We start from the raw sequence: 57,671 nt of genomic DNA, 5'->3' as shown, positions 1-57,671 counted from the left end.
AATGGTCATACGTGTTGGAATCTTTAAGACAACCAGCATAATCGGCACTAATAGAAAAGCACCTGCCGCCCCGACAATCCCGGAAGCAATTCCGACAATTAAGGCAAGCACAGCCGCAAGCCCTTTGTTAAATGTAACTTGATCAAGCGGAATATCATCACTTCCTTTTTTCGGTGCTAACATCATCACAGCCGCAATAAGCGCTAAAGTACCATATACGATATTAATGCCTTCCTCCGGCATCATTTTGGAGCCATAGCCGCCAATAAAGCTACCAATTAAAATACTGACCCCCATATAGGCAATTAATGTTTTGTTTAAATAGCCGCCTTTACGATACACCCACACACCGGCAATGGTGGCAAAAAACACCTGTACTGCGCTTATTCCTGCTACTTCATGCGCATTAAATGCCGCTATTCCAAATAAAGGCGGGATGTAAAGAAGCATCGGGTATTTGATAATGGATCCGCCAATCCCAAGCATCCCTGATAAATAGGAACCTAAGAATCCAATTAAGAAGATAATGAGTATAAATCCAAAGTCCATTGTTGTTAACCTCCTATAAATAAGGGAACTAATTCGGCCCCCTTATTTATTAACCTTTTTTAATCCAGAACTTTAATACATCATTTTCTTCTGTCGAATCGACTAGCTCATGACCGCCTGATGCTGACCAGGCGGCAAGATCACTTTTTGCCCCTTTATCGGTTGCATGAATTTCTAAAATCTGTCCTGTTTCAAGCTCTGCCATTGCTTTTTTCGTTTTCACGATTGGCATTGGGCATGCTAATCCTTTTGCATTTAATACTTTTGCTGCTCCCATTGTTAAAAACCTCCTGTTATTGTTTTTGAGTTATCTTACTGCACAGCGGTTTGGACCGATTTCCATCTCACGCTGCTGTTCTTCATCCGGATTAATTTTACCCATATTCATTTCTCGAATTTCCTGGTATGCGTTCGGCTGAGGGGGCAGGTTTCCGGTTACCAGCTTTCTAAATTCAGCTTCATTTTCAATGTTCAAACCATGGTTTTTTGCAAACAATGTTCCTAATTTTTCGGATACGCTGCCGTCGTCATTCAACTCTTCAATAATCATAAAGTGAGCTGGTAAAACGACCAGTTCATCAGACAGTTCCTTGTAGCGTGTGTAAAGCGTTTTTCTCAAATCACCAACCCAATCCTCTGCCAAGCCTGCCAGGTCCGGCCTTCCAATTGAATCAATGAATAAGATGTCTCCTGACAGCAAATAGGCGTCATCAACGATAAAGGATGTCGAGCCGATTGTGTGGCCTGGAGAGTACAATGGCTGAATTATGATCGTCGTATTGCCAATGTTTATGTCTCGCCCTTCCTCTAACGGCTGGTAATTAAATGCTACTTCCTGTGCATCCTTTGGCGGCAGCCAGTACATAGCGTTTGTCGCTTCAGCAATCTTTCTTCCGCCTGATATATGGTCTGCATGGAGATGCGTGTCAAAAACGTGTTTGATCGTTGCACCGATTTCTTCTGCAAAATCAAGATAAACATCCGTCATACGCGTCGCATCAATCAGTGCAGCTTCTCCGTCTGAGACGATCATGTAAGAAAGACATCCTTTTCCAAGACGGACAAATTGATAAAGCTCTCCTCCCTCTTTTAAGTTTCCAACTTTTACAGGCTCTAAGTGCTCGCTCCAAGCCTTCATTCCGCCTTTAAGATACGAAACGGTACGTCCTTCATCTGACAGCATATCCGCTACCATAATGGATGAGCCTTCCTTCGCACACACCACAACGATGTCCTGATCTTGTGGAAGCTGTTCCAAAATTTCTTCCACTCCATCGAGCAGATCGAAATATGGAATGTTGAGATACGTGATGTTCTCACCTTCAACTTTCCAATCGCTAAATGCATCCTCGTTTCTTACATCCAAGATGAAGAATGCTTCTTTATTGATTACTTTTTGTGCTATTTCTTTTGTTGTTATTGGATTAACCGGCATTTCTATACCCCCTATAGTATATTTTGGTGTAAAATTTTTTATTTTAAGCTCTGTTGAAATTGCCTGTTGATTTCTACTTCAGTCGTTCGCTTTCTGCGGGCGGTCCGGGAGCCTCCTCGGCGCTTTGCGCCTGTGGGGTCTCCTTTTGACTCACATTTATAAACGGGATCGTTCAAAGATCTACAAATATCCTTAATAGAGACTACTTTTAAAACGTCAGGCTAACGTCTGCATCCTTTGCAAATTCCAAGAATGTAACCGCTCCGCCCACTTCAATGCCATCTACAAATGCTTCCTTTTCTAATCCCATTACGTCCATCGTCATTTGACAGCCGATAAATGTCACACCAAGCTCCTGAGCCATCGCAACTAACTCTGGAATTGATGGCACATTTGCATTTTTAAAGCCTTCTGCAAAATGCTCCTTGCCTGCTGGCATTGGAAGGTTTTGATTTGCTTCTTTATGAATAAGATTTAGTCCTTCGAATGTAAAGAAAATCGCTACTTCTTTTTCTGTAGCTGCAGCTGCTGTTGCAATATTAAATACTTTATATGCATCGAACACCCCGCCATTGCTCGCAATTATGGCTACTTTATTTGAATTTGACATTGTTCATTCCTCCATGATTTATAGATTTGATTAATTTACTGACTTTTCAGTCGGTCCAGTCCAGTCGCTCATTCCAGGCACTATGTTTACTACCTTGTCAAACCCTGCTTGAGCAAGCTTCTGTGCAGCAAGATCACTGCGGCTTCCTGTTCGGCATACGACATAGATTTCTGTTTCTTTATCAAGCTCATTTAAACGGTTTTCCAATTCCCCTAATGGCAGTGATTGAGCACCCGGGATATGGTTAAAGGCATATTCAGCTGCTTCTCGAACATCCAATACAACGGCATTTCCGTTTGCTTCAACGATTTTTTGCAAATCTTCGTTTGAAGCTACATACGGATGTTTATTCTCTTCTTTTCCTTCACCGCTGGATTTTCTAAGATAATGCTTCAAAACATCACCCTGTTCAATTGTCCCCAAGTATTGATGACCCGTGCTCTCTGCCCAAGCCTTCATATCAGCTGTTGAGCCTTTGTCCGTTGCTTGAACCTCTAATACTTGCCCCGCTTCCAATCCGTTGATTGCTTTTTTTGCCTTTACAATTGGCATTGGACAAGCTAACCCTTTTGCATCTAATACAGCGTTTGTTTGAATCATGTTATTTCCTCCTCGGATTTAATACCACTAGGGGTATATATTCACACAAAAAAATTATTCTGTTGAACCTTCCCATGCCATCATACCGCCTGTCATATTAATGACCTTGTATCCATGGCTTTCAAGCAGCTTTGAAGCCATGCCGCTTCTGCCGCCTGAACGGCAGACCATGGTGTATTCTGTTGATTTATCTAATTCATGCATGCGGAATTCTAATAATCCTAATGGAATATGAACCGCACCTGGAATTTTCCCTTCCTTTACTTCATCCACCTCACGTACATCGATAATATTAATCGGCTGTTTATTTTTTAGCATTGCTTCTACTTCAGCCGGTGTTGTATGTTTCACAACAATCCCCCCTCTTTATTTAACGCCAGGCGCTCATGCCGCCTTTTACATTTGTTATCTTTTTAAAGCCAAGCTTTTTTAATTGGCTGCTTGCTTTGCTGCTTCTCATGCCGCTTTGGCAGATCACAATGACTTCCTTATCCCTTGAAAGCTCATTTGCTCGTTGCTTCAGCTCATGAAGAGGAATGTTTTTAAATCCTTTAATGCTTCTTCCTCTAAATTCACCGGGCGTCCGGACGTCAATAAACTGTTTATCCTTCTTATTCAGCTCGGATTTAAGCTCCGTAGTGCTAATATTGTCAATTCCTTTTACAGGCATAAAGCGTCTGTATAAAAACCAGGCTGCAAGTGCAATGATGAGGATGTTAATTAAAACATTTGTATCCATCTTGTTTTCTCCTTCTTTAAGAGATTAAATAAATAGGTTTACATTTCCTTTTTCAGCGTCTCCCAGATAAGCGGCTACTCCTGCGTAGTCTAAACCATGCACCAATTCTTCCTGCTGCAATCCCAGGAGGTCCATTGTCATCGTACAAGCAACAAGCTTTACGTCCTGTTCCTTTGCCATATCAATTAATTCAGGAAGGGTCATTGCGTTATGCTTTTTAATGACGTGCTTGATCATCTTCGGTCCCATTCCGGCAAAATTCATTTTGGATAATCCCATTTTATCAGCGCCGCGCGGCATCATTTTTCCAAACATCTGCTCCAGAAATCCTTTTTTCACTGGCACCAATTCATCTTTTCTCAGTGCATTTAATCCCCAGAATGTATGAAAGATCGTCACTTCATGGTCGTAGGCTGCAGCGCCGTTTGCAATAATATAGGCTGCCATTGCTTTATCATAATCACCGCTAAATAATACAATTGTGGTTCGCTTTTTTTCTTCTGTCATGTTCATTTCCTCCATTACCTCTACCCCTATGGGTATCTTATTTTATAAAAAAATTTATCCTTTTTGAATACGGAAGATTAATATACCGTTTTCTTCTGCATAGTCAACTAAAGTATGTCCTGTAGATTGCGTCCAAGCAGTTAAATCACTTTTTGCACCTTTATCTGTTGAAAGCACCTCTAATACTTGGCCTGATTCTAAGTTTTCTATTGCTTTCTTTGTTTTTACAATTGGGATTGGACATGCTAATCCTTTTGCATCTAGCACTAGGTCAATTTTCATTTTACATTCCTCCCGTTTTCATACTATTACCCCTATGGGTATATAATATCTTAAAAATTAAAAGTTCGTCAACCCTCTTTTTTAGAGGGGGTGATGAACTTTTTTATCTGCTTTTGATTAAAAGCTCAACAGCATCTTTTACAAGATAGTCTGTTTCTTCGCCTTTTTGGATATTTTCTCTCACACATTGTTCAAGGTTTGTGCTGACAATGACACCCATTGTGCGATCAATGGCATTTCGTGCAGCAGACAATTGATTCACGATTTCTCTGCAGTCTTTTCCTTGCTCCATCATGCTGAGTATTCCTTTTATTTGTCCTTCAATTCGTTTTAAACGATTTTTCGTATTTTTATCATACTCCATAATTGATCTCTCCTTTCTTTTTGTCGCACAGACAATTTGTTAATGAAAAACTGTTTACCTCAAAGCCTTTTGATGCCAAAAAACGAAGGCTGAGGTTTAACTCTACCTTATCAGAAGCAATCGCATGAATTTTCTTATGCGGAATTTCCTGGTGAAATCGTTTTAGATAAGCATATGGAATATTGAGTGAATCACTGCTGGATCCATCCGCCGTTTCGTTATAATCTCTAAGATCCAATATCGTAATATTGTCATCCTTTGAGAGCTGCTCTTTCTTTACGCAAGGAACTCCTTTTACCGGATAATAACGTTTATACAATAGTACCGAAAGTACGGCAATAAATACGATTAATAAGTAAAGAATGATAACCACCACCTTGATATGATCAGCATTACAACACCAATATTATACCGTAGGGGGTATATTGTCAATGAGAATGCTTGAAGTGTTTTTGCATTTATTTTCAGTAACTTCCGTTAACGGCAAGAGATGTCATACATGATCAGGCAGATGATGCATATACATTTCCAGTGCCTCAGTCTACTCTTTTAGAACTGCCATTGTTCTCGGATTTGGTCTTACATAAATGACAGGATAATCCTTTTCATCATATTCTGGCTGAATCGGAAAAGGCAGCTTTTCTTCATGAATTGAAATTGAGCATCAATTCCCGGTTTATTGCCTCTTGCATCTAATCGCACCCATTTATTTACTTCTTTTAGAAAAACGGCATTGAGTGCATGAATACTATAGCCTTTTTCAGGCGTATCAAAAATCATCAATCGCTGGTAGCAATAACCGGCTGGAATTCCTTGTGAACACAATAAAGCAGCCAGCACATTTGATTTCGCATAGCAAATTCCTTCTCTATATTTTATAACATCAGAAGCCTTGCGCGTTACACGCGTTCCTTGAATATCCCGTAAATGCGAAATTTCATCCCGAATATATTCAAACGCCGCCTGTGCTTTTTGTATTTTGGTTTGGTATGGATGAAAAAGCTGAGTGTTTAAAGATTGCAATATTGGATGAGAAAAATTCACCTAGTCTAATTCAAATAAATAATCATCCAAGTGATTAGATTCATTCACGCTCTCCTTGTTGTTATATAAAAACATTAAAAATTATTATACAACTTGTTCTCATCCATTTAAAGAGTGAAAATTTAAAAATTTTACATCCCTTAAATATATACACCCTCTCTGCACTCGTTTTCCAATTCTATCACAATTGAATCTCACTTTCTTCTAAATTGCATTATATATTGTAAAGGAAAGAAAGGGTTTTGATTTTTTATGAAGTATTAATAAATGAAAAACTTTATTTTAATGGAGATGTTTTTATGAACCCCCTACAAATCAATGAACTACCAAAAGAAATCATAAACTTTTTAGGAACGATCAAATCTATTGTTTTTCCGCAACAAGGATGGACTTCTGATGTAGGAGTTATTGAATCTGAGCAAGGAATGTTTATTTTAAAAAGAACGAGGACGGAGCAATTCAACTCCTGGCTGCATAAGGAAGTTTTTGTGTTAAATAGCTTAACGACCCAAACTGCCCTTCCTATTCCAAAGGTTCATAAATACATTGAACGAAAAGAACAAAGCCAAAGCTTTGCGCTGCTTGAGTTTTTTGAAGGGGAAACGCTGCGTACTGCTTTATTGAAGGAAAAAAATGAAGCACGGCGGCAGGAAATGATTTTTCTCTTTGGAAAGACGCTTGCACATATTCATTCAACCCCTTGTCCAGATGATCTAAAATCAAGTCAATTATGGCTGGATGATATGCTGCAGGCGGCACAATATAATTTGGATTATTATGAAACGGAAGGCGATCAGGCATTATTGGAGCGTTTAAAAGCCAACAAACCCAAGCCCTTTAAACAAACACTAATTCACGGGGATTTTACGATTGATAATGTGCTCGTTCAAAATGGCAATGTGACAAGCATTATTGACTGGAGCGGCGGCGCATTTGGCGACCCAAGATATGATGCTTCTTTAGCCATCCGTCCTAAACCAAATGCTTTTGAAAATGAGAGAGATATAGCCATCTTCTTTGAAGGCTACGGCGAGAAAATCGTTTCTCCCGATGAATATATTTATTTTGAGAATGGATTATATAACTTTTTTTAGCTTTATTATTAATAGAGGACAACTCCATTTGTAAACTTACCAACACTTCAGACTGAACTGCAAACTTTTCTCTTTCAAGGCGTGAAGCCTTGCGAGGAGCGGAGTTACTGAGGGTGGTAATGAGCTACCGCAGCAAGGTGAGTAACGAAGAAAGCGAGCGTTTGTCAACAGTCTAAAGCTGCACTTATTTTGACAGTGCAGCTTTAAACTGTTTCTCATTGAGCTTTTTCGTGTAATAGCTATGAAGCAGCATGCCAGCGATAATAATCATGATTCCAACCGTTGCCATCATGCTTGGTAAAGGACTTGAAAGGAGCAAAATTTCTCCGATCATAACGAATAGTACTTGAGTTGATTGCGTCGCTTCAACGGAGGCAAGTTTTCCTTGGTGCCCGCTGACCCGTTCAGTCGCAATAAAAAATAATAGGGTGGCAATTACACCCGAGCTGATTGCGACAATAAATGTCTGCAGCAGCTGACTGGCAGGAGGTGGACCTGCTTGCATAAAACCAACTGTACTGATAACCAGCCAGAAGGGAAGGCTTGCTAATGCCATGCCCAAAACCCTTTGAAACGTATCCAGCCTGCCCCCAGAGAGCTCCATCGTTTTTCGATTTCCTAACGGATAGGCAAAGGCTGCGACCACAACTGGAAGGATACCAAGCAATAGCTCATTAAACGTAAGTTCACGAACTCTAGGCAGTTGAATAAGAGCCACTCCGAGAAAAATCACGAATGAAATAAAAAGTGCACCAAAAGGAATCTTACTTCTTACCTTTATTATTCCTTTTTCCGTCTGGACAGTGATATAAAAGAAAGGCACTAATAGCGTCCCCGCTACAATCGTAATTTGCCAAGTCCCCGCAACCAGCCAGCCCGGTCCATAGGCCGCTGCATACGTGATGGGTGCGTAAAATAAAACAAAGCCGACAAAGCTCCAGATGATCCACGGGAGCGGCTGTCTCTTCATTTCTTTTAAAAGAGGCTTTAAGTTTTTCCGCAAAAGGACAATAAGCAGCAAAAACGGAACCATAAAGATAAATCTTAGCGACGAACTCCACAGCCAGCTGCCTCCAGAAAGCTCCATCGAACGGTTTAAAATAAACGTAACCGCAAAAAACATCGAAGCTGAAATTCCCAGCATGATTTCCTTCATATTCACATCATTCCACTTCTGAAATAAAGTATAATATATTCTATATAAATTATATTATACTTTCTGATTATTAAAATAGCTATGCCATCATCAAGGAGGTTTTCATATATGGACCAACAGCCTATCGTAAGTCATGCTGAGAAATTAGCAAAACAGGTAGGATCAACCCTCAGACGGATAAGAAAGAATAAAGGGCTTAGTTTACAGGAGCTTGCCCAGCTGACGGATGTGAGTAAGCTGACACTGGGAAATATCGAGAGAGGAGAGGCCAATCCATCCCTTTCAGTTATTTGGAAAATCGCAAACGGCTTGTCGATCCCGATTTCTGTACTATTGAATGAAAACCAAGATGTGTTAATCTCACGAAAACATGAAGGAAATAAAATTTTAAGTGCCAATGAAGCATGTACACTTGAGCCGATGTTTAATGTACCTCATTACGGTTCCAGCGAAATTCACCGCGCCTTTTTAAAGCCGAACAGCGAATATTCACCCAGCGCGCATCAGACCGGCGTGGTCGAATATGTTACCGTCATGGAAGGCGAAGTAAAAATAAAAATTGAGGACGAATGCTACCACCTTTTTGAATATGATTCCATCAAATTTAATGCGGACCGCAAGCATGCATATATCAACCCGACCTCTTCGACTACGGTTTTGCATTTTGTGATGACGTACCGGAATTCTACGTAAGAAACACTAGCCGTAATGATTCGGCTAGTATTTCTCCTGGTAGTATTCTCTCTCCATAATTGGCAGGCTCATGAATCCTTTGCTTTTCTATTTCTTTGTTCCTCTGATCCACGGACACGGTTCCCCGTCAAAAAAACTAACCAAAGAGATGAAAGTTTTCTTTTTTCTGAAAAATTTGGTTATATACCACCAATAATCATTTAAAAAAGTATATATTACAATCTCTTTTTAACATACATTTTTTCTTTTTTTGTTTGTTTCTTAAATTATTTGTTATTATAAAAAACCATACAAAACATTGATACTATATAAAGAGCTTATTTCACATTTAGTTATCTGCTATTCTACCTAACAATGAATTTTAAGTTTGTGAAAGGAAGGAAAGGTTTATGCTCAGATCAAAATATCCATTATTCCCCATCTTGTTTGCAGCCATTTTGTGGGGGACAACTGGTACTGCACACGCTTTCGCTCCTCCCTCCGCACACCCTATTTCGTTTGGGGCTATGAGACTTGCGTTTGGGGGAACGACGCTTTTGCTTTTTGTTCTTCTTCAGGGAAAATTAGTGCGAGGCAATTGGTCAATCAAACACGTGGTGCTTGCCGCCCTTAGTATGGCATTATATCAGCCTTTTTTCTTTTCTGCTGTCAGTGTAACAGGAATTGCTGTAGGAACGGTGGTTGCTATTGGCAGTGCACCGATTGTTGCGGGGATAATGGAATGGATGATTAATCGGCGAAAGCCCTCTCTCAACTGGTGGGTTGCAACGCTTATCGCCATTGTGGGGTGCTTCATGCTTTTTGCGAACCAAAACTCGGTCGTTGTTGACCCATTGGGAATTTTATTGGCACTCGGAGCTGGGTTGTCGTTTGCAAGTTATACCATTATCAGTAAAGAGCTTCTCCATACTCAATCACCTGATACTGTCGTTGCCGTTGTTTTTACAGTGAGTGCGCTGTTTTTAGCACCGCTATTATTTATATTTGATTTATCCTGGCTTTTCGAATTTGAGGGGCTTGCAATGAGTCTTTATCTTGGGGTATTTGCAACAGCCGTCGCCTACCTTTTATTTGCAAAAGGGCTGGTCAAGATCCCAGCTTCCACTGCCGTAACACTCTCATTGGCAGAACCGCTCACTGCCGCGCTATTAGGTGTTTTCCTAGTCGGTGAATCACTTAGCCTTCTGGCTTGGGGCGGTGTTGGGTTGCTGTTCTTAGCCATTATTGTACTTTCTGTTACACCGAAAAATAAACTGACTAAGGATGCATCTGGGTATTATAAAACTAGTTAGAAAAGGAGCAGGTTCTCATCCTGCTCCTTTTCTATTAGGGTATTGATCTAATCGGGCGGCGGCCTGTAAATGTGTGAGCACGGCTTGTAAATTTTTCTGACGGCTTGTAAATACCTGACGACGGCCTGTAAACTCATCACCACGGCCTGCAAAAGCTCCTTCCCCTTGATTCCAGTCAAAAATGGCCCCTAATTTAGGAGATTTTTCTTCAACAGCTCGGCGATTTCTTTTGAATTGTATTCATTCCTCGTTTCCAACCGGTTTATTATTATTTTTTGTCTTTCACTCGAGTGATTTTGATTTAACTTCCATTTTCCTTCGATTCTATTAATCTCGATTTCAAAGCCAACGATCTTTTTTTCTAAATTATAAAGAAATCCCAAAAATGATATAACCCTTTCTCAACCATCTATCAAAACACTTTCAACGCCATATACAAAGCCATTGTCCATATGATACAAGCAGAAATTTTATTTAAAAGATGAAGAAGCTTTCCATTTTGACCAAGCCTGCTCACAAACCTGCCCGCGATCGCAAGCACTGAGAACCATAGCCAGGACACCAAAATAGCGCTTATCGTAAAAGCCCATTTCTCGTCTCCTGTGTAATTCAGTGAACTGACCCCGATCACTCCTACTGTATCCAAAATGGCATGCGGGTTAAGCACAGAGACGGACGCAGCAAATAGGATTTGTTTTTTTACGGACAAGTTTTTTCCTTCTTCCATATTTTCCTGTTTTGTCTTCCATAGAATCCACCCCATGTAGATGAGAAACAGGATTCCAGCAATAAGAATAAACGTCTCCAGCCAAACAACTGTAAGAACGATCAGTGACACACCCATGACAGATGCTAAAATAAGGATCGTATCACAAATCGATGCGGTTAATACGACCGGTAATGTCCTAATAAAAGTCGGCTGAAGTGCTCCCTGGTTAAAAACGAAAATATTTTGCACTCCGAGCGGTAAAATCAATCCAAATGCCAATATTAATCCATGAAAAACGGCTTCAATCAATTCATTCTCTCCAATCATTTCTATCGTATGACTTATTATAAATTTTTTATCCAACCTAGTCTCCATCCAAATGGATCGTTCAGGACCCAACCAAATGCTATTATGATGGTCTGATCGGGCAACGGCCTGTAAATCTGTGAGCACGGCCTGTAAATTTCTCTGACGGCTTGCAAATGTGCCGCCACGGCCTGTAAATTAATCTCGACGGCCTGTAAACAGCAACTGCCCCAAAATTTTATTCAAATTCCACCTTCAAAAAAGAACATCCTTTTTAAATAAATATCACCCTAAAACGCCATGCTAAATGCAACGATAGTTAAAAGAGCCGCATGATGAAAATCGAGGAAGTAAATGCCAAATTAATGAAGTGGGTGGAAGAAAACCGCTCCCATACGATGCTTGGGGAGACGGTTGAGCAGAAGTATGAAGGATTTCTTTCATTTATTGAAACCCTCATTGGCCATCGTTTGGAGATGGATCATAAGGTTTTTCAATCCGAGCTGGAAACCTCCCATCGCAATCGTGCACTTGCCTATTACTTAAAAGATTCAATGCTGCTTGAATTAGAGGTAGAGGAAGCATTGGATATTTATATTCGACAATGCTCCATTTGTATTGGGTTAAAAGATCTCGCGAAAATTGGCCTTGTTATCGCACATGATGGTGCTGACCCGATTACAAAAAAACTAATTTTTGCTAAAGACATTGCCCGGATTGCGAAGGTGTTAATGGTGACGTGCGGGATGTATAATTCATCCGGTAAATTTGCGGCGCATGTTGGAATTCCTGCAAAAAGCGGTGTATCCGGAGCTATTTTAGCAGCAGTTCCTCCCAAATGGCATTTAGAAGAAGCGTTTCGCAATGGCTGCGGCATAGCCGTCTTTGCACCTGCGATTGACCCTCATGGAAACAGTACAGCGGGCACAATGCTGCTTCGCCGCATCTCTGCTGAATGGAATTTTAGTATCTTTTAAAATACCGGCTATGTTAAAAAAAAATTATTGATTTTGGCACTATGTTGATTGGAGCGGAAATTAACAGCCAAGTTTAACAAAGTCAGAATAATAAAAGCCCTCTACTACGATTGATAAAGGACCAAGGGATGATTTTTCCCATTGATTTATTCCGTCTTGAGATGCAGAAAAAATCAGTCTAACGTTAAATGTATACTCTTTTCTTAATGTGTATATTTACATTAAGAACAAGGGGGAATAAAAATGAACATGAACTTTTATGAATTAGAGCTGCTTATTAATTATAAAAAAGAACAGTTGCGCAAAGAAATGCAATATACCGAAACGTACAGAATGCATTTTGATCGTAAAAAAGGGAAACCAAAGAAATGAGAGAAGAAGAAACCCTCATGGATAATCCATGAGGGTTTCTGTTTTATACGAAATTTATTCATTCATCATGCTGGACATCATCTCTTGATCCATCGGCCCCAGTAGTTTTCTAATGATAACTCCTTCTTCATCCAGCATATATGTTGTAGGAATGGTAAATACCTGAAATTGGTCTCCAATGGAACCCGACTCATCCATCAAAACTGGAAACGTTAATTCAAAGTCTTCAGTAAACTGCTTCACTTTATCAATCCCGTGATCCATGCTTGTTAAATTCACGGCTAAAATCTCTACATTTTGATCCTTTGCTTCTTCCTCGTAATAGTTTTGCATATGCGGCATTTCCGCTATACATGGGGGGCACCATGTTGCCCAAAAATTTAAGATGATTTTTTTCCCGCGATAATCACTTAAGGAGACTTCTTCACCGTCCAGGGTCGTTGTTTGGAAATCAGGTGCAAGCTGACCTTCTTCCAGGATTCCTCCGTTTGAAGGAGGTGCTTCTTGTGCCCGGCTATTTTCTGCAGGAGCTACCGAGTATTGCTGCTGACGCGCTTGTTCTGCCTGCCGCTCTTTTTGATCATTAATCACATTTACAATCAAAATACTTACTAGAGCCCCCACCAATACAAGGGCTAGTATACGCTTAATCATGATTTTATCTCCTTCCGATTAAAGACCATCAGCACCGCGCTGATCAGCCATCCAGCTAAGAGAGGTTGATGAAACGCCTCACCATTTATCGAGCTTGACAGCCATTGTAGTGCAAGGACAACAAGCAATGTCATGAAGGGTGCTTCTTTCAAGAGAGCTATTTTGGGTGTGAGCACGCCTATAAGAATGAATAAATAGCCAGCAATCCATAATCCATCCGTCCACATACTATAGGTAAGAACCGCTTTATAGCCTTCAAATAATAGAAGAACCAAAACCCACGTCTTTATCCCGATCTTACGCCATTCTTCCTGCTTTTTTACGCGAATTGCATAGAGAATCACAACCGTAATGGTCGCGATCCACATACCGTATAGGCCCCCGTTATAATAAATGACGGACATAGGCGCTCTCCATATGAAATCCCAATAAAAGAGAACACTTGAAAATTTCCATACCAACACATACGCAAAAAATAAGTTGGATGCGTGATTGGCCGCATCCTTGCCCACCGTTTGCCGAATAATCAACCACGTTGTAAAAAATGAGAGAAGGAGTGCCGCTTGCGATGAAGAAAAAATTAGTGCGTTTATGTTATACCATTCGATTGTCGACACCCTCTTTTGCCTTTACTTTTATAAAAGCTGATATTGAATTTTACGTTATATTTATCCTAGCATTTATAGTTGTCTTTGCACAATAAATATACCCACCCAGGTATGATAAATTCGTGACTGAATGCACTCGTGGATGGAGATGAAATTTAATTGATCATTGATGACTCCGAGTGATCCTACATTTTCAAAAAAAAAAACGGTAAGAACCCTAGTTATCTAGAATTCTTACCGTTTTCTTCGTTACTATTTTATCTTACTTAAATGGCATACAGCTCAGTTGGTACTTTTGCATCTGTATCATGTAGCTCAAACTGCTCGCCAACGACATATCCGCGCTCCTGCAATGTTTGTGTCACACTCATGCGTGCTAAATCCTTCATGTTGTTATCCTTAGATAAATGCGCAAGGTAGATCCGTTTCGTATTGTCTCCTACTACATCGCTCATCGCAATCGCAGCATCTTCATTGGACACATGTCCAACATCACTCAAAATACGACGCTTGATATTCCATGGATAGTGGCACATACGAAGCATGCCAACGTCATGATTGCTTTCAAACACATAGGCATCGGCGCTGCCAATAGTGCCCTTCATTCGGTCGCTCACATATCCTGTGTCTGTCATGATGACAATCTTCTTGCCGTTTTGATGAAAGACATAAAACATTGGCTCAGCAGCATCATGCGAAACACCAAATGATTCAATATCAAGGCTGCCAAAACTTTTTACCGACTCCATTGGAAAAATAAATTTCTGCTCAGAGTCAATTTTGCCGATTAAAGGCTCCATAGCATTCCACGTCTTCTCGTTTGCATATACCGGAAGACCATAGCGCCTCGCGACAATGCCAAGGCCTTTAATGTGATCACTATGCTCATGTGTAACCAAAAGACCGGATAAATTTTTCATAGAACGGCCGATTTGCTGAAACAATAACTCCATTTGTTTGCCGCTCAAGCCAGCATCCACTAAAAACGCATGATCCTCTGTCTCCACATAAATCGCATTTCCAGTACTTCCACTTGCGAGCACACTCATGTGCATCGTCATATCGTTTCACTCCACTGCATCATCATTTTCTTCTTCCAGCGTCTTTAACTCAAGACTGTCTTCGTCAATATCTATGACCTGTCCTTCTACTGCATTTAAATATAAACTTTTACGATCCCCATCTTCTTCTTCAATCACAAAACGCCATGTTGGGCTAAGAACCTGTGATTCCGTTAGCTGAATAAAGGTGTAATAGCCAAGGTTTGCTGCGATGACTTCACTGCCTCGTTCCAAAAGTGCATGTCTGTAAAAGGTTTCTAGTGCATTCATAGGTGTAATGATTGATTGTTCTTCTGCAAACTCCTCTACTGAATCCAGCATCGTTTGTTCATAAGAAATCACGCTCATATTTTCGTCCAACTGAAACACGATTCGACCGTTCAAATTGAAGTAAAAAGGTGTGTCTTCATACTCCTGATAATAAATCAGCCGTGCATTGTCCTCATCATACTCCCAGAATGTATACTGCTGTCCGTTAATCACTGACTGCGATAAGAATGAATTTACTTCAGCAGGATTTTGGAAGTCATTCACTTTTATTGGAACATCTAACTCGGATCGAAGTGTAAAGCGATTCTCGACAACGGCTGTTTGTCTAGATAAAGAATCAATATCTGCACTAGAAAAAACATGTGCTTCAGCATTTAAATACGAGAGAGGCTCCACATCGACCGGTAAAATATTATATTGAATATTATCTTCGTTAATTTTCTCCTCTAGATCTGATTCTGCAATCACCTCATACTGACTGCTCTGATATTTATTCAGAAATAGCGTAAACAAAAAGATATCCAATATGAGAAAAACAACGATAAAAATTGTTTTCGTTTTACTCCAATCCAACGGGATTCCCTCCTCCCTCTATCGGTACTTGCTGCCAGCTGCCTTTATATTTGTAATACCACATAGGTTCCAAGGTGTATAAAATTGAATTTTCAATATCCCTCGTCATGTGATAGCCAATGATGACATCTTCCAAAAGCGCCGGATCAAAGTTTGGTTGTTTCTCAAGGTTGCTTATGACAGCATCACCTGTTGGGAGTGCTTTCGTTTCTGTTTGTGAAGGGAGCCTAACATCTAAACCCATAAACGAACGATCATATTTATAGATTCTAGTCTCTCCCCACTCCTGGTCAATTTGAGCAATCCCTTCATTGTTAAAAACGGGATGTCCCTGCTCATGAATGCGATAAGTGATTTGCTGTTCTTCCGGGTTGATGGAAAACAATCGGTAATCATCGGTCCATCCTTCGTGTTCATTCACAAATCTGCGGCTTTTTTGAATGAGATCACTCGGTATTGCTCCTATTTCCGTCTCTGACGATGGATTTACATAGTTAAGCATTCTATTTACCAAATCAACCTTCATCAAGCTTGATCCGTCAATATACTGCTCTTCGTTTCCGTTTGGACCAAGGGGATTACGATTTACCAGACTCGGATCAGAAAACAAAGCATCTTGAAACTGACCAGGATCATAAAAATTCATCCAATATTTATACTGAATCGCATTGGTGGATTGACTGGGTAGAAAAAGTGTTCTTTGCCCTCCCGCATCATATGAAAAATAACGTTGAAATTCCTGTGAAGCTGGTTGTATAACCTCACGATTAAACTGAACCATCACTGAATCGCTAACTTTTGCTTCATGCACGATTCGATCTTCATATAAGACAAAATATATGTTTAATGTATCGCCTTCACGCTCGTCAAGCTGAACCACAATCCGATCGAAGGTTGCCGATGGTAGATTGCTATCTTCAAACCTCAACACTTCACGATACGTTTCAAAGGGTGTTTCTGTTGGAAAGAGGATTTCAACCCGATCAGGCCCATGGACCAAATTTTTAAATTCCTCTTCACTTACTTCTGATGAGATATTGCGTACGTTAAATAACGTCCATCCCTTCATCATATCGATTAGCTGATTAATTTCGATGTCACTAGGCGTCCCATAAACCTCTTCTCCGTTATGAACAAGAATGCGATTAGGTTTCACTAGATCCTGTATATCTTTTTCAGCAGCGATCGAAATATCAACGGTCTCTGTACGTTCAATTATGACGTAGTCAGGCTGGTAAGACCAGACATTCCAAGTAAGTACTCCACTAAGTACGACTAGCAAAGCTAACAATATTGATTTGAATAATTCTATATTCATGACCATTCATCCTCATTTGTTGGATCAAACGGAAGGGAAAAGTAGATTGTCGTTCCTCTTCCTTCCACACTTGATGCCCATATACGTCCGCCATGAGCTGTTATCACTTCTTTCGCAATGGCAAGTCCAAGTCCAGTACCGCCAAGCTGCCTTGTGCGAGCCTTGTCTACTCGATAGAAGCGTTCAAAGATTTTTTTCAAATTCTCACGCGGAATGCCCATTCCCTGGTCAGCAACACTAACAATGATTTCTTTTTCTTTTTTCTCCACCTTAAAGCGGAGCTGTCCTCCCTCAGGAGAATATTTCAACGCATTGGATATAATGTTGTCCAATACCTGGGTTAGTTTATCAGTATCGATCTCTACATAAATCGCATCTTTCGGCAATTTTGTTTGGAATGTCACCTTTTGTGATCGTCCCATTTCAAAACGATCAATAATACGCTGGTAAAAATCAACAAAGTCTACCCAATCTCTGCTTAAACGATAATCCTTGCTATCCATTTTGGATAGTTGAAGAAGGTCATTTACAAGTCGGATCATTCGTTCTGTTTCTGTTTGCGTGACATTTAAGAATTGAGGTGCAATCTCTTTATCCTGCCATGCACCTTCTGCAAGTGCTTCTAAATAACTGCGCATTGTGGTCAGCGGCGTTCTTAATTCGTGCGATACATTTGCTACAAACTCACGACGTTCAGCATCAATTTTCTCTTGCTCCGTAATATCATGGAGCACGGTAATCAGTCCATTCACAAACCCTGTTTCTTTTTGAATAATGGAGAAATTTGCACGCAAAATATATGGACGTCCATCCGTACTAAAATCAAGAATTACCGATTCCTGCTGCTCCAGTAACTCCTCAAATGAGTATTCTTCCTCTACACCAAGCAGTGTAGTAATTGGCTGTGACAAGACTGTTTCACGTGAAACATTCAGCATCCCGGCCGCCGGATCATTAATTAATATGACTCGACCCTTGCGATCGGTTGCAATAACCCCGTCCGTCATATAGGACAATACGGAGGAGAGCTTTCGCCGCTCCCCTTCTGTCGTTGCCTGTGCCTCCTGCAGACGCTTTGTCAAATTATTAAAGGTTATAGCAAGCTGACCAATTTCATCGTATCCGTACACTTTTACCTTTCGAGAAAAATTCCCTTTTGCCATTGCGAGGGCCTGTTTTCTCATATCAGATATTGGACGCGTAATCGTTTGAGCAAGCAATACTCCTAAAACGGCTGTAATGATAAGGGATATTGCGGTTCCTCCCGCAAAAATCCGATTGATTTCGTTCATTTGAGAATAGACATTTTCGATTCTTGATACGATGTAAATAACCCCGATAACATCACCATTCGATGCAATCAAAGGAGAAGTGAGTATCCAGATCCGGTTTCCCGTTTCTTGGTCTACAAACGTTTGGTTATTTTCATCACCCAAGGCACTACCAAGAGTCAACGCACTTCTTACCATTTCATCTGTTGTGCGCTGTCCAACAATCGACTGGTTATTGGGATCTGATGTCCCCAAAATATTGCTATTCCTGTCAATCACTCGAATCTCTTCAATATCTTCTGAGACAAGACCGCTCAGCAGTATATTAATAGATGTCTTTAAAGGATCTTCATCTGATCTAGTCCCCTGAATATCGGCTGCAATTTCCTCTCTAACACTGTACTCAAGAGGATTTAATCGATCTTCAATAGATTGTTTGAAGTTATCAACGAGCGTTTGTTCCAGTTCACGGACAAAATATACACCAATAATCTGCATTGCAAGTGCAATAAGCAGTACATAAATCAGCACAAACTTCAGATGGATCGATCGAAAAAAGCCTACTTTCCTCATTCATTTCTACTCCTGATCTGGATTTCGCAAATAGTACCCTACACCGCGACGCGTAACAATCCATAATGGATGACTTGGGTTATCTTCAATTTTTTCGCGCAGACGCCGGACGGTTACGTCAACAGTTCGAACATCTCCGTAATAATCATATCCCCAAACCGTTTGCAATAGATGCTCACGCGTCATAACTTGTCCAATATGTTTAGATAAATAGTGCAGCAATTCAAATTCACGATGTGTCAGTTCGATTGTTTCACCCCGTTTTGAAACCATGTATGCATCAGGATGAATCGTTAAAGCTCCTACCGTAATTTCATTTGACTCATTTTCTTCCTCAAGCTGACCCTTCAAAGCCTGATGGCGGCGAAGATTCGCTTTAACACGTGCAACGAGCTCCCTTGTGCTAAACGGCTTCGTTACATAATCATCAGCACCAAGCTCGAGACCTAAAACTTTATCAATCTCGGAATCTTTCGCAGTCAGCATGATAATTGGCATTTCATACTTCTTTCGTACCTCGCGACAAACTTCCATCCCGTCGCGGCTTGGAAGCATAATATCAAGTAAAATTAAATCAGGCTTAATCTCTTCCACCATTGCAATGGCTTCATTTCCATCATACGCACAGTGAACTTCATAGCCTTCTTTTTTTAAATTAAACTGAAGGATATCTGCAATTGGCTTTTCATCATCAACAACTAGAATTTTTTTATCCATTTGACTGTTCTCCTTTTATAAATCACATAATCTTTATTTATTGATTGCCTACCACTATATTGAAAAAATATGGTTATAGCTAATGTATCATGTTATCATATTTAATTCACTTATTTCTGGTTAACCCTATAAAAAGTACTGTGATTTCCTCGGAAATATCTCTACAATCTTCCATATGGTAAAAAAAAACGTCTCCAACTCCTTGATGAGTTAGAGACGTTTCTTCTATTTATAAATAATCCATTGGGTCTACAAGAGCTCCGTTACGGTATACTTCAAAATGAAGATGAATCCCAGTAGAGAATCCTGTATCTCCCATTAATCCAAGTGTTGATCCCTGTTGAACGGTTCGGCAGTGATCGTTTGGCTCGTTTGAGTTCCGTTTGCTTCCTGAATCTCATAAGTAACAGTTTTCTCCCCATTATATCCTTCTTGCTGAACACGTGACTCTCCTTCTAGCACTTCATCGTCCTCAATTACTTCTTTATTAAATGAAATGACTTCATTCACACGCTTTTCCTTCTTCACCTTAACTGAAACCAGTGGTTGGAGAGCCGTCACCTTAAGCTCTTGTCCGATCTGCAAAACAGTATCTGCCTTCAGCGCCGGATTAAGTACAAGCAGCTCAGTTTCTGACAAGGCATGATCGGAGGCAATGGTCCCAAGCACATCTCCTTCTTGCACTTGGTAGGTTTTTTCCTCAATAGCTCCCTTCAATAAAAGAGACGCAGCCTCTGAAGCTGTATTTAATGCAGCTGGCTCAATCTGCACATCCTTCATTTCTGTATTACCCGTTATCTCAATGTCAATAATTCGTGTTTCATTCACATTTAGTTCGAGTAAAGACTTAGTGGATTGCATTTCAAACGCCATTAATTCTTCTTTGGATACTGCACTAAGTTTTAATTGACGTTTCATCTCTTCCACAGCTTTGTCATTTACAAGATACGCTACTTGCTTTCCATTAATTTCAACCGCTTTGGCATCTGTCTGAAATGATACGGATTCTTTAATATCGCTGAATATCTCTTTGTCCTTTGTGTTCGGATTAAAAACTTGTTCAGGGATTAACAACATTTCATTGGAGAACGATATTTTCGAATCTGCAAATTGATCCTGCAGACCTTGTTTTTGAGAAGAGATCCAATCCTCAATAGAATCTTTATCCGTTGTAACACCTATATAGCGATCTGCTATATACACGTGATAGACCGTGCTTAGTCCTCCAGATCCTCCACTACTTGCTTGTGCAGCATTTACTGAAACGACCAATGTAAGCAGAAAAGCGATCGCTAGCGCCTTAAGTTTTTTTGATAAGATATTATATGGTTTTATTAATGTATTTTTCTCTTGACGTTCATCTGCCCTCATGACTGAACTCCTTCCACTGCATCGAAAAATCTACGAATATTATTGAAAGATCCTTATATTCGAGCTAATTCGATTAAAAAAATCCTCATATGCTAATTTTCACACTATTCAACCGTACCATAAGTTACAGTTCAGATTGGAAGCGTAGTTAAATTGTAGCATTGCAAGACTATTATTGTTTTAGTTCAAGATTTACGAGACTTAAGAATAATATGAAGGATGTAGCTGTTGTCGAAATTGGATTAAGGTCCATAAATTTCTGAGTTAGATCCATAAACTTGGGATGAAGGTTCATAAATTGGTCTCACTTTAAAGATACAAATTTTTTTAGTATGACTGTAACTGACTTACTATCTGCTAGAACAGCTTTTCTGAATAAGCATAGCTGGATTTAAAAAAAATCACCGAGAAAAGATTCCCCGGTGATTGTATTAATTTATTTCATGTAATAAATCTTCTAAACAAAATAAAAAAGATACACCACGATTGCAGCGTATCTTGATGGCTTTGGACGGAATCGAACCGCCGACACATGGATTTTCAGTCCATTGCTCTACCGACTGAGCTACAAAGCCTCGGTTGCGGCTTACAATAAGCGGCGAATCTCTTCGTCACTTTCTTATAACCCTCATTAAGTATTAACATTTTAGTTCTTATCTAATCTTGCTTCTGATTTGAATTGTTTTGATAAGAATAATGGCGGTCCCGACCGGGATCGAACCGGCGATCTCCTGCGTGACAGGCAGGCATGTTAACCGCTACACCACGGGACCTTATTGCGTTATGTAAATAAAGATAAATGGTGACCCGTACGGGATTCGAACCCGTGTTACCGCCGTGAAAGGGCGGTGTCTTAACCGCTTGACCAACGGGCCGTTTGAAATGTTTTTGTAACAACGAATCTTAATATATCACAATCCTTTTTAATCTGACAATCTTTTTTTAAAAAATGTTTAAAAAGGTCTAAAAATATCGTTAATACAGAGATTTATCAAAATATAATTGTAATATAATGGTTATATTCATTCTAAATATGTATAAATATACTCGCCTACTGTGAATCCTTTTTTAAACTCGATCGTATTTATTATCAGGTGGGATAAACATATTTAGTAATAGAAGCATCCCACCAATAAATACAGCAAGGAGGGTCCCTCTATGAAATTTGTTGTAAAGAAAAATCCTATTATTGTTTTAATTATCCTAATGCTGCCTGTATTAACTGTGTCTCTCCCATTTTTGGAGCCAAATGATCCAGGTCTTTGGATTGGAATCGCTATAACCGCTATTATGTCTTTTCTTATGCTATGGGCATTGTTTCAGTCTTATTATGAAATAACCGAGGAGTCGATCACGCTCGTCTTCGGGCCAATCCGTAAGACCCTTCGACTTAACCAGCTGAAGTCTGTTAATTATTCTTATAATCCAATCTCATCTCCAGCCTGGACGTTTAAGAGAGTTAAATTTGTCTACGGGTCTTTCAATGATTTTCTTTTTGGCTCCGTACCAAAAGAAGAAGAGGCATTTTGGCAAGCATTGCGTGATCGATGCTCAGACGCTGCAAAGCTTCCTCGATAATTAAAATGCAAATTCATACATTGTATTGGTAGGATTAATTGATATTCTCCCAATTTTGACCCAGATAAAGGCACGAGCCGCTTTTTATTCTCGTTTTTTGCTTCGATTCCCTTTTAATGTCCCTTATTATCCCCTTGAACTCGATCTGCTGCGTTTCTGAAACGACGCAGCAGATCGAGTTCATTTCAATTTTTATGCTTTTTGATATCCAAACCCCTTCAGCTCCAATCTTTTCTCCTCAAGATTAGGCATTTTATCCAAAATCGTTAATTTCATTGATCTTTCGTTAATTAAAGTAGATGAAGTCTCTAGACTTGAGAAAATAAACTTTGCTAACCAATCCCTATAGCCTGGAATAAACTAATTTTAACTTACTATGTCATATTCTTCGATTTCCTTGAATACCACCATTTATCAGTAAATGATTATTATTAAAAAGGTGAAAGATTTTTACAATTGAAGACCATAATATAAGGAAATCGTGGGATTTGGATAAAGAATATACCTCGAGAGGAAGAGTTGAAAATGTGTGGCTATTGCCGTCAGCAAAACAATCGTTTAAGTGACAAATTCGTATTTATACTGTCAGAAGATCTTATTGAAAGATGTAATGGATTAGGTCTTGGGGTTGTGTTTACAGCAACCTTTGACGGTGGTATGGCCTATAAAATCACCTGGGACCAAGATGTAAAGGAAATTAATCATGACCATTCTATTTTCACCCATCGACAAGTTGAAAGAGGCATTAAAACAGGTGATTTTATTGTCATCAATGACTTAGTAAAATAACAAAATCTTTCACAAAATAAAGAAACACATAACATCGTTAAGAAAAGCGAACGATGTTATGTGTTTCTAATTTCTTATCTCCAAACGCTGCGAATAACGTTTGTTTGTGTACGGTCTGGACCTACAGAGAAGATTGACAATGGAATTCCTGTTAGCTGAGATACACGCTCTAGGTAGTGACGTGCATTGTCTGGAAGCTCATCTAATGAACGACAGCCTGTGATATCTTCATCCCATCCTGGAAGCTCTTCGTACACAGGCTCGCATTTTGCAAGCTCGCGAAGGTTTGCAGGGTATTCAGTGATGACTTTGTCTCCAATACGATAAGCAGTACAGATTTTCAGTGTTGGGATTCCTGTTAGAACATCGATTGAGTTCAATGAAAGATCTGTTAGTCCGCTAACACGGCGAGCGTGGCGAACAACTACACTGTCAAACCAGCCTACACGACGTGGACGGCCAGTTGTTGTACCGTACTCACGGCCTACTTCACGGATTTGATGACCAATTTCATTATCAAGCTCCGTAGGGAATGGACCATCACCAACACGCGTTGTATAAGCTTTAGACACGCCTACTACATGATTAATTTTGGATGGACCAACACCAGAACCGATTGTTACACCACCTGCTACAGGGTTCGAAGACGTAACATACGGATATGTACCTTGGTCGATATCAAGCATAACTCCTTGTGCACCTTCAAAAAGGACACGGCGTGCTTCGTCCAATGCGTCGTTTAATACGACAGACGTATCACATACGTATTTCGCCACTTGCTGGCCATACTCATAATATTCGTCAAGAATGTCCTCAATTTTAAAGCCTTCTACCTCATAGAAACGTTCAAGCAGACGGTTTTTCTCCGCTAAATTATGTGTAAGCTTCTCTTCGAATGCTTCACGATCAAGAAGATCTGCAATACGAATTCCCATGCGTGCCGCTTTATCCATATAAGCAGGACCGATTCCTTTTTTTGTTGTACCAATTTTATTTGCGCCTTTACGCTCTTCCTCTACCTCATCAAGCTTTAAGTGATAAGGAAGAATAACATGTGCACGATTGCTGATACGCAGATTGTCTGTGGTTATTCCACGGTCGTGTAAGTATTTAAGCTCCGCTACCAGCGCTTTTGGATCAACGACCATTCCGTTGCCAATAACAGAAATTTTATCCTTATAGAAGATACCAGATGGAATTAAGTGAAGCTTGTACGTTTCGCCACCGAATTTAATGGTGTGTCCTGCGTTATTGCCACCTTGATAACGTGCGATTACTTCTGCATGTTCAGAAAGGAAGTCCGTAATCTTACCTTTCCCCTCGTCTCCCCATTGTGTGCCCACAACTACGACTGAAGACATGAAATGCACCTCCGTTAGGTTATAAACCCTTTTTTTCAAACAAGATTAGTGTACCAATGTCTCGAGTGAGCGTCAACAACAAAAGACGAACATTAATGAAGAAAAAGATAAATATATTCGTATTAAACCGTTTTTACGGCGGAGCATTCATGTTTGTCAATATTTGAAATAGAAAAAACGAGCAAACAGGTTTCCCTGCTTGCTCGTTTATGCACCAGGCGGCATCCCCGAGTCGTCGAGCCGCCGTTCTAGATTAACGAACTTATTATATTCTTTTATAAAAGCAAGCTCAACCGTACCAACAGGACCGTTACGCTGCTTTGCGATAATGATTTCGATAATATTTTTATTTTCGCTTTCCTTGTCGTAGTAGTCATCCCGATATAGGAAGGCAACAATATCTGCATCCTGCTCAATACTTCCTGATTCACGTAAATCGGACATCATTGGACGCTTGTCTTGTCTTGTCTCAACACCACGGGACAGCTGTGAAAGGGCAATAACCGGCAATTCTAGCTCACGCGCGAGTCCTTTAAGAGAACGAGAAATTTCAGAAACCTCCTGCTGACGGTTTTCTCCTGGCTTTCCGTTCCCGTGGATCAGCTGCATATAATCTATTAAAATCATGCCCAGTCCATGCTCCTGCTTTAATCGACGGCACTTGGCACGAATATCCTGTACTCGAACCCCTGGAGTATCATCAATATAGATCCCTGCATTTGAAAGACTTCCCATTGCCATTGTAAGCTTGCGCCAATCCTCGTCTGTTAAGGATCCAGTACGAAGATTTTGTGCATTTATATTTCCCTCTGCACAAAGCATACGCATCACTAGCTGTTCAGCCCCCATCTCAAGACTAAAGATGGCTATATTTTCCCCCGTTTTGGTGGCAACGTTCTGAGCAATATTAAGCGCAAAGGCAGTCTTACCAACTGAAGGACGTGCCGCTACAATGATAAGATCATTGCGCTGAAAACCTGCCGTCATACGGTCAAGCTCTCTAAAACCAGTCTCCAACCCTGTTATTTCTCCTTGCTGGCTGGTTAATAGTTCAATATTATCATAGGTTCTGACCAAAACATCCTTCATTTGATGGAATGCGCTCGTATTTTTACGATTCGCTACTTCCATGATGTTTCGTTCAGCCTCGCCAAGAAGGTTTTCAACCTCATCTTCTCTTGAATAACCATCCTGAGCGATCGTTGTTGCTGTACGAATAAGTCGTCTCAGCAAAGATTTCTCTTCCACGATACGCGCATAATATTCAAGATTGGCAGCAGTTGGCACAGAAGCAGCCAGATCACTTAAATAAGATACCCCGCCAACATCCTCAAGCTCTTTAAGCGCAGAAAGCTCCTCCGTTACTGTAATAAGATCGACCGCTTTTCCTTTATCGCTAAGACGCATCATAATTTCAAAGATCTTTTGATGCGAGCTTCTGTAAAAGTCTTCCGGCATGAGAATTTCAGCTGCTGGAATAAGCATTTGAGGTTCTAAAAAAACGGCGCCAAGCACTGCTTGCTCAGCTTCTATATTTTGAGGCGGAATTCGGTCCGCATATTGTTCGTTCATCTTTCCATTCCCCCTCCCATATTCGTTAAAAGGGTTTTGATCAAAAAAAATGTGATCTCAATTGATCACATTTTTCTCTAGTATAGCATGGATTCGACCAAAATCGACCCATCTCCTTATTTTTCCTCTGTAACATGTACCTTTAAGGTTGCTGTAACCTCTTGATGCAGCTTAACAGGTACATTGGAATAACCAAGCGTACGAATTGCATCGTTCATTTCGATTTTGCGTTTGTCAATTTTGATTTGGTGACGTTTTTTTAATTCTTCAGCAATTTGCTTTGACGTGATGGAACCAAACAAACGACCACCTTCTCCAGATTTGGCAGACAGTTCCACCGTTAGTGATTCAATCGTTTTTTGCAAGTCTTTTGCTTCTTGCAGCTCTTCTTGTTCTGCACGTTCCTGTTTTTTCTTTTGGGCTTCAAGCTGTTTTACGTTTCCATTATTCGCTTCAACAGCCAGATTATTTTTCAGCAAATAGTTGTGTGCATAACCATCTGATACGTTTTTCACTTCACCTTTTTTTCCTTTACCTTTAACGTCCTGTAGAAAAATTACTTTCATTGTTCTTCCGTACCTCCTTCAATGTGTTCACTGATCGCCTGTTTAAGGCGTTCAACTGCTTCTTCAATGGTTATATCATATAACTGAGTAGCTGCGTTGGTTAAATGACCGCCGCCGCCAAGTCTTTCCATAATCAATTGTACATTCACCGTACCAAGAGACCTTGCGCTGATTCCGACAACATTCTCATCCCTCAATGCCACAACAAACGAGGCTGCGACGTCCTCCATTGATAAAAGAGTGTCGGCTGCTTGTGCAATAATAACGGAGTCATGTACATGGTCTTCCTCACCTATAGCAATTGCCATCCCATGCTGGTAAAATGATACAGTTTCAATAAGCTTTGCTCGTTCAACATAAGTTGAAACATCTTCCCTAAGGAATTGCTGAACCAGCATGGTATCAGCACCAAGTGTTCTTAAATAGGATGCTGCATCAAAGGTACGCGATCCTGTTCGCAGTGTAAAGCTTTTCGTGTCGACAATGATTCCTGCGAGCAATGCTGTTGCTTCAAGCATCGTGATTTTATCATGCTTGGGCTGGTAGTCCAGCAGCTCTGTGACTAGCTCTGCAGTGGACGATGCATAGGGCTCCATATAGACAAGAAGAGGTTGTTCTATGAATTCCTCACCTCGTCTATGATGATCAATGACAACAACCTTTTCTACCTTATTCAGCAGCCGCTCTTCAATGACTAGACTTGGCTTGTGCGTATCAACAACAACAAGCAGCGTGTCTTCCGTCGCCACTTCAAGTGCCTCTTCTGGGGTAATCATATGAGAATAGAGATCCGGTTTCTGTTTAATCTCTTCCATCAAACGTTTTACACCATTATCAATTTCGTTAAAATTAATGGCTACATAGCCTTCACGCTGATTCATTTGAGCAATTTTACGAATCCCTATCGCGGCTCCAATTGCATCCATATCCGGTCGTTTGTGGCCCATTACAATGACTTTATCGCTCTCCATCATAAGCTCTCGGAGGGCATGAGATATGACACGCGCACGTACCCTTGTCCGTTTTTCCATCGGGTTTGTTTTACCGCCATAGAATTTAACTTTCCCATTTTGCTGTTTGATTGCAACCTGGTCACCACCACGTCCAAGAGCAAGATCTAAGCTAGACTGGGCCTGTACACCAAGCTCCGGTAAGCTCTGGGCACCTGAACCGATACCGATGCTAAGCGTTAACGGAACATTTTGCTTTGATGTGTCCTCACGAATGGCATCTAAAATGGTGAATTTCTCTTGCTCCAGCTCACGAAGGATTTGTTCATTCATAACAGCCATAAAACGCTCTGAGGATATCCTTTTGATAAAGATTTCGTGATCATTTGCCCATTTATTTAATAGTGAAGTAACCGCACTGTTAATATTGCTGCGCGCCTGATCGTCCATACCTTGCGTTAATTCGTCATAATTATCGAGGAAAATAATGGCGAGCACTGTCCGATCCGCTTCGTATTGCAGTTCGACCTCAGACTGTTCTGTTACGTCGAAAAAATAAAGCAGCTTCTCATCCTGCTTAAGTACAATTCGAAAAAAACGGCCCTGCCATGACACAATTTCCTCTGTGTATCCTTCTTTTTTGACAACTGGCACTAATACGTCTGCCACGTCGTACAACGAGCGGCCAATCATAGATCCACCCTCTACAAACGAGGATAAATACGGATTTGCCCACTCTACAAAAAAATCATCGTTAAATAACAGAATGCCCACTGGCATCTCCATTAGTGCTTCTTCACCGACACGTTTAACTCGATACGATAGAGTTGAAATATACTTTTCGGTATCTTCATAAAAACGTCTTTCATAAAGAAAAGCAGCCCATAATAATGGCGCCGAAACAACAAGCCCAATTAACATGAACCACAAATTGAAAAAAGCCAGTGCTGCAACTATTAACCCTAATGATACCGAGAGGCCAATTAACAATTTCCGCATCACCCGATGTTGAAAATAACTTGGCATGCTTTCAGCTCCCACAACCGATTTATCCGATTCAGCAAAGATTTAATTCTATATATCCATTATTAAAACCCCATAAACGCGCTTTGCATATTGTACAATTGCGCTCATTAATGAATCACTATAGATGCAATTTTCTGCAGCCTAAAGATAAGTTTATACTTTTTATGAATTTTTCAGCAGGCGATGCCGCAAATCAAACCCTAAGTCTATTATACCTAATATTCGGGTAAAAGGGCTTAAGAGAAGACCAAAAATCGTCAAAAGAATGATTATCCCTTTATTCCATTTTTTCAAATGGCTGTAAAAATGAATAAATGAGAGCCCTTGGACAATCATTAACAGCTCTAAGGCAATTTGCAAATTTGCAATTGCCAAGCTAAACATGCTCCCTGCCTCCGGCTCACTGACGAGTGTAATAATCAGCACAATTAAATAGTACCAAATGACACTTTTAGGCAGGACAATTTCGCGAAATGGCTGAAATTTCGGCACATCAATTTTAAGTCTTCTAACAATTGGAAAATTTATGATCATAATAAACAGAATCACCGATGCAGCTGAGAATACAATAAGAGTGGGCAGCAATGATTCAAATAATACTACTGCACTCGTCCAATCTGTTCGAATCTGTGTTACGTCCTGGCCAAATGACGCTGCTAACGCGAATGAATTCTCCATGCTTTCATTCATTAATGTAAAAAATTGTTCAACGATATTTTGTTCAAGCAATACAAGTGAAACCACAAACATTAAAAGTATATTGGCAATAAGCACCAATGTAGAAGCGATGAAGATATTGAATTTACTTTTTCCCTTTTGAATCATCCATCCCATTACAATACCAACCGTTCCATACATTAATGCAAGCGGTAGTGAGAGGAGTGTACTAATGATGGCTGAAACCCCCAGTGCTGCTGCAAGCATAAGAAAAGATTCACGCAAGGAATATCGTGCACTATAGACTATAAATGGTAAGGCCAAGAATAAAGTCGATACGATCGACAATAATGGAACGTACGTAGAAATCAGGAGAAGAACCGCAAAAAATGCAATCAAAATAGCACCTTCTGTCAATTTTCTCGTACTTGATTGATTCATTTAGTCACCTCTATCAATTTATCTTATTTTCGTCATTTTTTATTACATAAGAAAATAGTATCATGTCAATTCTATCGATGATGCATTTTCCTATCAACTATTTATCGCTAATTCGTTTTATTTGGAAAAAAAATCCTTCACAAAATAAAATAAATACCGCTTGTTGATTCTTCTCAATTTAATATGGAGTGACTCAAGAGTCAGTTCATTAAATTAATTATTGCCTCTTGTTGTATCTGAAAATGATCGACTTCCTGTCTTAGGGCAAAACTCTCTTTATAATGACTAATGTCTGTTTTAACTCATCTGTCACACACAGACTGTTCAGCCAGTTTTAAGACTTCCAATGCCATAACCACCGCAAAGCCTCTCCTATATTCATCTGCTCTTGAAGCTTCAATCGATGATTTCAACTCCAAGTAAATTTGTTCAAGAAATATCGGTGATCGTGAATGATCGATGCAATGAAAATATGTCATATACTAATTAAGCCTATTGCTATATCAATAAACCCTCACAAAAGGAATATGAGAGTTAAGATAAAGTGATGCATTAAAGCAAAACAACAAATCCCCCTTATTCTTTTCACGTTAGACGAGCAACAGAAAAGAATAAGGGGGATTACTGTTTCGTAAATATATAAAGAACGGCCCCGAGAGGATTCGAACCTCCGACCTGCGGTTTAGGAAACCGTCGCTCTATCCCCTGAGCTACGGAGCCAATATGAAAAGCGGAAGGCGCTTGCTCAGCTGCGACAAGCACAAGGTGCAAGTGGCGTATTGGCGCTCTTTGCCAATGAGCCACTTGCACCTTGTGATCTTGAGCAGCTAGCGCCTGCAGCTGGATCTCATGAAAAGCGGATGAAGGCATTCAACCACTATTCATTTTGAAAACAGCCACCGATCCTCGGGGACCAGCGGCTGTTTATCGCTTATTCGCCTGCTACGAATGGTAGTAATGCCATTGTACGTGAACGTTTAATAGCAATTGTCAACATACGTTGATATTTAGCGCTAGTTCCAGTTACACGACGCGGTAAAATTTTACCACGCTCAGAAATAAACTTTCTAAGAAGATCTACGTCTTTGTAGTCGATGCTTGTGATGCCGTTAGATGTAAAGTAACACACCTTTTTACGACGACGTCCGCCTCTGCGTCCTCCTGCCATGAGATTCCCCTCCTTCTTGATTAAATTTTTATGAGATTACACCTTAGAATGGTAAGTCATCATCTGAAATGTCGATCGGCTGACCGTCATTGGAGAATGGATCCTGATCCACACGCGTGTAATTTTGGTTTTTTTGATTATTCTCTCGTGGTTGATTCTGACCGAAGTTGTTACTTTGGTTACTTTGGTTACTTTGGTTACCCTGGTATCCTTGATTTTCGCCATAACCTCCACCAGATTCGCCCGATGATGCATTTCTCGGTTCTAAGAATTGAACGCTTTCTGCGACTATTTCAGTCACATACACACGTTTTCCTTCTTGGTTATCATAGCTTCGAGATTGAACTCGTCCATCCACACCGGCGAGACTTCCCTTTTTCAAAAAGTTAGCCACGTTTTCCGCTGGGCGGCGCCACACAACACAATTGATAAAATCCGCTTCACGATCCCCTTGCTGATTCGTAAACGAGCGATTCACAGCAAGCGTAAAGGTTGCAACCGGCACACCATTCGGCGTGTAGCGCAAATCTGGATCCTTCGTTAACCGACCTACTAACACGACTCGATTCATCATCAGAATCAACTCCTTTGCCTTTGATCAGGCTGCTTCATAAAGTACCCTGTGCATCGGTGATCATTTATCGTTTATAAAATTACTTTTCTTCTTCACGAATTGCCATGTGGCGGACGATGTCTTCGCTGATTTTAGCTAGACGATCGAATTCATTGATTGCTTCTGAACCAGAATTAATTTTAACAATTTGGTAGAAACCATCACGATAATCGTTGATTTCATAAGCTAATCTACGCTTACCCCACTCTTTTGATTCGATGATTTCCGCTCCGTTAGAAGTTAGGATTTCAGCAAAGCGATCTACTACCGCTTTCTTTTGCTCATCGTCCACATCTGGGCGGATAATATACATAATTTCGTACTTTCTCATCGGTCATTCACCTCCTTATGGTCTATGCGGCTCCTCAATATTGAGAAGCAAGGAATAATATTTACATTACTCACAATGTAGAATTATATCATAGGAGAGTTGGAAATACAATGACAGTTATATATTCAACATGAATTATTTTCATTCCCTACTCTGCTTCCTTTTATATATAAACCTGAATTTTTTAATATCGGATATTGACTTCTAAATAGTATCGAATCGATTCTTCTTTTCAAAAATCCGTGAGCGAAAAAGCTTCAACTTAATTGTCTGTCCGATTGTCAATTATAAAAAACCAGTTTTCCTATGAATGAAAAAACTGGTTTTCGTCTGATTTATACATTAAAACGGAAGTGAATGACATCCCCGTCTTTTACAATATATTCTTTTCCTTCTAGTCTAACCTTACCCGCTTCTTTTGCAGCGGCCATTGAGCCTGTCTCTGTAAGATCATCATACGACACTGTTTCCGCACGAATAAAGCCTCGTTCAAAATCTGAATGAATAATTCCCGCGCATTGAGGTGCTTTCATACCATGGCGAAAAGTCCATGCACGAACCTCTTGAACACCAGCAGTGAAATAAGTTGCTAATCCGAGAAGGTTGTATGTTGCGCTGATTAATTGATCTAATCCAGATTCTTCAATGCCGAGCTCTTGAAGAAACATCGCTTTCTCTTCATCGTCCAATTCAGCAATTTCTTCTTCAATTTTTGCACAAACAACAATTACTTCAGCATTGTCCTTTTCAGCAAATTCACGCACACGCTGAACATATTCATTGTCAGAAGCATCCGCAATTTCATCTTCTCCAACGTTTGCAACATATAGCATTGATTTACTTGTTAAAAGATGAAGGTGGCGAGCGATACGCTGCTGTTCTTCTGTCATCTCAACTGTACGTGCCGGGAGATTATTTTCAAGCGTTTCCTTAACAAGCTCCAATACTGTAAGTTCGGCTACAGCATCTTTATCCTTTTGCTTCGCCATTTTACCAACGCGAGCGATGCGTTTATCTACCGTTTCAAGGTCTGCAAGAATGAGTTCAAGGTTGATGACTTCAATATCATCGATTGGATCAACCTTACCTGAGACATGTGTAATATTATCATCCGCAAAGCAGCGAACAACCTGACAAATCGCGTCAACTTCACGAATATGGGATAAGAACTTGTTACCAAGACCTTCCCCTTTGCTTGCCCCTTTAACAATCCCTGCGATATCCGTAAATTCAAACGCTGTAGGCACTGTTTTCTTCGGCTGGACAAGCTCTGTCAATTTATTCAAGCGAGCGTCAGGAACCTCAACGATCCCGACATTGGGGTCAATCGTACAGAATGGATAATTAGCAGATTCTGCACCTGCTTTTGTAATTGCATTAAATAAGGTCGATTTCCCGACATTTGGTAAACCAACGATACCGGCTGTAAGAGCCATGTGCTTCACTCCTCAAAATTTCTTCTATCTATATTGTCCAAAGACATTCAATACGTTGTTTAAACCTCACACAATTATAGTGATTTACCAGCCAAAATACAAGCCTCCGGGATTCGTGCAAATGTTTCACGTGGAACCCTTTTACGATTGCGTTGACAGTCATTACTAAGCGATGATCTATAAATCTAATGAAACAAGCCACCTGACTCTCCCTATTCAAGGCTTGTCAAATGGCTTGCTTCATTTATTCCTCGTGCTTTACAAGGATTTTTTTCATCTTTCGTGAAAACTCTTTCCGGGGAATCATTACGCTATGCGAACAACCTTCGCACTTGATTCGAATATCCATACCCATACGGATAATTTTCCAGCAATTCGTTCCGCAAGGATGCTGTTTTTTCATTTCAACAACATCATTTAAGCCGTACTCCTTCTCTTCCACCTCTGCTCCCCCCTACTCACTTTCTGTTCTCTTCATTGCTTGACGCTCTGCTGTGTTCTCTGCTTCCTCTTGTCGTGAATACATGACCATACGAGGGAATGGAATTTCGATGCCATACTTATCAAAATGATTTTTAATCTCTTTCCGAAGCATCCTTGCAATATACCAGTGTCTCATTGGAGCCGTTTCAGCTGTTACCCGCATCACAACGTCCGAAGCGGCCAATGTTTGGATGCCCAAAAGCTCTGGCTTCATAATGATATCTTCGTATTTCCCTTCCAACGAATCCAAGAGTTCTAAAATGACCTTCTCCGCACGGTTTAAATCCTCTTCATATGCAATACTTATATCAACAACAGCAACACTATTATGGATAGAAAAGTTTGTTACTTCAGTGATATTTCCATTCGGTATTATATGTAATTCTCCGGTCCAGCTTTTTATCTTTGTTGTCCGCAAACCAATTTCTTCCACATTTCCCTCAGCCTGCCCGATTCTTACAACATCCCCTACAGAAAATTGATCTTCAAAAATAATGAAAAAGCCAGTTATAATGTCTCGCACTAAGTTCTGCGCACCAAAACCAACGGCCAGTCCAAGAATCCCAGCACCCGCTATTAACCCGCGAACATCAATGGTAAGAGCAGAAAGAACGGTCAAAATCGCAATAAAATAAATGACATAGGCAACGACATTCTCAAGCAGCTTAAGAAGCGTTAGTTCCCTTCTCTCAGAAAAGCGAAGCGGAGCTCGAGAACGAACTTTAAACACGTTTCGTATAATTGATTTTAATAATCGTACAACCAAACCAGCGAGAATGATGATAAAAATCACTTGAAAAGAAATCATGCCAATGGTTACCCAGGTTTCTTCATTCGCAACTAGCTGTACAAACCGATTCCATAGTCCATTAACAAATGTATTCATGTATGCTGCAACTCCTCTTTCTTTTCATATATAATAAGTCGTTCATACGTTATCGTCTATTTTATCAATTTAACCAACATAAAAGAATTAATAAAACCTCAGAAACACAAATTAAATGATTGTTCTTTAAAAAGAACGATAGATATTATATAATGAACGTCAGGTGATTAAATATTTGCTTATTGATCAATAATGATTTTCACTACACAGTGAAGGAGCAAACGCCATTATGCTGCCATCGATGTCTCATCAATATACACCTACTACATGCAGAAGTCATATTGAAGATCCATTAACCTCACATCGTCTGTCCAAGGAGTTAGTAACCCGCTATCCAACGGATTCTTGTCCTATTGTATTTGTCTGTGTCGGGAGTGATCGTTCTACAGGTGATTCACTTGGCCCATTAATCGGCAGTAATCTACAAAAACGAAACCTTCCTCATTTTCACTTATACGGCACATTGAAGGAGCCGGTACACGCATTGAATCTAGAGCAAACGATGACGACCATCTACGAATTTTATCCTGACGCATTTATTATTGGAATTGACGCATGTCTTGGTCAATATCGAAATGTTGGTTTTATCGAAGTTGGAGATGGGCCGATCCGACCTGGAGCAGGCGTGAATAAAAAACTGCCCGACGTAGGGAACATTCATATTATGGGAATCGTAAACGTTGGCGGCTTTATGGAAATGGCAATGCTTCAGAACACACGTCTATATTTAGTGACGGAAATGGCTTCCATTATTACAGATATAATTCATTATTCTAATATTCTTTATAGGAATAAAATTTAAGATAAAATGTAGCTGTACTATATGATTGATTAACTTTTTCTTAAATTCAAAAGGGCTTTTTAATAACGCTCTTTTGATCTGTATATTCTAAAATTAACTTGCGTAAGCATTTTTTAAAGGCTCTATAACTATTTTTTACTGGCTATGTTAAGGATCATTTTTTATTTTGGCATTATGTTGATTGGGGCGGATACGTGAGACTCCTGTAGGAAAAACGAGTCAAAGGGAGACCCCACAGGCGCATAGCACCGAGGAACGTCGGACCGCCCACGGAAAGCGAGCGCCTGAAGCGGTAATCAACAGGCAACTTAGACTGAATCTTTGTAATAAAAAGGGAGGGGCATTCACAATATTAAAAAATAATAAAACGTAAATATATAACATATACTTAAGTTAATGATACGTGAATGAAATTTCTATTAAAATACTAATTTTATTAGATATAATAAAGCAGTGTTACAATTGCTGCCACTACGACAATGCCCGGCAGCAAATTTGCCACGCGAATGGTTGTTAATCCTGCCAGATTTAATCCAATGGCAAAGATCATTACGCCTCCTGTAGCCGTCATTTCAATGATAAATTGATCCATTAAAGCAGCTGGTACGATAAGATCAATCTGAGTCGCAAATAATGCTATTAGTCCTTGATAGAACACAACGGGAATTGCTGAAAACATAACACCTATTCCAAGAGTTGAGGCTAATATAATGGAAGTAAATCCATCAATGATCGCTTTTGTATAGAGTACCGAGTGATCTCCGCGTATACCGCTGTCCAGAGCCCCAATCACCGCCATTGCTCCAATCACAAAGATTAATGTAGCAGTGACAAACCCCTGAGAGATGCTTGTCTCTGAATTTTTTCCGATTTTATTCTCAAGCCACTGACCAACTTGATTTAACTTATGATCAAGCCCAATCCATTCACCTAATACTGCACCTAGAACCAAGCTGATAATCACAATAAGAAAATTTTCACTTTGCAGCCCCATTTGCAGTCCTAACACAACAACGGCTAGTCCAATAGCAGACATCACAGTTGTTTTCATCCTTTCAGGGATACGATGCAGCCATTTTCCAATTAAAGTACCAAAAATAATTAAGAGTCCATTGACGATTGTTCCTAAAAGCACCATATAAGCAACCTCTTTCGTCCAAATAACGCTGTGCATCAGCAGTAAAACACGACCTAAAGGCACATTGTGCAACTAGATCGTGTTTTATTTCGTCTTTTGATTGTTTTACTGAAGAAGATCTAGAATACGCTCTAAATCCTCATCAGTCATAAATTCGATTTCAATTTTCCCCTTTTTCTGTCCCTTTTTAATGGCAACACCGGTACCAAAACGTTCTCTTAACAAGTTCTCTTGTTCTTTTAAATAGAGGTTTTGAGTTAATGGTTTCTTTTTTGTTTCACGTGAAACATTTTCATTTAGCTGCTGAACATAGTTCTCGAGCTGACGTACATTCATATTTTCTGTTATAACCATCTCAACAACTTCAGACAACAGTGATTTCTTCTTTAATCCTAATAAAGTACGTCCATGTCCCATAGTTAGGGCACCTTCAGTAATAAGCTCTTGGATTGGCTCAGGCAATGTCAGTAATCGCACATGATTTGCTATGTGTGGACGGCTTTTCCCTAGCGTTTTCGCAAGATGGTCTTGTGTAACATTAAGATTGCTCATTAGTGTTTCGTAAGCTTTTGCTTCTTCAATCGGTGTTAAATCCTCGCGCTGTAAATTTTCAAGTACTGCCAGCTCCATCATTTGCTGGTCCGACAATTCTCTAACAACAGCTGGGACATGCTGTAATTTTGCTTCCTTTGCCGCACGGTATCGACGCTCTCCAACAACGATCTCAAATCCTTTAATACTTTTTCTGACAATGATTGGCTGCAAAATACCATGTTGCTGTATTGATTTTTTCAATTCTTCAATTGCTTCCGGCTGAAATAACTTCCGCGGTTGATAGGGATTAGGGCGAAGATCTTTGAGCGAAAGCTCTTGTACCTGTTCATCCATGGATTGCGACACCTCTGGAAATAATGCATTAATGCCTTTTCCTAATCCTTTAGCCATTTTTAATCACTTCCTTCGCCAGATCAAGATAGACCTCAGCACCTCTTGATTTCGGATCATAGAGGATAACTGGTAATCCATGACTCGGTGCTTCACTGAGACGAACATTACGCGGAATAATCGTGCTGTAAACTTTATCTTGGAAGTATTTTTTCACTTCTTCAATAACTTGAATACCTAAGTTCGTTCTTGCATCCAACATCGTAAGAAGAACCCCATCGATCAATAAACGGTTATTCAAATGCTTTTGAACAAGGCGCACGGTGCTCAAAAGCTGACTTAACCCTTCCAATGCATAGTATTCGCATTGTACAGGAATAATCAATGAATCTGATGCAGTTAAAGCATTGATCGTTAATAAACCGAGTGACGGAGGACAATCAATAATAATAAAATCATATTGGTCTTGAATATCTTGAAGGGCTTTTTTTAACCTAACCTCTCTTGAAATTGTCGAAACTAGCTCAATTTCTGCCCCTGCAAGTGATATTGTAGCTGGAATGATCGAAAGGTTTTCAACAGTTGTTTCTTTAATGGTTAATCGAATATCAACATCATCAACTAAAATGTCATATATGCACTGCTCGACATCACCTTTGTTAATTCCAACACCGCTGGATGCATTTCCTTGCGGATCGATATCAACCAGCAGTACTTTTTTGCCAAGGTATGCAAGACATGCACTTAAATTGACTGAGGTAGTGGTTTTGCCGACCCCCCCTTTTTGATTCGTAATCGCTATGATTTTTCCCATGTCTTTCACCTATCCTTATGTGTCAAGCAACAAACGTATTTGAAGCGTTATGTCCTGTAGCGTAAACACCTGGACAAACCTTTTTACATTGTATTGACACTGCTTGTTCTTATTTTAACAGAATTCGAACTTGAAAGGTTATCAAACCATAGAAAAAGGTGAGAAACGCATGATAACCCGCTTCTCACCTGTTCTTTTACTATTATTTTTTCTTTGGTAGTTTAATTGTAATTTGATAATAGTCATCGAATTCTTGCTCTTCGGAATCAAGCTTCATACCGGAATCAGAGATCATTGATAAAGATTGACGAATAGTATTCACCGCGATTCGCACATCTTTATTAAATGCCCGCTTTCTTGGCTGACTCTTCTTTTCAGGCCCTTCAAGCAATTTTTGAACACGCTCTTCTGTTTGTTTTACGTTAAGCTGTCGTTCAATAATTTCTTCTAATAGCTTTACTTGAAGATCTTCATTTTTAAGCGGCATCAATGCCCTTGCATGTCGCTCTGTTATTTGTTTTTGAATAAGTATTTCCTGTACACGCTCTGGAAGCTTTAATAAGCGCAGCTTGTTTGCTACAGTGGATTGTCCTTTACCAAGACGTTGAGCAAGTGCTTCTTGTGTTAAATGATGAAGATCAAGCAGCTTTTGATATGCCATCGCTTCTTCTATTGGTGAGAGTTCTTCCCGCTGCAAATTTTCAATAAGAGCCACAGAAGCGGTCTCGGTGTCGCTTAAATTCTTCACAATCGCTGGTACCTTCTCCCAGCCAAGTGATTTCATTGCGCGCCATCTTCGTTCTCCTGCAATAATCTCAAACTGCTTTTCTCCACTTTCACGGACAACAATCGGTTGAATAATGCCGTGCGTATGAATCGTTCTAGCTAGCTCTTCTATTTTTTCATCATCAAATATTGTTCTCGGCTGAAAACGGTTTGGTAAGATTAGATGAATATCGATTTGTCTAACTTCTTCTTTTTCTTCCAAGGCTTCTGAATTTATTGGTTCATCCTTTTCGCCAAGGCCAAAGATCCGTGAAAACGGAGTCTTCATCAAGACACACCACCTTTAAGAAACTCGCATCCTCTATTGCCAAACCCCTATCTATGTTTCACGTGAAACATAGATAGAATTTTTCCCCTTACATGGGGGACTTATTAGGAGTCCCTGGCTTGCGTGGGTATTTTTTTGGCGTCGAGGATGATTTCTGAATCACGATGATTGAACGTTCACTATGCTCAACGGGAAGTTCAAAAGTATGAACCTCTCGAACCTCTCCACCTAGTATTTTTATGGCTTTTTTTGCATCGGTCATCTCTTCGGAAGCACTAGCTGCTTTCATCGCTGCAAATTGTCCATTTTTCTTTACAAGCGGCATACATAGCTCTGATAAAACAGAAAGTCTTGCAACTGCCCTTGCAGTAACGAGGTCATAGGACTCCCGATAACTTTTATTTTGTCCAAACGTTTCTGCTCGATCATGGTGAAAATGAACATTTTCTAGTTTAAGCTCTTCCGCTAAATGGTTAAGGAACGTAATTCGTTTATTCAAGGAATCAACGATTGAAACCTCAAGATGCGGAAAACAAATTTTTAATGGAATGCTCGGAAATCCGGCTCCTGCTCCAACATCACAGATGGTCAGCGGTTGTGTTAAGTCCATGAAAAAGCTTGCTGTGATGGAGTCATAAAAGTGCTTTAAATAGACTTCTTCACGATCTGTAATAGCGGTTAAATTCATTTTTTCGTTCCATTCAACAAGCAATTCATAGTATCGTTCAAATTGATCGAGCTGTTTTTGAGAAAGCTCAATGCCATTCTCTTTTAACAGCCGTTGAAATTGCTCAACATTCATAAATGGTCTCCTTTACCTCATTCACCTGATACTTTTGCTATACGTCCTTGCTCTATATAAACGAGTAAAATCGAGATATCAGATGGATTAACCCCGGAGATTCGGGATGCTTGTGCAATGGAAAGCGGGCGTACTTGGTTCAGCTTTTGACGCGCTTCGCTCGCAAGACCTGTAATCGCATGATAATCAATGCCATCCGGAATCTTTTTGTTTTCCATTTTTTTCAATTTACCAACTTGCTGAAGTGATTTTTCGATATAACCTTCATATTTGATATGAATTTCTACTTGTTCTTCTACATCCAAAGATAGCTCAAGTCCTGAAGGAGCTAGCTCTTTAATATGATTGTACGTGATTTCAGGTCGTCTTAAAAGGTCTGTTCCACGAATACCGTCCTTTAAAATACTGCTCCCTATGCTTTCCAGCAATGCTTGTGCTTTCTCATCCGGTTTGATGATGACTGCGTGCAGACGTTTTAACTCAGCATCAATCAATTCTTTTTTCTTTACAAAACGTGCATGACGTTCATCTCGTATTAACCCAATATTGTGTCCAATATCGGTTAAGCGAAGGTCTGCATTATCGTGACGTAACAATAAACGATACTCCGCACGGGATGTGAGTAAACGATATGGCTCATTCGTTCCCTTTGTCACCAAATCATCTATTAAAACACCAATATAAGCATCTGAACGGCTTAAAATGACCTCTTCTTTCTTAAAAGCACGGCGAGCCGCGTTGATTCCGGCCATTAATCCTTGACCGGCTGCTTCTTCATATCCTGAGGTTCCATTAATTTGACCTGCTGTATAGAGATTCGGAATTTTTTTTGTTTCTAACGTAGGCCATAGCTGTGTTGGTACGATTGCATCGTATTCAATAGCATACCCAGCACGCATCATTTGTGCTTTTTCAAGACCTGGAATCGATTCTAGTATTTTTTGCTGTACATCTTCTGGCAAACTTGTTGAAAGACCTTGTACATAGACCTCTTTCGTATTACGTCCTTCTGGCTCCAAAAAGATCTGATGACGCGGCTTATCGTTAAAACGTACAACCTTATCTTCAATTGATGGACAATACCTGGGACCTGTTCCTTTAATCATACCTGAATACATGGCAGAACGGTGTAAATTTTCGTCAATTATTGTATGAGTTTCTTCATTTGTATAGGTTAGCCAGCATGGAAGCTGATCTGTAATATATTGTGTTGTTTCATAGCTAAAGGCATGTGGTACATCGTCACCAGGCTGAATTTCCGTCTTGGTATAGTCAATGGTTTGACTATTTACTCGAGGCGGCGTACCCGTTTTAAAGCGTACAATATCAAAACCAAGCTTACGTAAATGCTCAGCAAGACCAATTGAAGCCTGTTGATTATTTGGTCCGCTGGAGTATTTTAAATCCCCAATAATGATTTCCCCGCGAAGGAATGTACCTGTCGTAATAATTGTCGTTTTCGAGCGGAAGGCAGCTCCTGTTTTGGTAATAACACCTTTACATTCGCCATCTTCAATAATCAATTCTTCTACCATTCCCTGCAGAAGTGTGATATTTGGTTCATTTTCAATTGTTTCTTTCATATCCTGCTGGTATAAAACTTTATCAGCTTGTGCACGAAGCGCACGGACAGCAGGTCCTTTTCCTGTATTAAGCATACGCATTTGAATATGGGTTTTATCAATTGTACGGCCCATTTGGCCGCCCAATGCGTCTATTTCTCTAACAACAATCCCTTTAGCCGGTCCGCCTACAGAAGGGTTACATGGCATAAATGCCACCATATCTAAATTAATCGTTAACATTAATGTTTTGGCTCCCATACGAGCAGCAGCAAGTCCTGCTTCTACTCCTGCATGTCCAGCACCAATCACAATTACATCATAAGAACCTGCCTCAAATTTTATCACGATGCATTCCTTCTTTCTTCAATTTCTTTATTTCCCAAGGCAGAATTGTGAAAACAACTGATCGATCAAACTTTCTTGAACTGTATCCCCTATAATTTCACCGAGGATCTCCCATGTTCTTCTTAAATCAATTTGTACCATATCTACTGGTGTACCTATTTCTGCTCCCTGAATTGCTTCTTCTATCGCTTGGAGCGCTAGGTGCAATAATGCAATGTGGCGGCTGTTTGACACATAGGTCATATCTCCAGCCTCTAGTGATCCTTCGAAAAACAGCGAAGCAATTGCTTCCTCAAGCTCATCTACCCCTTGTTCCTTCAGTAATGAGGTGGTAACAAGACGATGCTGAGCCGACAATTCCTGTACTTCCTTCATATCAATAACCCGTTCAAGGTCTGTCTTATTCACAATTACAATAACATCCATTCCGTTCACCGTTTCAAACAGGCGGCGATCCTCTTCTAACAGAGGTTCTGAATGATTTAATACAAGCAGGATAAGGTCTGCATCCTTTAATACCTTTCGAGAACGTTCAACGCCAATTCTCTCTACAATATCTTCCGTTTCGCGAATCCCAGCCGTATCAACCAGTCTAAGCGGCACTCCTCTAACGTTAACATACTCTTCAATAACGTCCCGCGTTGTCCCAGGTACATCCGTAACAATCGCTTTATTTTCATGTACAAGACTATTTAATAAAGAGGATTTCCCAACATTCGGACGACCAACAATAACAGTTGAAAGACCCTCACGCAGAATTTTCCCCTGTTCAGATGTTTCCAATAGTTTTTCGATCTGGCCTCTAACATACGTTGATTTTTCCATCATGACCTTCAATGTCATTTCTTCAACATCGTCATACTCTGGATAATCAATATTCACTTCAACCTGCGCCAAAATCTCTAAAATCTCCTGACGGAGCAACTTAACAAGTTTAGACAGCTTTCCTTCCATCTGCCCCATTGCTACGTTCATCGCACGATCCGTTTTTGCACGAATTAAATCCATCACTGCCTCTGCCTGTGATAAATCGATACGTCCATTTAGAAAAGCCCGCTTTGTAAACTCGCCCGGTTCAGCTAATCGCGCACCCTGTCGCAATACTAGCTGCAATACCCGGTTAACCGTAACAAGGCCTCCATGACAGTTTATCTCGATAACGTCTTCTCTTGTGAACGTCTTAGGTCCTCGCATTACCGATACCATCACTTCTTCGACAATCGTCTCTGTAGCTGGATCTACAATATGCCCATAATGAATAGTATGGGAAGGTACAGCCTGCAGCTGTTTATCTCCCATACCTCGAAAGACTCGATCTGCGATGGAAAAGGATTCATCTCCGCTCAATCGGACGATGGCAATCGCACCTTCTCCCATTGGGGTCGAGATCGCTGCAATTGTGTCAAACTCCACTCTCACCTCACCTCTTTCCTCCATATTTGATAACGCTCTATAAAACCCTATAATGTAGGGAAATAATTTTGATCCTCTAAATTCTTAGAATAACACATTTCACATCTGAAAAAAAGAAAATGAGTTGGTTTTATCCACAATTTATGGGATTGCCGAAAACATTTTATAATTATCCACATGTGAATAACTTCTCCGAGGCATTATATAGCGCGTGATTAAATTTTAAAAATTGAAGATGATTGAAAAAAATTTTTATGCACAGTTTTTTATAAATAAAGACAAATATTTGAAAAATATTAATTTAAAATAAAGCTCTTTTACACTCGCCTGTTGATTTCCTCTTCAGGCATTCGCTTTGCGCTTGTGGGGTCTCCCTTTGACTCGCTTCTCCCTCAGGAGTCTCACCCCTTCCGCTCCAATCAACATAGTGCAAAAATCACCAATGATCTTTAAACAAAGCCTAAAAGAAAAAATCCTCTTGTTATGATCGCAAGAGGATTTTTTCTTTTATTTTTTTGGTTGAATGATCAGGTAACGATACGGCTCTGTACCTTCAGATTGCGTTTCAATATCACGTCTATATGACAGTACGTTATGAATAATTTTTCGTTCATAAGATGGCATTGGTTCAAGTTTTACTGGGCGATTAGTACGAACTGCTTGTTCAGCCGTCTTTTCCGCTAACTGCTCAAGTGTTTCTTGTCTGCGCTCACGATATTGTTCTGCATTTAACATCACGGTCATATAGTGTTCCGCATGCTGATTTGCAACAAGTTGCGCTAAATATTGAAGAGCATTCAGTGTTTGTCCTCTTTTTCCGATTAAAAGAGCAATTTTGTCGCTTTCTAATTGAAAATGCACAATCTTTCCTTCTTTTTTAACCGATGTTTGAAGAGATAGTCCCATATGAAGACTAATATTCTTCAAGTATTGATCTACTTCTTCAATTGCATCTTTTCGTTTAATTACTTTCACTATAGCCTGACGCGACCCAAACAATCCAAGAAAACCTTTTTTTCCAGGATCAATTACTGTAACCTCTGCTCGTTCCTTTTGAATATTCAATTGAACTAAAGCTTCTGCAACAGCTTCTTCCACCGTAGCACCAGTGGTTGTAATTTCAGTCACTTTTTGGCTCCTCCTGTCGGTTGTACAGAACCTTCGGGCTTTTTGCCTGTTCCATTAATAATCAACGTTTGGACGATCATAAAGATATTTCCGACTACCCAATATAGAGATAGTGCAGAAGGGAAAGAGATCGCAAAAATAACGATCATAACTGGCATTAAATACAGCATAATTTGCAATTGTGGATTCATTCCAGCTGGATTTCCTGCCATCATGAATTTTTGTTGCAGGTATGTAGTGATTCCTGCTACAAGCGGTAGGATAAAGAAAGGATCTCGTTCTCCAAGATCAAACCAAAGGAAGCTATGGTTAGCAATTTCAGTGGTTCTGACAATCGCGTGATAGAACGCAATCAGAATTGGCATTTGCACCAATAAAGGAAAACAACCAGCTAAAGGATTTACACCATGTTTTTGGAACATAGCCATTGTTTCCTTTTGAAGCGTTTGCTGCGTCTGTGCATCCTTTGAAGAATACTTTTCTCGTAACTTCAACATTTCTGGCTGAATTTCCTGCATTCTTTTTGTGTTTTTTGTTTGTTTAATCATCAATGGCAGTAGAACAAAACGGATCAGAAGGGTCACGATAACAATTCCAAGACCAAAGCTGCCTCCTGTCCATCCAGCAAATGACGTAATAAGCCATGACAATGGATAAACAAAATACTTATTCCATATCCCTTCACTATCGGATGTGATCGGCTGATTAATTTCCATACATCCAGTTAAAAGGGTTACTAGCCCCACAATTAACATGAGGGGTAATATTCGTTTTTTCACCCAAAGGTTCCTCCTTATATTCAAATTCAAAGCACACCAAACGTAATTGTAACACGTTTTCATAATGATGTAATGGCTCGCTTTTAGGTCTTTGTGAAAAATTCTTTTCAATTATGGCGTGTTTATTCGATCACTCCACGCTTGTCCAATACCTTTGATTTCCCCATAACGTGAACAAGACTACTTTTGGTTTGGAAAAAGTCAATATCTGCTGCAGGCTTCCTCGCGATAACAATATAATCAAAGTCTTGCTTTAAATGAGGCGTTAATTCTAAAAATGCTTGACGAATGTATCGCTTTACTTGGTTACGAACAACTGCGTTTCCAATTTTTTTGCTTACTGATAATCCTAACCGAAACGCAGATTGCTTCTCTTTTTTTAATCGGTAAAGGACAAATTGGCGGTTAGCCATTGACGTACCGTGACGAAAAACTTGCTGGAATTCAGGATTTTTTTTTATTCGCTGTTCTTTTTTCATGCTAACACCTTCAATTAGTTAGTCCTATTTAGCCATTTATGTGAAAAAAGACCACTGAGTGGAATCAGTGGTCTTAAGCAGACAATACTTTTCTTCCACGTAGACGGCGACGAGCTAGAACCTTGCGGCCATTTTTCGTGCTCATGCGTGCGCGGAATCCGTGTACTTTACTTCTTTTACGCTTATTTGGTTGGTACGTACGTTTCATGAATAACACACCTCCTATTGATCATGTCTGGATGATCAAGTTACAGACATTCTAAATAATTATATAGAGTTCACATATCAAATGTCAATATTCATTTCATACAACCTCTATATCATACCAGAAGGCTACGCTCACTTCAATAGAGAATATTTTTTTCTTTTTTTACTCAACATTATTAATAACAATGTTTTAAAAAATCCTGTGGATAAATTTTCGACAATATTTTTATTATCCACATCAGCTATCGACAGCTTTTGCACAGGTCCACCGCTTGTGGACAAACATTATACAGTTGTGTAGTATCTTGTGGATAAACAGAATGAGACATTGCATATCAACGGATTTTCTGATATTATAAGTGTGTTTTCACTCTGAATAAGTTCTACCCACAATTAACATTATCCACAATTGTGGATAGCCTGTGGATAATTTTCTGCACATGCATGGAGAAAATTGTCCACAGGCTATGGATTGTGTCGATAAATGCTCAGTCCGTCTATTAATGCCTATTCATTAAAATGAATATATATAACATCGTTACAGAAATAATGTTTTTCTGAAAAACTATCTAGGATAGGAGGGGTAGCTAATTGGAAAATATCACTGATCTCTGGAATCATGCGCTGCAAAATATAGAGAAAAAAATCAGTAAGCCAAGTTATGAAACATGGCTAAAATCAACGAAAGCATTTTCATTACAGCGTGACACACTTACAATCACAGCTCCAAATGAGTTTGCAAGAGATTGGTTAGAAGGACATTATTCTCAATTAATTTCAACCGTGTTAAAAGAAGTAACAGGAGAAGAGCTGCTAGTAAAGTTTATTATTCCTCAAAATCAAGACAACGATAATTTTGATTTCAATTCGCAGCCTAAAAAGCCAAGAAAAGATGATGATCCACAGGAATGGTCACAAAATATGCTAAACCCCAAATATATGTTTGACACTTTTGTCATAGGATCTGGCAATCGCTTTGCACACGCAGCTTCGCTAGCCGTAGCGGAAGCACCAGCAAAAGCCTATAATCCACTTTTTATTTACGGGGGGGTAGGGCTCGGTAAAACTCACTTAATGCATGCAATTGGACACTATGTTCTCGAACATAATCCATCTGCAAAAGTGGTATATTTGTCTTCTGAAAAATTCACTAATGAGTTTATTAATTCGATTCGTGATAATAAAGCTGTCGACTTCCGAAATAAATATCGAAATGTTGATGTTTTACTTATAGACGACATACAATTTCTTGCCGGAAAAGAACAAACGCAAGAGGAATTTTTCCATACTTTTAATACACTTCATGAAGAAAGCAAGCAAATCGTTATCTCTAGTGACCGTCCGCCTAAAGAAATCCCTACATTAGAAGATCGTTTACGCTCTCGTTTTGAATGGGGATTAATAACAGATATCACACCTCCTGATCTGGAAACGCGAATTGCGATATTGCGCAAAAAAGCGAAAGCAGAGGGACTTGATATACCTAATGAAGCAATGCTTTACATTGCCAATCAAATAGATTCCAATATTCGAGAATTAGAAGGGGCTCTCATACGGGTAGTTGCATACTCTTCACTCGTCAGCAAGGATATAAATGCAGATTTAGCTGCTGAAGCACTGAAGGATATCATGCCAAGCTCGAAGCCAAAGGTCATTACCATTTTAAATATTCAGAAGACTGTTGGTGAACATTTTAATATAAAACTCGATGATTTTAAGGCAAAAAAGCGGACAAAGTCCGTTGCTTTCCCCCGACAAATTGCCATGTATCTTTCAAGGGAAATGACTGATTTCTCTTTACCAAAGATAGGAGAAGAATTTGGAGGACGTGATCATACAACGGTTATACATGCGCACGAAAAAATCAGAAAATTACTTGATCATGACGTATCTCTTAGACAAGAAATAAAGGAAATCCAATCAATACTTCAAAAGTAAAGCTTAGCTAGGTTGTGAGTAAATGTGAATAATAGTTACACGTTCAAACACATCTTGTCCACATGTTGAAAACTCGTCAAAACAAGTCATTAATGTGGTTATCCACATATCCACAGCGCCTACTAGTACTACTATTACTTTTAAAGACTTAAATAATTATTATATAGCACTAGAAAATGAACATTTGGAGGCTACGTAAAATGAAATTCCAGATTCAACGTGACCGCCTTGTAAATGGCGTAAACGATGTCATGAAGGCTGTTTCATCCAGAACAACAATCCCAATATTAACCGGTATCAAAATCATGGCACATGAAGAAGGTATAACCTTGACAGGCAGTGATTCTGATATTTCCATTGAATACTTTATTCCTAAAGAGGAAGATGGAAAAGAAATTGTTGATATCCAACAACCAGGCGGAATTGTTCTACAAGCAAAATTCTTTGAGAGCATCGTTAAGAAGTTACCAATGGATACAGTGGAAATTGAAGTACATTCCCATCTTCAAACCGTGATTCGATCCGGAAAATCTGAATTTAATCTAAATGGACTAGATGTATCAGAGTATCCTCATTTACCACAGATTGAAGAAGAAAGTGTGTTAAGAATTGCCACAAATCTCTTGAAAACAATGATTCGGCAAACTGTTTTTGCGGTGTCCACCTCAGAAACACGCCCTATCTTGACAGGTGTAAACTGGCACATTGAAAATGGGGATTTAAATTGCGTCGCTACAGATAGTCATCGTCTAGCAATGAGAAAAGCACCAATCAGCGGGGGAACTGGCGAACTTAGAAAAGCGGTAATCCCTGGTAAAAGCCTAAACGAATTAAATAAAATTTTGGACGATAATTCAGATGAGCTTGAAATTGTCATCACAGAAAGTCAAATTCTATTTCGCGCTAAACATGTACTGTTTTTCTCCAGATTATTGGAAGGAAACTATCCCGATACTTCTAGACTTGTTCCATCTGATAGCAAAACCACTTTGACTGTTGGTGGTAAAGAATTTCTTCAGGCTATTGACCGAGCATCTCTTTTAGCACGTGAAGATCGAAATAATGTTGTAAAGCTTTCAATTACAGCCGATGGATCGGTAGAGCTATCCTCTAATACTCCCGAAATCGGCAAGGCTGTCGAAGAAGTACCATGTGAAACGATTGAAGGAGATGATTTAAACATCTCCTTCAGTGCAAAATATATGATGGATGCCTTGAAAGTATTAGAAGGGGCAGAAACCAACATTCAATTTACGGGTGCTATGAGACCTTTTGTTCTTCGTCCAACAGGCGATGACTCAATTCTCCAGCTGATCACACCTGTTCGAACATATTAGTCATCCCGCCCTCTGTTTTTAGTGAAAACAGAGGGTTTTATGTTTCATCATGTCACAACCGCAGAGATTCTTTCATATATGCAATTTTTCTTTGTTTTCATCTGCGATATTGGTTAAAATAAGATATTAGAGAAAAAATGAAAGTAGTGAGCGAAATGAAGGAAATTATTACCATTAATACAGAATACATCACGCTTGGCCAATTTTTAAAGCTTGCAGAGGTTATACAAAGCGGGGGAATGGCAAAATGGTTTTTGAGTGAGCACGAAGTATTTATTAATAACGAACTTGATCAAAGACGCGGACGTAAGCTGCGTAATGGGGATGAGATTCAAATTCCAAATATGGGTACATATGTGGTGAAGTCAAACGAGTAGAAGGATGTTATAGCATGTATATTGAACAGTTGGAGCTTGTCCATTATCGTAATTATGAACGTTTAACTGTGGAATTTGATGATAATGTCAATGTGATCCTTGGGGAAAATGCACAAGGAAAAACTAACGTGATGGAATCCATCTATGTTCTTGCTATGGCAAAATCTCATCGAACGTCCAATGATAAAGATTTAATACAATGGGAATCAGAGTATGCTAAAATAAAGGGTAGAGTGATGAAACAGCACAGCTCGCTCCCTTTAGAGCTAACAATCTCTAAAAAGGGAAAAAGAGCAAGACTCAATCATTTAGAACAATCCAAACTCAGCCAATATATTGGAAATATGAATGTTGTCATGTTCGCGCCCGAAGATCTCCACTTAGTGAAGGGGAGCCCTCAAGTAAGGCGTCGTTTTATTGATATGGAAATCGGTCAGATCTCAGCTGTCTATCTTCATGACAGCAATTTGTATCAAAAAATACTGCAGCAGCGCAATCATTATTTAAAACAGCTGCAATCTAGAAAACAGCATGATCGAACGATGCTGGAAGTTCTAACTGATCAATTTATTGAAATGGCTATAAAAATTGTCCATCGTCGTTTTCAATTTATAAAATTGTTACAGCAATGGGCAGAGCCTATTCACTCAGGGATTTCCAGAGGACTTGAAACACTTGAAGTTGTTTATAAACCATCAGTTGGTGTGACAGCTGATCAAGAGCATGCAGCAATTGAGGCAGTATTTCGGGGGAAATTTGAAGAACTGCAAGAGCGTGAAATTGACCGCGGCGTTACACTGATCGGTCCGCATCGTGATGACCTGCAGTTTCTTGTGAATGGACATGATGTTCAAACCTTTGGATCACAAGGACAGCAGCGAACTACTGCCTTATCCATTAAATTAGCTGAGATTGAGCTGATTCATGCAGAAATTGGCGAGTATCCAATTTTATTACTCGATGATGTACTTTCAGAATTGGATGATTATCGACAATCTCATTTACTCAACACGATTCAAGGAAAGGTCCAAACCTTCGTTACCACCACAAGTGTCGAAGGAATAGATCACCGCACCTTGAATGAAGCCACAACGTTTATAGTTGAGAAAGGGAGCATGATGAAGCGAACGTGAGGAGGCATTCCAATATGTATATCCATATAGGAGAGGACGCTATGGTGAGAATGGGTGACATTGTTGCAATTATGGATGCACAGTCGCTTGAGGCGTCTCAAATCATGGAGCGCTTTTTGAAGGACAACGATTCCGCAATTGTTGATCTGTGTAGAAATGGCTGCAAATCAATTATCATCACTGATTTTAAAATTTATTTATCACCACTTGCTTCTGCCACTCTAAAAAAACGAACGGAAAAAATGTCTAAGCCAATTTTTAAATAATGTGAGACGAGCATGCGTGGGCATGATCAGAGAAAGTGTAGGTGAATCACGTGGCAACAGAAGAAACGCAAATTCAGCAGCCAGCTTATGATGAAAATCAAATCCAAGTCCTTGAGGGTTTGGAAGCGGTCAGAAAACGACCTGGTATGTATATTGGTTCAACGAGTGCCAGGGGTCTGCATCATCTTGTGTGGGAAATTGTGGATAATAGTATTGATGAAGCATTAGCAGGCTACTGCGATGAAATTAAAGTAATGATTGAAAAAGATAATTCTATTACCGTGGAAGATAACGGCCGAGGAATACCGGTAGGAAATCATGAGAAGATGGGACGACCAGCAGTAGAAGTGATTATGACTGTACTCCACGCTGGAGGTAAATTTGGCGGAGGCGGTTATAAAGTCTCTGGTGGTCTTCACGGAGTAGGTGCGTCCGTTGTAAATGCTCTATCAACGAAGCTTGAGGTATTTGTTCACCGTGATGGTAAAATTTACAATCAAGAATATAGTAAGGGTGCACCAAGCTATGACCTTAAAGTCATTGGTGAAACAAACCGCACCGGGACCGTTACTCGTTTTAAACCGGACCCGGAAATTTTCACTGAAACGACTGAATACGACTTTGATACACTAGCCAATCGTATTCGTGAGCTTGCCTTCTTAAATCGTGGTCTAGCAATTTCGATAGAAGATAAGCGCGTAGAAGATGGAGAAGCGGTTAAATTGAAAAGGTTCCACTATGAAGGTGGAATTAAATCATATGTTGAGCATTTAAATCGTTCGAAGGAAGTTATTCATGAAGAGCCTGTTTTTGTAGAGGGTGAACGTGACGGTATTTCCATAGAGATTTCTTTGCAGTACAACCAGGGGTATACAAGCAGTATCTATTCGTTTGCCAATAATATTAGTACCCATGAAGGCGGAACACATGAATCCGGCTTTAAAACTGCGTTGACACGAGTGATCAATAATTATGCCGCTCGCAACAACCTGCTGAAAGATGCAGATGCCAATCTTTCAGGAGAGGATGTTCGAGAAGGATTGACTGCGATTGTATCAATCAAACACCCGGATCCACAATTTGAGGGCCAGACAAAAACAAAGCTTGGAAATTCAGAAGCTCGAACAATAACGGATTCGCTATTCTCCGAGCACTTTGAAAAGTTTTTGATGGAAAATCCAGGTGTCGCCCGTCAAATCATTGAAAAAGGAATGATGGCAGCCCGCGCTCGCTTAGCTGCAAAAAAAGCACGAGAGCTGACAAGACGTAAAAGTGCACTTGAAGTATCCAGCCTGCCGGGTAAGCTTGCAGACTGCTCATCTCGTGATCCGCAAATCAGCGAATTATACGTTGTTGAGGGTGACTCAGCGGGAGGTTCTGCAAAACAAGGACGGGACCGTCATTTCCAAGCAATCCTGCCGCTTCGAGGTAAAATTATTAACGTAGAAAAAGCGCGTCTTGATAAAATACTATCCAATAATGAAATCCGGGCGATTATCACCGCTCTTGGCACTGGGATTGGGGAAGACTTTGATATTGCTAAAGCGCGTTATCATAAAGTAATCATCATGACGGATGCTGATGTGGATGGAGCTCATATTCGAACGCTTCTGTTAACATTCATCTATCGGTATATGAGACAAATTATCGAAGCAGGGTATATTTACATTGCTCAGCCGCCTTTGTATAAAATTACGCAAGGAAAAACCATTCATTACGCATACAATGACCGCGAAATGAATCAAATTATGTCTACTCTTTCGCAAACCCCTAAACCTGGGTTGCAGCGTTATAAAGGTCTGGGCGAGATGAACCCTGAACAGCTTTGGGAAACAACCATGAATCCTGAATCACGTACATTGCTGCAAGTGAGTCTCGAGGATGCGATTGAAGCTGATGAAACCTTTGAGATTTTAATGGGAGACAAGGTTGAACCTAGACGCCAGTTCATTGAAGATAATGCGATGTATGTTAAGAATCTTGATATTTAATTAACAGGATAGGCGCTTTGCTCTATCCTTTCTTTTCTTTTTCGTAAAGTGTTCTAATACCTTTCCACCACCATTAAAAAGTGCTGCCATACGGCAGACTTGTTGAATAAGGAGGTTCCAGTAATATGGCCGAAACGCCAAGGTCTAATGTCCAAGAAATTAATATTAGCCAGGAAATGCGTACATCTTTCTTAGATTATGCTATGAGTGTAATTGTGGCACGAGCTCTTCCTGACGCTAGAGACGGTTTGAAGCCGGTTCACCGTCGTATTTTATATGCGATGAATGATTTAGGTATGACTTCTGATAAAGCATTTAAAAAATCAGCACGTATCGTTGGTGAAGTTATTGGTAAGTATCACCCGCATGGTGATTCAGCCGTTTATGATACGATGGTTCGAATGGCGCAGGATTTCAGTTATCGCTATATGCTTGTCGAAGGGCACGGGAATTTTGGTTCTGTCGATGGAGATGCAGCTGCTGCGATGCGTTATACAGAAGCGAGAATGTCCAAGATTTCTATGGAGCTTATTCGAGATATTAATAAAGACACCATTGATTATAAAGATAATTATGATGGTTCTGAGCGTGAGCCAGCTGTCTTGCCTTCCCGTTTTCCCAATCTATTAGTAAATGGGTCAAGTGGGATTGCTGTTGGGATGGCGACCAATATTCCACCTCATCAGTTAGGTGAGGTCATTGATGGACTGCTTGCTTTTAGCCGTCACCCTGAAATCACAATTTCAGAACTGATGGAGTTTATCCCAGGTCCTGATTTTCCAACGGGTGCACTCATCCTCGGACGAAGTGGAATTCGCCGTGCCTATGAGACGGGACGCGGCTCCGTCATTCAGCGCGCAAAGGTTGAAATTGAACAAAAACCAAACGGCCGTGAAACTATTCTCGTTCATGAGATTCCGTATCAAGTAAACAAAGCGAAGCTGATTGAAAAAATTGCAGAGCTTGTTCGCGATAAGAAAATCGACGGCATTACAGATCTGCGAGATGAATCAGACCGTACTGGAATGCGAATTGTTATTGAAGTCCGCAGAGATGCCAATGCCAATGTACTATTAAATAATCTTTACAAACAAACTACTCTTCAAACAAGCTTTGGAATTAATATGCTGGCGTTAGTTGACGGACAGCCAAAAGTTTTAAATCTGAAAGATGCACTTTATCATTATTTAGAGCATCAAAAAGTCGTCATTCGCCGTCGAACAGAATTTGAACTGCGCAAAGCAGAAGCACGCGCACATATTCTCGAAGGATTGCGTATCGCCCTTGATCATATCGATGCCATTATCGCATTAATTCGCGGATCACAAACCGCGGATATTGCTCGACAAGGATTAATGGAGCAATTCTCTTTATCTGAAAAACAAGCACAGGCTATTTTAGATATGCGTCTGCAGCGTTTGACAGGTCTTGAACGCGATAAGATCGAAGAAGAATATCAGGCTCTTGTTGCCTTGATTGCCGAGCTTAGAGATGTATTAAATGACGAAGAAAGAGTTCTTGAAATCATTCGTGAAGAGCTGATGGAAATTAAAGAACGCTTTAATGATAAACGACGTACTGAGATCACAACTGGCGGCGCAGAAATGATTGAAGATGAAGATCTTATTCCACGTGAAAACTTGATCATTACGTTAACTCATAATGGTTATATTAAACGTTTGCCTGCTTCTACTTACCGCAGTCAAAAACGCGGAGGACGCGGTATTCAGGGAATGGGGACAAATGAAAATGATTTTGTCGAACACCTATTAACCACGTCAACCCATGATACGATCCTTTTCTTTACCAATAAAGGGAAGGTTTATCGAACAAAAGGATACGAAATTCCTGAGTATAGCCGGACAGCTAAAGGCTTGCCGATTATTAACCTTCTTGAAATTGAAAAGGATGAGGTCATTAATGCGATGATTCGTGTAGAAGAATTCAGAGAGGATTCTTTCTTCTTCTTCACAACGAGATACGGAGTGTCGAAACGCACACCTGTTTCTGATTTCGCCAACATTCGGACAAATGGACTCATTGCCATCAATTTAAAAGAAGGCGACGAACTTATTTCTGTTAAACTGACAAATGGTGAAAAAGAAATTATTGTTGGCACTAAAAATGGCATGCTCATTCGTTTCCCAGAAGGAGACGTTCGTTCAATGGGCCGTACTGCAACAGGAGTGAGAGGAATCAACTTAAACGATGACGATGTTGTTGTTGGAATGGAAATCCTCGAACCAGGTAATAATATTCTTGTTGTAACGGAAAAGGGTTATGGAAAACAAACGCCTGAAGAGGACTACCGTGTACAATCACGCGGAGGTAAGGGTATTAAAACCTGCAACATTACCGATAAAAATGGTAAGCTTGTTTCTGTGAAAGCAGTAACCGGTCAAGAGGATCTAATGTTAATTACAGGACAGGGTGTACTTATTCGAATGGATGTAAGCGACATTTCGCAGACAGGCCGTAACACACAGGGCGTTAAGCTCATTCGTCTTGGCGATCAGGAATACGTTGCCACTGTAACGAGAATTGAAAAGGAAGAGGATGTGGAAGAAGAATTAGAAGAGTTGGAAGAACAACTTGATTCTGAAAACACAGCCGCAGATCCTTCAGCAACTGAAGAATAAAGATTTGGAGAAAATAGGAACGAGGGATTCCTGTTTTCTCTTTTTTTGATAAAATAAAAAAGTAAGTAGCTTTTGTGAGGTGGGCTTGATGAATATAAGGGTTAAGGATTTAGAAGAAGGGTGTATCATTTCAGAGGATGTACTGGGTTTAACCAATAATCCGCTTGTCCGCAAGCGTACAGTGATCTCCGCGGTTCATATAGAAGTGCTGGAAGCTTTTCAAATTCAGCAAGTTTCTGTACTCAGTAGAAAAAATGATGGTACAGCTTTGTCACCTGAAAAAGATCTAAAACAAGAAGCACTCACACAGGGGGATATTAAAAGCCATCACTCTATGTCCGAGGATTCTACACAACCTCAACAGGATTTTGATGAGATGTATCAGGCAGCAGTATCATTTTATAGAACAGAATTTTCTAACTGGCAGGCTGGAACTAAAGTTGACATAGTTGCTATTAAAAAAATGATTTTACCGCTAGTACAGCAAGTTGAATTAAATAAACAGCATCTTTACAATCTTCATCATCTATCCAACGCGAAGAACTATATTGCTCATCACTCTGTTGCGGTCGGGATTATTAGTAGTCTCTTAGCAAGAAAAATTGGCTGTGACCAAGCCTTTTGTATACAAATGGCTATGGCTGGTGTGCTAGCGGATGTTGGTATGGCAAAAATGCCGAATTCCTTACTTACAAAAGCAACCTTATTAACAAAAGATGAAAATATTGAAATAAAGAAACATCCTGTCTATAGCTATCAGTATGTGATGGATACTCCTCTTTTGAAAAAAGAGATGAAACAAGCAATCTATCAGCACCATGAACGATTTGACGGGAGTGGCTATCCAAAAGGTGAAAAAGGAGATCAAATCACATTGTACGCTCAAATTATTTCAATTGCTGATGTGTACCATGCGATGACTTCTGAACGGCTGTACCGTGCCAAACAGTCACCTTTTAAAGCATTAGAAACGATCTTGGAAGATGAGTTTGGAAAGTTTGATATTGTTGCAGTAAAAGCACTTCAAGAATTGATTGGTAATTTGGCAATAGGAACAAAAGTCGAGCTTTCTGATGGTAGAATTGCAGAAGTAATTTTTACACAGCCAGATTATTTGACTCGTCCTATGGTTAAAGATGTGGAATCAGGAGAAATAATCGACCTTACTCGACATAGAAAAATATATATAGAAGGAATTAAATCCTTCACGGCTTGAATGGTTGTCTTTAGGAGGACTCGTAGTATCGAGCCCTCCTATTTAAAAGGATCTATCAAGCGGTAATGATGACATGAATAGTCAGTGGGAAAAAGAATGAAATTTTATTAAAAAAATAGTTGTATATGCTAAATAAACGTGATATATTATTAAACGTCGCTGAAAACAACGACCAGCATAATAAATAAACAACAAAAAAGAATTTCAAAAAGTTGTTGACATAACAATCGATAAAATGTTATGATAGATTGGTCGCTTGAGAGAGCAACGCAATGAGAAACACCTTGAACCTTGAAAACTAAACAACCTAAAACGTCAACGTTAATTCTTGATTTAAGTAACATTTAAGAGCTACATCAAA

At 39.8% G+C, this 57,671-nt stretch carries 61 protein-coding genes, 4 tRNA genes and 1 pseudogene (1 of these 66 running past the window's edge); 16 read left to right on the top strand and 50 right to left on the bottom strand.

The annotated features are described in order from the left end of the window. The 12 genes and pseudogenes from KP78_RS03440 to KP78_RS03385 form a co-directional block, all read right to left on the bottom strand. Positions 1–549: the 5' portion of a sulfite exporter TauE/SafE family protein gene (locus KP78_RS03440; RefSeq protein ID WP_041086346.1), read on the bottom strand. It extends 228 nt beyond the left edge of the window; the window shows 549 of its 777 coding nt (coding positions 1–549); it begins with the start codon at positions 547–549; its stop codon lies off the left edge, out of view. 49 nt (positions 550–598) lie between these two features. Then, complete coding sequence (locus KP78_RS03435; protein WP_041086345.1) at positions 599–826, bottom strand: sulfurtransferase TusA family protein; 228 nt, start codon at positions 824–826, stop codon at positions 599–601. A 30-nt stretch (positions 827–856) separates the two neighbouring features. Then, positions 857–1,984 carry an MBL fold metallo-hydrolase gene (locus KP78_RS03430; protein ID WP_041086343.1) on the bottom strand — a complete coding sequence of 376 codons (1,128 nt, stop codon included), beginning with the start codon at positions 1,982–1,984 and terminating at the stop codon, positions 857–859. Between the two features lie 208 nt (positions 1,985–2,192). Next, entirely contained in the window at positions 2,193–2,594 is a 402-nt protein-coding gene (locus KP78_RS03425) for a DsrE/DsrF/DrsH-like family protein (protein ID WP_041086342.1), read from the bottom strand. Positions 2,595–2,624: 30 nt separating this feature from the next. After that, complete coding sequence (locus KP78_RS03420) at positions 2,625–3,194, bottom strand: sulfurtransferase TusA family protein (protein WP_041086340.1); 570 nt, start codon at positions 3,192–3,194, stop codon at positions 2,625–2,627. A 54-nt stretch (positions 3,195–3,248) separates the two neighbouring features. Further along, the gene (locus tag KP78_RS03415; RefSeq protein ID WP_041086338.1) at positions 3,249–3,545 is read right to left on the bottom strand and encodes a rhodanese-like domain-containing protein; all 297 of its coding nucleotides are present in this window, start codon (positions 3,543–3,545) and stop codon (positions 3,249–3,251) included. A 19-nt stretch (positions 3,546–3,564) separates the two neighbouring features. Then, complete coding sequence (locus tag KP78_RS03410; RefSeq protein ID WP_041086336.1) at positions 3,565–3,933, bottom strand: rhodanese-like domain-containing protein; 369 nt, start codon at positions 3,931–3,933, stop codon at positions 3,565–3,567. Positions 3,934–3,957: 24 nt separating this feature from the next. Next, a complete protein-coding gene (locus KP78_RS03405) occupies positions 3,958–4,440 on the bottom strand; it encodes a DsrE/DsrF/DrsH-like family protein (protein WP_041087425.1) in 483 nt (160 codons plus the stop codon). Between the two features lie 54 nt (positions 4,441–4,494). Then, positions 4,495–4,722 (bottom strand): sulfurtransferase TusA family protein, encoded by a 228-nt coding sequence (locus KP78_RS03400; RefSeq protein ID WP_041086335.1) that lies wholly within the window; start codon positions 4,720–4,722, stop codon positions 4,495–4,497. A 103-nt stretch (positions 4,723–4,825) separates the two neighbouring features. Next, on the bottom strand, positions 4,826–5,086 hold the full coding sequence (locus tag KP78_RS03395) for a metal-sensitive transcriptional regulator (RefSeq protein WP_041086333.1): 261 nt from the start codon (positions 5,084–5,086) through the stop codon (positions 4,826–4,828). After that, complete coding sequence (locus KP78_RS03390) at positions 5,076–5,462, bottom strand: rhodanese-like domain-containing protein (protein WP_327063155.1); 387 nt, start codon at positions 5,460–5,462, stop codon at positions 5,076–5,078. Before KP78_RS03390 ends, KP78_RS03395 begins: the two co-directional genes overlap by 11 nt. Positions 5,463–5,627: 165 nt before the next feature. Next, a pseudogene (locus KP78_RS03385) lies at positions 5,628–6,130 on the bottom strand (transglutaminase-like domain-containing protein). A gap of 299 nt (positions 6,131–6,429) precedes the next feature. On the opposite strand from KP78_RS03385, the gene KP78_RS03380 reads away from it, so the two are divergent. Beyond that, entirely contained in the window at positions 6,430–7,224 is a 795-nt protein-coding gene (locus tag KP78_RS03380; RefSeq protein ID WP_041087421.1) for a phosphotransferase family protein, read from the top strand. A gap of 184 nt (positions 7,225–7,408) precedes the next feature. Here the strand turns inward: KP78_RS03380 and KP78_RS03375 are convergent, their stop codons facing one another. Then, positions 7,409–8,380 carry a DMT family transporter gene (locus KP78_RS03375; protein WP_041087419.1) on the bottom strand — a complete coding sequence of 324 codons (972 nt, stop codon included), beginning with the start codon at positions 8,378–8,380 and terminating at the stop codon, positions 7,409–7,411. 108 nt (positions 8,381–8,488) lie between these two features. Between KP78_RS03375 and KP78_RS03370 the strand changes: the two genes are divergently transcribed. Together KP78_RS03370 and KP78_RS03365 are read left to right on the top strand one after the other, a co-directional pair. Further along, positions 8,489–9,073: a helix-turn-helix domain-containing protein gene (locus KP78_RS03370; RefSeq protein ID WP_041086331.1), complete on the top strand. Its 585-nt coding sequence runs from the start codon at positions 8,489–8,491 to the stop codon at positions 9,071–9,073. Between the two features lie 389 nt (positions 9,074–9,462). Next, positions 9,463–10,365 carry an EamA family transporter gene (locus KP78_RS03365; RefSeq protein ID WP_041086330.1) on the top strand — a complete coding sequence of 301 codons (903 nt, stop codon included), beginning with the start codon at positions 9,463–9,465 and terminating at the stop codon, positions 10,363–10,365. 412 nt (positions 10,366–10,777) lie between these two features. On the opposite strand, the gene KP78_RS03355 is transcribed toward KP78_RS03365, so the two are convergent. After that, positions 10,778–11,383, bottom strand: a complete 606-nt coding sequence (locus KP78_RS03355; RefSeq protein ID WP_041087418.1) for a LysE/ArgO family amino acid transporter — start codon at positions 11,381–11,383, stop codon at positions 10,778–10,780. Positions 11,384–11,712: 329 nt separating this feature from the next. Here KP78_RS03355 and KP78_RS03350 point away from each other — a divergent pair, with 329 nt between their 5' ends. Both KP78_RS03350 and KP78_RS20920 read left to right on the top strand, forming a co-directional pair. Continuing rightward, the gene (locus KP78_RS03350; RefSeq protein ID WP_084219677.1) at positions 11,713–12,357 is read left to right on the top strand and encodes a glutaminase; all 645 of its coding nucleotides are present in this window, start codon (positions 11,713–11,715) and stop codon (positions 12,355–12,357) included. A 243-nt stretch (positions 12,358–12,600) separates the two neighbouring features. Continuing rightward, positions 12,601–12,729, top strand: coding sequence for a hypothetical protein (locus KP78_RS20920; protein WP_268747503.1), 129 nt, complete (start codon positions 12,601–12,603; stop codon positions 12,727–12,729). A 54-nt stretch (positions 12,730–12,783) separates the two neighbouring features. Here the strand turns inward: KP78_RS20920 and KP78_RS03345 are convergent, their stop codons facing one another. From KP78_RS03345 to KP78_RS03295, 12 genes are all read right to left on the bottom strand, one after another. Continuing rightward, positions 12,784–13,383, bottom strand: a complete 600-nt coding sequence (locus KP78_RS03345; RefSeq protein ID WP_041086326.1) for a peroxiredoxin family protein — start codon at positions 13,381–13,383, stop codon at positions 12,784–12,786. Then, on the bottom strand, positions 13,380–14,000 hold the full coding sequence (locus KP78_RS03340; protein ID WP_041086323.1) for a hypothetical protein: 621 nt from the start codon (positions 13,998–14,000) through the stop codon (positions 13,380–13,382). The genes KP78_RS03345 and KP78_RS03340 overlap by 4 nt, the downstream gene beginning before the upstream one ends. 257 nt (positions 14,001–14,257) lie before the next feature. Beyond that, entirely contained in the window at positions 14,258–15,052 is a 795-nt protein-coding gene (locus KP78_RS03335) for an MBL fold metallo-hydrolase (RefSeq protein ID WP_041086321.1), read from the bottom strand. A 6-nt stretch (positions 15,053–15,058) separates the two neighbouring features. Next, on the bottom strand, positions 15,059–15,895 hold the full coding sequence (locus KP78_RS03330; RefSeq protein ID WP_041086320.1) for a two-component system regulatory protein YycI: 837 nt from the start codon (positions 15,893–15,895) through the stop codon (positions 15,059–15,061). Beyond that, on the bottom strand, positions 15,882–17,213 hold the full coding sequence (locus tag KP78_RS03325; protein ID WP_041086318.1) for a YycH family regulatory protein: 1,332 nt from the start codon (positions 17,211–17,213) through the stop codon (positions 15,882–15,884). Before KP78_RS03325 ends, KP78_RS03330 begins: the two co-directional genes overlap by 14 nt. After that, positions 17,210–19,057, bottom strand: a complete 1,848-nt coding sequence (gene walK / locus KP78_RS03320) for a cell wall metabolism sensor histidine kinase WalK (protein WP_041086316.1) — start codon at positions 19,055–19,057, stop codon at positions 17,210–17,212. The genes KP78_RS03325 and walK overlap by 4 nt, the downstream gene beginning before the upstream one ends. 6 nt (positions 19,058–19,063) lie before the next feature. Then, positions 19,064–19,774 carry a response regulator YycF gene (gene yycF, locus KP78_RS03315; RefSeq protein WP_041086315.1) on the bottom strand — a complete coding sequence of 237 codons (711 nt, stop codon included), beginning with the start codon at positions 19,772–19,774 and terminating at the stop codon, positions 19,064–19,066. 229 nt (positions 19,775–20,003) lie between these two features. Then, the gene (locus tag KP78_RS18950) at positions 20,004–20,093 is read right to left on the bottom strand and encodes a M23 family metallopeptidase (protein WP_084219672.1); all 90 of its coding nucleotides are present in this window, start codon (positions 20,091–20,093) and stop codon (positions 20,004–20,006) included. After that, entirely contained in the window at positions 20,093–21,145 is a 1,053-nt protein-coding gene (locus tag KP78_RS03310; protein ID WP_041086314.1) for a G5 domain-containing protein, read from the bottom strand. Before KP78_RS03310 ends, KP78_RS18950 begins: the two co-directional genes overlap by 1 nt. A 502-nt stretch (positions 21,146–21,647) precedes the next feature. Further along, a tRNA-Phe gene (locus KP78_RS03305) sits at positions 21,648–21,720 on the bottom strand. A 122-nt stretch (positions 21,721–21,842) separates the two neighbouring features. After that, a tRNA-Asp gene (locus KP78_RS03300) sits at positions 21,843–21,918 on the bottom strand. A gap of 27 nt (positions 21,919–21,945) precedes the next feature. Further along, positions 21,946–22,020: transfer RNA gene (locus tag KP78_RS03295), tRNA-Glu, on the bottom strand. Between the two features lie 283 nt (positions 22,021–22,303). On the opposite strand from KP78_RS03295, the gene KP78_RS03290 reads away from it, so the two are divergent. After that, a complete protein-coding gene (locus tag KP78_RS03290; protein WP_041086312.1) occupies positions 22,304–22,723 on the top strand; it encodes a PH domain-containing protein in 420 nt (139 codons plus the stop codon). Between the two features lie 525 nt (positions 22,724–23,248). Continuing rightward, complete coding sequence (locus tag KP78_RS03285) at positions 23,249–23,512, top strand: hypothetical protein (protein WP_041086310.1); 264 nt, start codon at positions 23,249–23,251, stop codon at positions 23,510–23,512. Positions 23,513–23,586: 74 nt separating this feature from the next. Here the strand turns inward: KP78_RS03285 and KP78_RS03280 are convergent, their stop codons facing one another. The 13 genes from KP78_RS03280 to KP78_RS03225 all read right to left on the bottom strand — a co-directional run bounded on the left by KP78_RS03280 (position 23,587) and on the right by KP78_RS03225 (position 35,002). Further along, a complete protein-coding gene (locus KP78_RS03280) occupies positions 23,587–24,873 on the bottom strand; it encodes an adenylosuccinate synthase (protein ID WP_041086309.1) in 1,287 nt (428 codons plus the stop codon). 207 nt (positions 24,874–25,080) lie between these two features. Further along, positions 25,081–26,445, bottom strand: coding sequence for a replicative DNA helicase (gene dnaB / locus KP78_RS03275; RefSeq protein ID WP_041086307.1), 1,365 nt, complete (start codon positions 26,443–26,445; stop codon positions 25,081–25,083). Positions 26,446–26,561: 116 nt separating this feature from the next. Next, a complete protein-coding gene (gene rplI, locus KP78_RS03270; RefSeq protein WP_041086305.1) occupies positions 26,562–27,011 on the bottom strand; it encodes a 50S ribosomal protein L9 in 450 nt (149 codons plus the stop codon). Further along, positions 27,008–28,987 carry a DHH family phosphoesterase gene (locus KP78_RS03265; RefSeq protein ID WP_041086303.1) on the bottom strand — a complete coding sequence of 660 codons (1,980 nt, stop codon included), beginning with the start codon at positions 28,985–28,987 and terminating at the stop codon, positions 27,008–27,010. Before KP78_RS03265 ends, rplI begins: the two co-directional genes overlap by 4 nt. A 162-nt stretch (positions 28,988–29,149) precedes the next feature. Beyond that, on the bottom strand, positions 29,150–30,085 hold the full coding sequence (locus KP78_RS03260; RefSeq protein WP_041086301.1) for a YybS family protein: 936 nt from the start codon (positions 30,083–30,085) through the stop codon (positions 29,150–29,152). Positions 30,086–30,387: 302 nt separating this feature from the next. Continuing rightward, positions 30,388–30,564, bottom strand: coding sequence for a hypothetical protein (locus KP78_RS20505; protein WP_235420824.1), 177 nt, complete (start codon positions 30,562–30,564; stop codon positions 30,388–30,390). A 168-nt stretch (positions 30,565–30,732) separates the two neighbouring features. Then, positions 30,733–30,805: transfer RNA gene (locus KP78_RS03255), tRNA-Arg, on the bottom strand. 211 nt (positions 30,806–31,016) lie between these two features. Further along, positions 31,017–31,253: a 30S ribosomal protein S18 gene (rpsR, locus tag KP78_RS03250; protein WP_041086299.1), complete on the bottom strand. Its 237-nt coding sequence runs from the start codon at positions 31,251–31,253 to the stop codon at positions 31,017–31,019. 43 nt (positions 31,254–31,296) lie between these two features. Continuing rightward, positions 31,297–31,827, bottom strand: a complete 531-nt coding sequence (gene ssb, locus KP78_RS03245) for a single-stranded DNA-binding protein (RefSeq protein ID WP_041086296.1) — start codon at positions 31,825–31,827, stop codon at positions 31,297–31,299. Positions 31,828–31,906: 79 nt separating this feature from the next. Beyond that, positions 31,907–32,197, bottom strand: a complete 291-nt coding sequence (gene rpsF / locus KP78_RS03240; RefSeq protein ID WP_041086295.1) for a 30S ribosomal protein S6 — start codon at positions 32,195–32,197, stop codon at positions 31,907–31,909. A 335-nt stretch (positions 32,198–32,532) separates the two neighbouring features. Beyond that, positions 32,533–33,633, bottom strand: a complete 1,101-nt coding sequence (gene ychF, locus KP78_RS03235) for a redox-regulated ATPase YchF (RefSeq protein ID WP_041086293.1) — start codon at positions 33,631–33,633, stop codon at positions 32,533–32,535. A 244-nt stretch (positions 33,634–33,877) separates the two neighbouring features. Beyond that, positions 33,878–34,075 carry a DUF951 domain-containing protein gene (locus KP78_RS03230; protein WP_041086291.1) on the bottom strand — a complete coding sequence of 66 codons (198 nt, stop codon included), beginning with the start codon at positions 34,073–34,075 and terminating at the stop codon, positions 33,878–33,880. 12 nt (positions 34,076–34,087) lie between these two features. After that, positions 34,088–35,002 (bottom strand): mechanosensitive ion channel family protein, encoded by a 915-nt coding sequence (locus KP78_RS03225; RefSeq protein ID WP_041086289.1) that lies wholly within the window; start codon positions 35,000–35,002, stop codon positions 34,088–34,090. Between the two features lie 229 nt (positions 35,003–35,231). Between KP78_RS03225 and yyaC the strand changes: the two genes are divergently transcribed. Continuing rightward, on the top strand, positions 35,232–35,804 hold the full coding sequence (yyaC, locus tag KP78_RS03220) for a spore protease YyaC (protein WP_052474515.1): 573 nt from the start codon (positions 35,232–35,234) through the stop codon (positions 35,802–35,804). A 436-nt stretch (positions 35,805–36,240) separates the two neighbouring features. Here yyaC and KP78_RS03215 read toward each other — a convergent pair whose 3' ends face one another. From KP78_RS03215 to rpmH, 11 genes are all read right to left on the bottom strand, one after another. Further along, positions 36,241–36,942, bottom strand: a complete 702-nt coding sequence (locus KP78_RS03215) for a DUF554 domain-containing protein (protein ID WP_041086288.1) — start codon at positions 36,940–36,942, stop codon at positions 36,241–36,243. 105 nt (positions 36,943–37,047) lie between these two features. Then, positions 37,048–37,887 carry a ParB/RepB/Spo0J family partition protein gene (locus KP78_RS03210; protein ID WP_041086286.1) on the bottom strand — a complete coding sequence of 280 codons (840 nt, stop codon included), beginning with the start codon at positions 37,885–37,887 and terminating at the stop codon, positions 37,048–37,050. Then, positions 37,880–38,641, bottom strand: coding sequence for a ParA family protein (locus tag KP78_RS03205; RefSeq protein ID WP_041086284.1), 762 nt, complete (start codon positions 38,639–38,641; stop codon positions 37,880–37,882). Before KP78_RS03205 ends, KP78_RS03210 begins: the two co-directional genes overlap by 8 nt. Positions 38,642–38,843: 202 nt before the next feature. Continuing rightward, positions 38,844–39,695 carry a nucleoid occlusion protein gene (noc, locus tag KP78_RS03200; protein WP_041086282.1) on the bottom strand — a complete coding sequence of 284 codons (852 nt, stop codon included), beginning with the start codon at positions 39,693–39,695 and terminating at the stop codon, positions 38,844–38,846. An 88-nt stretch (positions 39,696–39,783) separates the two neighbouring features. Beyond that, positions 39,784–40,497 carry a 16S rRNA (guanine(527)-N(7))-methyltransferase RsmG gene (rsmG, locus tag KP78_RS03195; RefSeq protein ID WP_041086280.1) on the bottom strand — a complete coding sequence of 238 codons (714 nt, stop codon included), beginning with the start codon at positions 40,495–40,497 and terminating at the stop codon, positions 39,784–39,786. 17 nt (positions 40,498–40,514) lie between these two features. Further along, a complete protein-coding gene (gene mnmG / locus KP78_RS03190; RefSeq protein WP_041087415.1) occupies positions 40,515–42,404 on the bottom strand; it encodes a tRNA uridine-5-carboxymethylaminomethyl(34) synthesis enzyme MnmG in 1,890 nt (629 codons plus the stop codon). Positions 42,405–42,434: 30 nt separating this feature from the next. Further along, positions 42,435–43,844: a tRNA uridine-5-carboxymethylaminomethyl(34) synthesis GTPase MnmE gene (gene mnmE / locus KP78_RS03185; RefSeq protein ID WP_327063154.1), complete on the bottom strand. Its 1,410-nt coding sequence runs from the start codon at positions 43,842–43,844 to the stop codon at positions 42,435–42,437. A gap of 483 nt (positions 43,845–44,327) precedes the next feature. Continuing rightward, on the bottom strand, positions 44,328–44,948 hold the full coding sequence (jag, locus tag KP78_RS03180; protein ID WP_041086277.1) for an RNA-binding cell elongation regulator Jag/EloR: 621 nt from the start codon (positions 44,946–44,948) through the stop codon (positions 44,328–44,330). Further along, positions 44,945–45,727, bottom strand: a complete 783-nt coding sequence (spoIIIJ, locus tag KP78_RS03175) for a YidC family membrane integrase SpoIIIJ (protein WP_041086275.1) — start codon at positions 45,725–45,727, stop codon at positions 44,945–44,947. Before spoIIIJ ends, jag begins: the two co-directional genes overlap by 4 nt. A gap of 122 nt (positions 45,728–45,849) precedes the next feature. Next, the gene (rnpA, locus tag KP78_RS03170; protein WP_041086273.1) at positions 45,850–46,206 is read right to left on the bottom strand and encodes a ribonuclease P protein component; all 357 of its coding nucleotides are present in this window, start codon (positions 46,204–46,206) and stop codon (positions 45,850–45,852) included. 73 nt (positions 46,207–46,279) lie between these two features. Next, positions 46,280–46,414, bottom strand: coding sequence for a 50S ribosomal protein L34 (gene rpmH / locus KP78_RS03165; protein WP_041086271.1), 135 nt, complete (start codon positions 46,412–46,414; stop codon positions 46,280–46,282). 590 nt (positions 46,415–47,004) lie between these two features. On the opposite strand from rpmH, the gene dnaA reads away from it, so the two are divergent. From dnaA to KP78_RS03125, 8 genes are all read left to right on the top strand, one after another. Beyond that, positions 47,005–48,351 carry a chromosomal replication initiator protein DnaA gene (gene dnaA, locus KP78_RS03160; RefSeq protein WP_041086269.1) on the top strand — a complete coding sequence of 449 codons (1,347 nt, stop codon included), beginning with the start codon at positions 47,005–47,007 and terminating at the stop codon, positions 48,349–48,351. A gap of 200 nt (positions 48,352–48,551) precedes the next feature. After that, a complete protein-coding gene (dnaN, locus tag KP78_RS03155; RefSeq protein ID WP_041086267.1) occupies positions 48,552–49,688 on the top strand; it encodes a DNA polymerase III subunit beta in 1,137 nt (378 codons plus the stop codon). Positions 49,689–49,843: 155 nt separating this feature from the next. Continuing rightward, positions 49,844–50,065, top strand: a complete 222-nt coding sequence (yaaA, locus tag KP78_RS03150; RefSeq protein WP_041087414.1) for a S4 domain-containing protein YaaA — start codon at positions 49,844–49,846, stop codon at positions 50,063–50,065. A gap of 14 nt (positions 50,066–50,079) precedes the next feature. Beyond that, positions 50,080–51,198, top strand: coding sequence for a DNA replication/repair protein RecF (gene recF, locus KP78_RS03145; RefSeq protein ID WP_041086266.1), 1,119 nt, complete (start codon positions 50,080–50,082; stop codon positions 51,196–51,198). Positions 51,199–51,212: 14 nt separating this feature from the next. Then, positions 51,213–51,464, top strand: a complete 252-nt coding sequence (gene remB / locus KP78_RS03140) for an extracellular matrix regulator RemB (protein ID WP_041086264.1) — start codon at positions 51,213–51,215, stop codon at positions 51,462–51,464. 71 nt (positions 51,465–51,535) lie between these two features. Next, positions 51,536–53,455: a DNA topoisomerase (ATP-hydrolyzing) subunit B gene (gyrB, locus tag KP78_RS03135; RefSeq protein WP_422723694.1), complete on the top strand. Its 1,920-nt coding sequence runs from the start codon at positions 51,536–51,538 to the stop codon at positions 53,453–53,455. Positions 53,456–53,580: 125 nt separating this feature from the next. Next, the gene (gene gyrA, locus KP78_RS03130) at positions 53,581–56,094 is read left to right on the top strand and encodes a DNA gyrase subunit A (protein ID WP_041086260.1); all 2,514 of its coding nucleotides are present in this window, start codon (positions 53,581–53,583) and stop codon (positions 56,092–56,094) included. A gap of 88 nt (positions 56,095–56,182) precedes the next feature. Then, positions 56,183–57,310, top strand: coding sequence for an HD-GYP domain-containing protein (locus KP78_RS03125; protein ID WP_041086258.1), 1,128 nt, complete (start codon positions 56,183–56,185; stop codon positions 57,308–57,310). Positions 57,311–57,671 lie beyond the last annotated feature (361 nt).

The sequence above is a fragment of the Jeotgalibacillus soli genome (assembly GCF_000829435.1).
Classification (GTDB): Bacteria; Bacillota; Bacilli; order Bacillales; family Jeotgalibacillaceae; genus Jeotgalibacillus; species Jeotgalibacillus soli.
This window is presented reverse-complemented; position numbering and strand designations above follow the sequence as displayed.

What these genes read in the sequence shown, in the direction of transcription:
- gyrA (WP_041086260.1), top strand. Translation starts at nt 53,581, where the DNA reads ATGGCCGAAACGCCAAGGTCTAATGTCCAAGAAATTAATATTAGCCAG.
- KP78_RS03210 (WP_041086286.1), bottom strand. Translation starts at nt 37,887, where the DNA reads ATGGCTAAAGGATTAGGAAAAGGCATTAATGCATTATTTCCAGAGGTG.
- dnaB (WP_041086307.1), bottom strand. Translation starts at nt 26,445, where the DNA reads ATGAACGAACAATATGCGGACCGAATTCCGCCTCAAAATATAGAAGCT.
- KP78_RS03335 (WP_041086321.1), bottom strand. Translation starts at nt 15,052, where the DNA reads ATGACGATGCACATGAGTGTGCTCGCAAGTGGAAGTACTGGAAATGCG.
- mnmE (WP_327063154.1), bottom strand. Translation starts at nt 43,844, where the DNA reads ATGGAGGAAAGAGGTGAGGTGAGAGTGGAGTTTGACACAATTGCAGCG.
- dnaN (WP_041086267.1), top strand. Translation starts at nt 48,552, where the DNA reads ATGAAATTCCAGATTCAACGTGACCGCCTTGTAAATGGCGTAAACGAT.
- KP78_RS20505 (WP_235420824.1), bottom strand. Translation starts at nt 30,564, where the DNA reads ATGACATATTTTCATTGCATCGATCATTCACGATCACCGATATTTCTT.
- KP78_RS03435 (WP_041086345.1), bottom strand. Translation starts at nt 826, where the DNA reads ATGGGAGCAGCAAAAGTATTAAATGCAAAAGGATTAGCATGCCCAATG.
- KP78_RS18950 (WP_084219672.1), bottom strand. Translation starts at nt 20,093, where the DNA reads ATGGGAGATACAGGATTCTCTACTGGGATTCATCTTCATTTTGAAGTA.
- KP78_RS03260 (WP_041086301.1), bottom strand. Translation starts at nt 30,085, where the DNA reads ATGAATCAATCAAGTACGAGAAAATTGACAGAAGGTGCTATTTTGATT.
- KP78_RS03265 (WP_041086303.1), bottom strand. Translation starts at nt 28,987, where the DNA reads ATGCCAAGTTATTTTCAACATCGGGTGATGCGGAAATTGTTAATTGGC.
- KP78_RS03375 (WP_041087419.1), bottom strand. Translation starts at nt 8,380, where the DNA reads ATGAAGGAAATCATGCTGGGAATTTCAGCTTCGATGTTTTTTGCGGTT.
- KP78_RS03350 (WP_084219677.1), top strand. Translation starts at nt 11,713, where the DNA reads ATGATGAAAATCGAGGAAGTAAATGCCAAATTAATGAAGTGGGTGGAA.
- rplI (WP_041086305.1), bottom strand. Translation starts at nt 27,011, where the DNA reads ATGAAAGTAATTTTTCTACAGGACGTTAAAGGTAAAGGAAAAAAAGGT.
- KP78_RS03370 (WP_041086331.1), top strand. Translation starts at nt 8,489, where the DNA reads ATGGACCAACAGCCTATCGTAAGTCATGCTGAGAAATTAGCAAAACAG.
- KP78_RS03215 (WP_041086288.1), bottom strand. Translation starts at nt 36,942, where the DNA reads ATGGTGCTTTTAGGAACAATCGTCAATGGACTCTTAATTATTTTTGGT.
- ssb (WP_041086296.1), bottom strand. Translation starts at nt 31,827, where the DNA reads ATGATGAATCGAGTCGTGTTAGTAGGTCGGTTAACGAAGGATCCAGAT.
- KP78_RS03325 (WP_041086318.1), bottom strand. Translation starts at nt 17,213, where the DNA reads ATGAATATAGAATTATTCAAATCAATATTGTTAGCTTTGCTAGTCGTA.
- KP78_RS03310 (WP_041086314.1), bottom strand. Translation starts at nt 21,145, where the DNA reads ATGAGGGCAGATGAACGTCAAGAGAAAAATACATTAATAAAACCATAT.
- KP78_RS03420 (WP_041086340.1), bottom strand. Translation starts at nt 3,194, where the DNA reads ATGATTCAAACAAACGCTGTATTAGATGCAAAAGGGTTAGCTTGTCCA.
- rpsR (WP_041086299.1), bottom strand. Translation starts at nt 31,253, where the DNA reads ATGGCAGGAGGACGCAGAGGCGGACGTCGTCGTAAAAAGGTGTGTTAC.
- recF (WP_041086266.1), top strand. Translation starts at nt 50,080, where the DNA reads ATGTATATTGAACAGTTGGAGCTTGTCCATTATCGTAATTATGAACGT.
- KP78_RS03365 (WP_041086330.1), top strand. Translation starts at nt 9,463, where the DNA reads ATGCTCAGATCAAAATATCCATTATTCCCCATCTTGTTTGCAGCCATT.
- KP78_RS03430 (WP_041086343.1), bottom strand. Translation starts at nt 1,984, where the DNA reads ATGCCGGTTAATCCAATAACAACAAAAGAAATAGCACAAAAAGTAATC.
- KP78_RS03410 (WP_041086336.1), bottom strand. Translation starts at nt 3,933, where the DNA reads ATGGATACAAATGTTTTAATTAACATCCTCATCATTGCACTTGCAGCC.
- rnpA (WP_041086273.1), bottom strand. Translation starts at nt 46,206, where the DNA reads ATGAAAAAAGAACAGCGAATAAAAAAAAATCCTGAATTCCAGCAAGTT.
- KP78_RS03400 (WP_041086335.1), bottom strand. Translation starts at nt 4,722, where the DNA reads ATGAAAATTGACCTAGTGCTAGATGCAAAAGGATTAGCATGTCCAATC.
- KP78_RS03345 (WP_041086326.1), bottom strand. Translation starts at nt 13,383, where the DNA reads ATGATTAAGCGTATACTAGCCCTTGTATTGGTGGGGGCTCTAGTAAGT.
- KP78_RS03125 (WP_041086258.1), top strand. Translation starts at nt 56,183, where the DNA reads ATGAATATAAGGGTTAAGGATTTAGAAGAAGGGTGTATCATTTCAGAG.
- remB (WP_041086264.1), top strand. Translation starts at nt 51,213, where the DNA reads ATGTATATCCATATAGGAGAGGACGCTATGGTGAGAATGGGTGACATT.
- rsmG (WP_041086280.1), bottom strand. Translation starts at nt 40,497, where the DNA reads ATGAATGTTGAGCAATTTCAACGGCTGTTAAAAGAGAATGGCATTGAG.
- ychF (WP_041086293.1), bottom strand. Translation starts at nt 33,633, where the DNA reads ATGGCTCTTACAGCCGGTATCGTTGGTTTACCAAATGTCGGGAAATCG.
- KP78_RS03395 (WP_041086333.1), bottom strand. Translation starts at nt 5,086, where the DNA reads ATGGAGTATGATAAAAATACGAAAAATCGTTTAAAACGAATTGAAGGA.
- KP78_RS03280 (WP_041086309.1), bottom strand. Translation starts at nt 24,873, where the DNA reads ATGTCTTCAGTCGTAGTTGTGGGCACACAATGGGGAGACGAGGGGAAA.
- yaaA (WP_041087414.1), top strand. Translation starts at nt 49,844, where the DNA reads ATGAAGGAAATTATTACCATTAATACAGAATACATCACGCTTGGCCAA.
- KP78_RS03290 (WP_041086312.1), top strand. Translation starts at nt 22,304, where the DNA reads ATGAAATTTGTTGTAAAGAAAAATCCTATTATTGTTTTAATTATCCTA.
- KP78_RS03205 (WP_041086284.1), bottom strand. Translation starts at nt 38,641, where the DNA reads ATGGGAAAAATCATAGCGATTACGAATCAAAAAGGGGGGGTCGGCAAA.
- yycF (WP_041086315.1), bottom strand. Translation starts at nt 19,774, where the DNA reads ATGGATAAAAAAATTCTAGTTGTTGATGATGAAAAGCCAATTGCAGAT.
- yyaC (WP_052474515.1), top strand. Translation starts at nt 35,232, where the DNA reads ATGCTGCCATCGATGTCTCATCAATATACACCTACTACATGCAGAAGT.
- KP78_RS03405 (WP_041087425.1), bottom strand. Translation starts at nt 4,440, where the DNA reads ATGACAGAAGAAAAAAAGCGAACCACAATTGTATTATTTAGCGGTGAT.
- walK (WP_041086316.1), bottom strand. Translation starts at nt 19,057, where the DNA reads ATGAGGAAAGTAGGCTTTTTTCGATCGATCCATCTGAAGTTTGTGCTG.
- KP78_RS20920 (WP_268747503.1), top strand. Translation starts at nt 12,601, where the DNA reads ATGAACATGAACTTTTATGAATTAGAGCTGCTTATTAATTATAAAAAA.
- KP78_RS03425 (WP_041086342.1), bottom strand. Translation starts at nt 2,594, where the DNA reads ATGTCAAATTCAAATAAAGTAGCCATAATTGCGAGCAATGGCGGGGTG.
- noc (WP_041086282.1), bottom strand. Translation starts at nt 39,695, where the DNA reads ATGAAGACTCCGTTTTCACGGATCTTTGGCCTTGGCGAAAAGGATGAA.
- rpsF (WP_041086295.1), bottom strand. Translation starts at nt 32,197, where the DNA reads ATGAGAAAGTACGAAATTATGTATATTATCCGCCCAGATGTGGACGAT.
- rpmH (WP_041086271.1), bottom strand. Translation starts at nt 46,414, where the DNA reads ATGAAACGTACGTACCAACCAAATAAGCGTAAAAGAAGTAAAGTACAC.
- KP78_RS03380 (WP_041087421.1), top strand. Translation starts at nt 6,430, where the DNA reads ATGAACCCCCTACAAATCAATGAACTACCAAAAGAAATCATAAACTTT.
- KP78_RS03285 (WP_041086310.1), top strand. Translation starts at nt 23,249, where the DNA reads ATGTGTGGCTATTGCCGTCAGCAAAACAATCGTTTAAGTGACAAATTC.
- KP78_RS03225 (WP_041086289.1), bottom strand. Translation starts at nt 35,002, where the DNA reads ATGAATACATTTGTTAATGGACTATGGAATCGGTTTGTACAGCTAGTT.